Origin of the sequence: Castellaniella daejeonensis, from assembly GCF_039523555.1 — a bacterium.
Classification (GTDB): domain Bacteria; phylum Pseudomonadota; class Gammaproteobacteria; order Burkholderiales; family Burkholderiaceae_B; genus Castellaniella; species Castellaniella daejeonensis.
Window position 1 is genome coordinate 1 of record NZ_BAAAFN010000010.1, and the last position, 54,911, is coordinate 54,911.

Consider the following 54,911-nt stretch of genomic DNA (forward strand, 5'->3'; position numbering starts at 1 on the left):
TAGGGGTTAACCCGAGTGCCTGGCGGCGAAGAAACGAGACTATAGCACGCTTTTTAAAGCGGGTGCAAATCCCGTTTCCAATACCCTACTGAAGTGCCGCTACCGGGCCGGCCAGACGCCTGCAGAAACCCATCAGCACCAGTGAACCCAGGACCAGGACGGCAGACAGCCAGGGCAGGCCCGCCAGGCTTATTGACTGGGTCGCCATGCCGCCCAACGCCGTGCCCAGGGCGATGCCCAGCTGCATGCCCGACTGGTTGAGCCCGACCAGGACACCCCGCGCTTCCGGCACCAGGGCCGCGGCGCGGATCTGTTGCGCGGGTCCCGCTGCCCACGCCGTGGCGGACCACATTATCAGGGCAGCGGCGACTCCATACAACGAGCCGGATGGCCATAGCCAGGCAGCCAGCGGCAGGGTCAGCAGGCAGGCTGCCTGCAGGAGCTTCGATGCCACCAGCGTCGCGTGGTATCCGTGCCGGTCGGTACGGCTGCCGCCGAACCGCGAACCCACCAGGCTGGCCAGCCCGAACGCCAGGAGCAGCGGACTGATCGACGCGCCGTCGAGATGCTGCACACCGATCAGGTAGGGCGTCAGGAAACTATAGGTCATGACATACCCCGCCATCCAGAGCACCGTCACCATCAGCCCGGCCAGGACGGCGGGACGATGGAGAAAGGCAAGCTGCGCGCGCAGCGGGATGGAAGCCGCAGGACTCAGGGCGGGCAGCACGAAACGGTGGCTCAGCGCGACGACCAGGCTCAGCAGCCCGACCAGGGGAAAGACGGCATGCCAGCCGAACCGCAGCGCGATTTCCCGCCCGACCGGGACGGCCACGATCAGGGATGCGGTAAATCCCATGATGACCGTGGCGATGGCCCGCCCCTGCCGTTGCGAGCCGGCCAGCGAGGCTGCCGTGGACAGGGCGGTGACCACGGCGGTCCCGCCCGAGAGCGCTTGGAGGATGCGCACCGGAACGAAGGTCCAGAAATCCTGGACCAGCAGCGTGGCGATGCTGGCCAACGCGTACAAGAGCATTGCGGTGATCATGACCTTGCGCCGGCCGATATGGCTGGTCAGCGCCACCACGATCGGCACGCACAGGCCATACACGAAAGCATAGAGCGTGATCAGCTGGCCGGCCAGTGCCACCGGGGCGCCCAGCCCGGGGGCCACCAGATCCAGGATGCCTGCCAGGATGTATTCGTTGGCGCCAGCCACGAACGTCGTCATGGCGAGCAGGAGAATCTGGTACTGAAGAGGCACTTTCATGATTTCATATCTACGATTTGGGATTTGTCGATATATAAAGGCGCCATGCGGACCCTATTGCAGCCGCCCGGCGCTAGAGTTCCCGGACGATGGCGGCAGCCACTTCGGTCACGGATTGCTCGTTTCTCTTGTAGAGCGTGTACTTTCCGATCCGCGACACGGAGACCAGGCCCGCATCGCGCAGAATCGACATATAGGTGGACGCCGTGGACTGGTTGACGCCCAGGAGATCGGCGATCTGCAACACGCAGACCCCGTCGGCGACGGGATCGATTCCGGCCGCCGGCTTGAAATGCCGGCGCGGATCCCGCATTGCCGAAAGCACGGTGCGCCGGTGCGGGTTATCCAGCGCCTTCAGCGCCAGGTCGAGGTCCAGGTTCATGCGGCCATACTAACCGACGTATTGCAAATCGTCAAATCGTTCAGCATGCACCGGACAGCCCCCGGGGGACTGTCCGGTGCCCTGCCCTAGCCTTCCAGTTTCCGGATGGCGGCGGCTACGCCGGCGCCGTAGGCGGGATCGGCCTGGGTGCAGTGCTCGACATGGAGTGCCTGCACATCGGGCGTGACGCCGGCGATGGCGCGCGCCGTATTGTCGAACAGGGCCTGCTGCTGCGCGGGCGTCATCAGGCGGAACAGCGCGCCCGGCTGCGAGAAGTAATCCGTGTCCTCGCGGTGATTCCAGTGGTCGGCCGCGCCTTCCAGACTGAGCGGCGGTTCGCGGTAGTCGGGCTGCTCGGCCCATTCGCCGGAGCGGTTGGGCTGGTTGCCGGTAAGGCCGCCATGGTTGCCGTCCACCCGCATCGCGCCGTCGCGGTGATAGCTGTGGAAGGGGCAACGCGGCGCATTGACCGGGATCTGGTGGTGGTTGACGCCCAACCGGTAGCGCTGGGCATCGCCATAGGAGAACAGCCGAGCCTGCAGCATGCGGTCCGGCGAGAAGCCGATGCCCGGAACCACGTTGGCCGGCGTAAAGGCCGCCTGCTCGACTTCGGCGAAGAAATTCTCGGGGTTGCGGTTCAGTTCCAGCACGCCGACCTCGATCATGGGGTAATCGCCATGCGGCCAGACCTTGGTCAGGTCGAAGGGGTTCAGGTGATAGCTGCCGGCCTCTTTCTCGGGCATGACCTGGATGAACAGCGTCCAGCGCGGAAAGTCGCCCCGTGCGATGCTGTCGTACAGATCGCGCTGCGAACTCTCGCGGTCGCGGCCGATCAGTTCCGCGGCCTGGGCGTCGGTCAGGTTGCGGATGCCCTGCTGCGACTTGAAGTGGAATTTCACCCAGAAGCGCTCGTTGGCGGCGTTGATGAGGCTGAAGGTATGGCTGCCGAACAGGTGCATGTGGCGATAGTCGGACGGGATGCCGCGATCGCTCATGACGATGGTGATCTGGTGCAGGGCCTCGGGCAGGCCGGTCCAGAATTCCCAATTGTTCTGGGCGCTGCGCATGCCGGTGCCCGGATCGCGCTTGACCGCATGGTTCAGGTCGGGGAATTTCAGCGGGTCGCGGAAAAAGAACACCGGGGTGTTGTTGCCCACCAGGTCCCAGTTGCCCTCTTCCGTATAGAACTTCATGGCGATGCCGCGGATGTCGCGCTCGGCATCGGCGGCGCCGCGCTCGCCGGCCACCGTGGAAAAGCGGGCGAACAGCGGCGTCTGCTTGCCGACCTGCGAGAACAGCGCGGCGCGCGTGTAGCGGGTGATGTCGTGGGTGACGGTGAAGGTGCCATAGGCGCCCGCACCCTTGGCATGCATGCGCCGCTCGGGAATCACCTCGCGGTCGAAGTGGGCCAGCTTCTCGAGCAGCCAGACGTCCTGCAGCAGGGCCGGACCGCGGGAGCCGGCCGTCAGGATGTTCTGGTTATCGGCAACGGGCGCGCCGGCTGCGGTGGTCAATTTCTTCATGAGCATCTCCTGTGCTTGGACACCGCCGCCAGGGCAGTGCCGGAACCGGGATCCCGCTTCGGCGGGATCCGCATGAGGAGAGAGTCTAGTCAGACCCGAACAATAAATAAAATTGAATATTGCTCTTTATTTGATAGACGTCATCTATTGGAAGAAATCCGCAGCCCGCACGCTGCCGCCGGCGCCACTTACGTCGGCAATTCAGTCGTTTCCTTGATGGACTGCAGCGCAAAGCTGCTGCGGATGTCGACCACGGCCGGATGCCGCATCAGGGTATCCATGGCGAAACGTGAAAAGGCCGCCAGGTCCCGGACCTGGACGCGCAGCAGATAGTCCATATCGCCCGACATGGCATAGCACTGGACGACTTCCGACCAGCTCTGGACGTCGCGGGCGAACGCGGACATGGCGCCGTGCTCGGAACGGTGCGATTTGTCCAGCCGCACGAAGACATAGGCCAGCAGCCCCAGGCCGAGCTTTTCCGGATCCGCCAGCGCGACATAGCGGCGGATGTAGCCCTGGTCTTCCAGGCGCTTGACGCGCCGCAGGCAGGGGCTGGGCGACAGGGCCACCCGCTGCGCCAGGTCCTGATTGCTGATACGGCCATCACGCTGCAGATGCGACAGGATCAGGCGATCTGTCCTGTCCAGGTCGTCGATAGGCATCATATTGTCTCAACCACGAATTATTAGATGAATGATTGCGTCACGGTAGGGAATCGTACCGCAGATTTGCAATCTTTCCCTCCATCATTTTCCCTAGAATGCCAAAAGGAGACCCAAGAACGAAACACGGACGGAGACAGGTTCATGCGCGCATCCTTCACTCCCTGGGACAACCCCCTGGGCACCGCGGGTTTCGAATTCGTGGAATACACGGCGGAAGACCCCGCCGCGCTGGGCCGCGTGTTCGAAGCCCTGGGCTTCCGGGCCATCGCCCGGCACCGCAAGAAAGCCGTCACGCTGTATCGCCAGGGAGCGATCAACTTCCTGGTCAACGCCGAACCCGATTCCTTCGCGCAGCGATTCGCGCGCCAGCACGGCCCGTCGATCTGTGCCATCGGCCTGCGCGTGCAGGACGCGGCCCACGCCTACAGGGCAGCCCTGGAACGCGGCGCCTGGGGCTTCGACTCGCACAGCGGCCCTATGGAACTCAACATCCCGGCCATCAAGGGCATCGGTGATTCGCTGATCTACCTGGTGGACCGCTGGCGCGGCAAATACGGCCACGGGGGGATCGGAGACATCGGCATCTACGACGTGGATTTCGAGCCCCTGGACCACGCCACGGCCCGGGACGATCTGCGCCACGAGGGTGCCGGCCTGCTCTCCATCGATCACCTGACGCACAACGTGCACCGCGGCAGGATGGCCGAATGGGCCGAATTCTACGAACGCATCTTCAATTTCCGCGAGATCCGCTACTTCGACATCGAGGGGCAGCTCACCGGGGTGAAATCCAAGGCCATGACCTCGCCCTGCGGGCAGATCCGCATCCCCATCAACGAGGAAGGCGGCGACACGCCGGGCCAGATCCAGGAATACCTGGAGCAGTACCGGGGCGAAGGCATCCAGCACATCGCCCTGTCCACCGACGACATCCACAGCACGGTGGAACGGCTCAGGGGGCAGGTGAAATTCCTGGATACCCCGGACACTTATTACGAACTGCTGGACAAGCGGCTGCCGGGTCACGGCGAAGATACGGAACGCCTGCGCCGCAATCGCATCCTGCTCGACGGCGCCCCGGACGGCGGCCTGCTGCTGCAGATCTTCACCGCCAACCAGATCGGCCCCATTTTCTTCGAGATCATCCAGCGCAAGGGCAACGACGGCTTCGGAGAAGGCAATTTCAAGGCGCTGTTCGAATCCATCGAACTGGACCAGATCCGTCGGGGCGTGCTGCGGACCTGAACCCGGCAGCCACAGAGGCCGCCGGCCATTCCACGGCTGGCGTCCCCTCTTACAATGCCGGAATGCGGCGCGCACAACGGCGCGGCCCTTTCCCGGAACCTGTCTCCATGCTCCACTACCTGAACACCATCCGGCTCCGCAGCACGCGCATGTTCCTGACGATCACGCGCATCATGCTGCCGGTGATGGTGATCGTCTACGTCGCCGATCGCCTGGGCCTGGTGCGCCTGGCCGGCGAGGCCCTGACGCCGGCCATGGCACTGCTGGGGCTGCCGCCCGAAGCCGGGATCATCTGGGCCACCACCGCACTGACCAATATATACGGCGGCATGGCCTCGATGGCCGCGCTGTCCGACGGGCTGCAGATGACGACGGCCCAGGTCAGCGCGCTGGGGGCGATGATGCTGTTCGCCCACAACATTCCCACGGAGCAATCCGTCGTGCGCCGGGCGGGCGCAAGCGCGCTGGTCACAGGGGCGCTGCGCATCGCCGTCGCGCTGGTCTACGGCGCCGCCGTCTGCTGGATCTGCCGGGTGCTGGACGTGCTGCAGGATCCGGTCTCCCTGGCGTGGATGCGCCAGGACGCGGGGCTGACCCAGGGGCCGCCCGACGTCTGGTCCTGGGCCTTGTCCACGGTACAGTCGCTGGCGCTGGTCCTGGCGATCATCGTCGGGCTGGTGGTGCTGCTGGACGTGCTGGAACGACTGGGTATCACACGGCTCGTGACCCGGATGCTGACCCCCGTGCTGCGTCTGTCCGGCCTGGAAGAACGCGCCGCGCCCCTGACCACGGTGGGCGTGCTGCTGGGCCTGGCCTACGGCGGCGCGCTGATCATCGAAGCCGCGGAACGCGAGAACTACAGCCCCCGCACGCGCCTGCTGGCCCTGTCGTGGCTGTCGCTATGCCACGCCCTGATCGAAGACACCCTGCTGATCCTGGCACTGGGCGCCGATGTATGGGTGATCCTGGTGCTGCGCGGGCTGGCGACTCTGGGCGTGCTGGCAGCCCTGGCGGCATTGACGCGGCCGGGCACCGCCTGGGGCCGCAGGCTGGCCGCATCGGCGCAATGAGCCGCTCTTGCGCATTGCGGCAGGCTGCCCGCGGGAAGGCGGCTTATCTTCAGCGCATCAGGTGCGCGTAGCGCTGGCGGAACTTCGCCAGCTTCGGCGCGATGACGAACCGGCAATAGCCCTGCTCGGGATTGCGCCGGTAGTATTCCCGGTGCAGTTCCTCGGCCGGCCAGAACGGGCCGGCCCGCTCGATCCGGGTGACGATCGGATCGTCGAAGGCTGCCTGCGCCTCGGCGCGCACCGCCTCGGCCAGGGTGCGCTGTGTCTCGTCCCGCCAGAACACGACCGAGGCATACTGCGGCCCCGTGTCGTTGCCCTGCCGGTCGGGCGTGGTCGGATCGTGCGTGCCGAAGAAGACTTCCAGCAAAGTGCGATAGCCGACCCGCCGGGGATCGAACGTCACCTGCACGACCTCGACGTGCCCGGTGTCCTGGCGGCAGACCTGTTCATAGGTGGGATGGTCGACATGACCACCGCAATAGCCGGGCATGACATCCAGCACCCCATCGAGTGCCCGGAACACGGGCTCCAGGCACCAGAAGCACCCGCCGCCGAAGATCGCGGTTCCGGTTGAGTCGTTTTCCTGGTGTTCCATGCGGTTCTCCTTGCCGGTCACGCCGGACCGTTCACTTGCCGGACGGATCTTTCTGCAGCGACAGGATCCACGACGCCAGGCGCAGGGCATCGATATCGGACAACCGGGTCTGGGCCGGCATGGGAATGGCCCCCCACTGCCCGCGGCTGCCTTCGCGGATGACGCGCGCCAGGTGGCCGGCCGCTTCGGGCCGGCCCTGGAAGCGCTCGGCGATGGCCCGGAACGGCGGCCCCACCCGGCGGGCGTCGACCTGATGGCAGCCCAGGCACTGGCGCTGGCCGGCCAGCGCCAGGCCATCGGCCGCCGAGGCGCCGCTCGCCCGGGCACCCGTCGCGCACAGCGCCAGCATCCCCGCCAGCACGATCCCGATCACCTTGCCGCATCCCGCCATTGCCCGATCCTTCCACCCGCTGTCCTGGTCCGGGGCACCGCCCCGTCATCGATCGCCCGGCCGGCTCCTGCCGGCCCGATCACGGTATTATCCATGATTGTCTCCCTACCCTGCCGCATCCATGCCCTACCCCCACATCGATCCCATCGCCCTGCAGCTCGGTCCCATCGCGATCCACTGGTACGGGCTCATGTATCTGGCCGGATTCGGCCTGGCCTGGCTGCTGGGGCGCTGGCGCATCCAGCACCATCCTTCGCCCGCCAGCCTGACGCTGCGCGACCTGGAGGACATCATCTTCTACGGGGTGCTGGGTGTGGTGCTGGGCGGGCGCCTGGGCTACGTGCTGTTCTACAAGCTCGACGACTACCTGGCACACCCGCTGTCGATCTTCCAGGTGTGGCAAGGCGGCATGTCCTTCCACGGCGGCCTGATCGGCGTGACGCTGGCGATGCTGCTCTTCGCCCGCAAGCGCGGCCAGCCGCTGCTGGCCATCGGGGATTTCATCGCGCCCCTGATTCCGCTGGGCCTGGCCGCCGGGCGCCTGGGCAATTTCATCAACGGCGAATTGTGGGGCCGCCCCACGGACCTGCCCTGGGGCATGGTCTTTCCGGGGGCGCACGACGGCATGCCGCGCCACCCCTCGCAACTCTACGAAATGGGGTTCGAGGGCTTTGCCCTGTTCGCCCTGGTGTGGTGGTTCGCCCGCAAGCCTCGCCCCATGGGCCAGGTCAGCGCCGTATTCCTGATGGGCTACGGACTGTTCCGGTTCCTGGTGGAATTCACCCGGGAACCGGACGATTTCCTGGGGCTGCTGGCGGGCGGGCTATCGATGGGTCAGATCCTGTCGCTGCCCATGATCCTGATCGGGCTGGCCCTGTTCATTTGGGCAGCAAGGCGATCGTCCCCTGTACCGACACGCTGACCCGCTCGCGGCCGCCCTCGACGGGGGCGGCTGCCTTGTCGGCAGCCATCGCGCTCATCATCATGCGCGGCATGGGCACGGGCGGCACGGCGCCCTGCCCCCCCAGTTCGACCGAGCGGAAACGATAAGCGCCGAAACCCAGGGCCTGGGTCAGGGCCTGGGCACGGGCCTTGAATGCATCGACCGCCTGGGCCAGGAGCTTCTGCTCTTCGGCCGCGCGCCGTTCCCGGGAAACCGAGAACGACAGGCCCGAGATCGGCATGCGGTCGCCCAGGCTGGCGGCCAGCTTCGAGACGGCGGGAAAATCGCGCGATTCGAGCAGGATTTCGGCCTGGCCGCGCCATTCGGCGATCTTGCCTTCGCGGTCCGTGGTCGGCCAGATCCGATAGGACCCGCTGCGGGCCTCGATGCCCTGGTGCCCCTTGGCCTGCTTCATGACCGAATCCAGGCGCTGGTTCAGCGCATCGGCGACTTCTGTCTGGGATGCCCCGGACAGCTCGGCCGCCAGGGTGATTTCCACGGTGTCCTGCGCAACCTCGGACGAGGCCTCGGCCGACAGCGTGGCCCTGGGCTCGTCGGCTTCGGCCTCGTGGGCCAGGGCCGGCATGGCCACGGAAGCCAGGACCAGCGACAGTCCGGCCAGAAGTTGCTTGCGATTGCGCACGCCTCGATACATTTTCCACTCCTGAAAAGACGAAAGCCCGTCGCGATACCACGACGAGCTTTCTGGTAATGCCCCACCTGTGCCGTCTAGGCCGGCATCCCGGAACCGAGGGTTCACGGTGGTCGCCATCAGTCAGACTTCGGGCCGTCCAGTGAAGGCAGCGCTCCTATCTGTCAATCCGGCAACCTATGCCTATAGCATTGGTTCAAGGAATGTATGGCCAGGTCACGAACACGGCAGGGACTTAAACGACCGGATGACCTGGCGCATCCGGGAAGAAACTGTTCAAACGGCAGTGCCCAGGACTTCGTCGAGCATGTCGTTCATGGACTCAATTTTACCCTTGAAATCGCCCAAGGCAACATTCCCCAGTGGCCCGTCGGGCGCCCGCATGCTGAGGAGTTCGTTGGCGATCTGGATGGCGGCCATCACGGCGATGCGCTCGTTGCTGGCGATCTTCCCGGCGCCCTTGATGGCCAGCATGCGCTGGTCGACCAGGCGCACGGCCGACAGCAGGGCAGCCTTTTCTTCGGGCGGGCAGGCCAGCGAATAATCGCGGCCGAGGATGGTGACGTCGACGCGTTCCATGTTCAGGCCTCCGCGCCCGGCAGGCGCTCGAGTATGAGTTCGATCTGCTGCTGGGCGCCGGAGGCGGCCTCGCGCAGGCGGTCGCGTTCGGACTCGACCTGGGCCAGGCGGCGCTGCAGGGAATCGGTACGGATCTGGTGGTCGCGCACCTGGGATTCCAGGGCAGCCCGGTGCTGGCCGGCTTCGTCGCGCACGTTCTGAAGTTCCTGGTCGTGGCGGGCGAGCCGTTCGGACATGCGGGCGAATTCCTGGCCTTCGCGCAGCTGCTGGTCTTTCAGGGCCTGGCATTCCTGCTCGAGCTGCCGGACCCTGGCCTGCAGGGTGGCACGCTCGGACTGCAGGCTCTGCGCCAGCTGGACGACTTGGCGGATGCGCCGGGACAATGCGTCGAGGTCTTGAAGCATGCGGTCAAACCTTCTTTGGGGCCGGCGCGGTGCGCCACGGGAAGAATTGAATCATACTTGCTCGGGCCGCGGGATTTTCACGGCCGGCGCATCGGACGCCCGGCCGGCGGAATCATCATGCTGGCCCGTGGCCCGGGGGCCCCGGTGGCGCAGGTAGCGGTTTTCGCGGCCCTTGCGGAACAGCAGCCCCGAGAGTTCGTTGAGCGCCATGGAATAGACCTCGCGCTTGAATTCGATGACGGCATCCAGCGGCACCCAGTAAGCATTCCAGCGCCAGGCGTCGAATTCGGGCGTATCGGTGGCGCGCAGGCTGACGTCGCTGTCGCGGCCCACCATGCGCAACAGGAACCAGATCTGCTTCTGGCCCTTGTAGTGGCCGCGCAGTTCGCGGCGCACATAATGATCCGGCACGGTATAACGCAACCAGTCCCGGGTCCGTCCCAGAATGCGCACATGCTCGGCACGCAAGCCCGTTTCCTCGTGGAGTTCGCGGTACATCGCCTGCACGGGGGTTTCGCCGTGCTTGATGCCCCCCTGAGGGAACTGCCATGCGTGTTCCCTGATGCGCTTGCCCCAGAAAACCTCGTTTTTCTGGTTCACGAGAATGATGCCGACATTCGGACGGTAGCCTTCGCGATCCAACATGGGGCCACCTCGGTTGTGAATTCAATACAATTACCGTCGATTATACGTACCAACCGGAATCCCTACCATGCGCGCCAGCCAGTACCACCTGAACACCCTGAAGGAAGCCCCCGCCGAGGCGGAAGTCGTCAGCCACCAGTTGATGACGCGGGCGGGCATGATCCGCAAGATCGCCGGGGGCATCTACACCTACATGCCGATGGGCCTGAAAGTGCTGCGCAAGATCGAGGCCATCGTGCGCGAGGAAATGAACCGCGCGGGCGCCATCGAACTGCTGATGCCGGTCGTGCAGCCGGCGGAGCTGTGGCAGGAATCCGGCCGCTGGGAACAATACGGCGCCGAGCTGCTGCGCATCAAGGACCGCCACCAGCGCGATTTCGTGCTGCAGCCGACGTCCGAGGAAGTCATCACCGACATCGCCCGCAACGAGATCCACAGCTGGCGCCAGCTGCCGGTGAATTTCTACCATATCCAGACCAAATTCCGCGACGAGCGCCGGCCGCGCTTCGGCCTGATGCGCGGCCGCGAATTCACCATGAAGGACGCCTATTCCTTCGACCGCGACGAGGCCGCCGCGCAGGCCAGCTACGACGCCATGTACGCCGCCTATCAGCGCATCTTCACGCGCCTGGGGCTGACGTTCCGCGCCGTGGCGGCGGACACCGGCTCGATCGGCGGTTCGCGCAGCCACGAATTCCAGGTGATCGCCGATACGGGCGAGGACCTGATCGTCTACAACCCCGATTCCGACTACGCCGCCAACATCGAACTGGCCGAAGCGCCCTGCCTGCTGGCCGAACGCGAGCCGGCGCGCGAAGCCATGGAAAAACGCGCCACGCCCGATGCGCCCAAGTGCGAGATCGTGGCCGAACAGCTCGGCCTGCCGCTGTCGCGCACGGTCAAGTCCGTCGTGCTGGCCACCGAGCCCGCCGACGGCCCCGTCCGCCTGTGGCTGCTGCTGATCCGGGGCGACCACGAAACCAACGAGATCAAGGTCGGCAAGCTGCCGGGCTTCGGCGATGGCTACCGCCTGGCGACCGAGGCCGAGATCGAATCGGTCTTCCACTGCAGCCCGGGCTACCTGGGCCCCGTCGGCGTGGACCCGAAGTCCGTCACCGTGATCGCCGACCGCACCGTTGCCAACATGGGCGACTTCGTCTGCGGTGCCAACGAGGCCGGTTACCACCTGAGCGGCGTGAACTGGGGCCGCGATCTGCCCGAACCCGCCCTGGTCGCCGACCTGCGCAACGTGGTGGCGGGCGATCCCGATCCGCAAGGCGGCACCCTGGCCATCCAGCGCGGCATCGAGGTCGGCCACGTGTTCTTCCTGGGAGACAAGTATTCGCGCGCCCTGAACGCCACCTTCCTGGGAACGGACGGCAAGCCGGCCGTGCTGCAGATGGGCTGCTACGGCATCGGGATCAGCCGGATCTCGGCCGCCGCCATCGAGCAGAACCACGACGAGCGCGGCATCATCTGGCCGCGCGCCATCGCGCCGTTCGAAGTCGTGCTGTGCCCCATCGGCATCGGCAAGAGCGACGCCGTGCGCGAGGCCGCCGAATCCCTGTACCAGGCGCTGCAGGCACAGGGCGTGGACGTGATCCTGGACGATCGCGACGCCCGCCCGGGCATCATGTTCGCCGACTGGGAACTGATCGGCGTGCCGCTGCGCGTGACGCTGGGCGATCGCGGACTGAAGGACGGCATCGTCGAAATCCAGGCGCGCCGCGACGAACAGGCGCAGCGCATTGCGCTGTCCGATGCCTTGGCGCACGTCGTGGAACGACTAAAATCCCTGTAGATTCCAGCGCCCCGCCCCAGGGCCGGCAACCGGCCCTGGATCGCGTGCCATGCAGCTCCATGGGCACCGCCTGCAAGACGACCGTGTCACAAGGCCTCACCAAAAAATGAAACCGGATCGAACCAATCCCCCCGGCGAGCTGTCCATTCGCGTATATTACGAGGACACCGATACCGGTGGCGTCGTGTACTACGCGAACTACCTCAAATTCTTCGAGCGCGGCCGCACGGAATGGCTGCGCGCGCTCGGAATGGATCAACACACTCTCGCAACACAGGAACAGATGATGTTTGTGGTCAAGCATGCGGACATTGCCTATCGGCAACCGGCCCGCCTGGACGACCGCATCCTCGTCCGCACATCCGTGACCGGGCTGGGCGCCTCGACGATCCGGTTCGGGCAGCAGGCCCTGCGGGACGACACGCTGCTCGCCAGCGCGGACATCCAGGTCTGCACGGTGCACGCCATCAGTTTCAAGCCCATTCGTCTCCCCCCCTCCATCAGGGATCTACTGGAAAAGGCCCTTCATTAACCATGCAAGCCTCTAGCGATTTGTCGCTGCTGTCCCTCATCGGCAATGCCAGCCTGCCGGTGCAGATCGTGATGCTGATCCTGCTCGGCGCTTCGGTCCTGTCCTGGACCTACATCTTCAGCAAGCGCGCGGCCCTGCGGCGCGCCGACGAGCAGACCCGCCGCTTCGAGGACGACTTCTGGGCCGGCGGCGACCTGACGGTCCTGCAGCAGGCGATCGCCAGCCGCCGCAACGAACACGGCGCCCTGGCGCGCATCTTCGACGCGGGCATGACCGAATTCGTCAAGGCGCGCCGTTCGTCCAGCCGGGGCGATGCCCTGCTGGACGCGCCCAGGCGAGCCATGAAGGCGGCTTTCCAGCGCGAAATGGACAGCCTGGAATCGCACCTGAACTTTCTCGCCTCGACCGGCTCGGTCAGCCCGTACATCGGGCTGCTGGGCACGGTGTGGGGGATCATGCACGCCTTCATGGGCCTGTCGACCATGCAGCAGGCCACCCTGGCAGCCGTGGCGCCAGGCATCGCCGAAGCCCTGATCGCGACCGCCATCGGCCTGTTCGCCGCCATCCCGGCCGTGCTGGCGTACAACCGCTACACCAACCAGATCGACCGGCTCTCGATCCGCTTCGAAAGCTTCGTCGAGGAATTCCTGAACATCCTCCAGCGTCAGGTGCATTGACATGACTTCGTTCGGCAGCCGCCGTTCACGCCGCTTGAAGAACGACATCAACGTCGTACCCTATATCGACGTCATGCTGGTCCTGCTGGTGATCTTCATGGTCACGGCGCCCATGATCACGCCGGGCCAGATCGAGCTCCCCTCGGTGGGCGCGGCATCCGACGTGCCCGTCACGCCCATCGAGATCCAGATCGACGCCGAGGGTGCGCTTTCCATGCGCGTGCGCGAAGGCGGCGCTTCGTTCCGCTCCATCGACAAGGCCAACCTGCTGGCCGAAGTCCGCTCCGCCGCCACCCCGGACACTCCGGTGGTGATTTCCGCCGACGGCAAGGTGCCCTACGAATCCGTCATGCAGGTCATGGATCAGTTGCGCAACGGCGGGATCGGCAAGCTGGGCCTGCTGGTCAACCAGAACGCCCCGGCCACGCGCTGACGCCTGACCCATGAATCTGTTCGACCGTTTCTTCAACACCGGTTCCGACGACGACGCCCCGCCCGGCGCACGCGACGACAGGCGCGGCCTGGTCGTCTCGCTGGCTGCCCATGGGCTGCTGATCCTGCTGATGGTGGTAGGTTTCTCCACCGCACCGGACAATCCGGGTCCCGTCCAGGTCGAGCTCTGGGCCCAGGGCACGGTGGCCGACGCCGCAGCGCCGCAGGAGCAACCCGAAGAGCCACAGGCCGAACCGCAACCGGAACCCCAGCCCACGCCGGAACCCGAACCGGAGCCGGAACCCGAGCCCCAGCCGGACGACAGCGCCCGCCTGGCCGCCGAACAGGCTGCCCAGGCCGAAGCTGCACGGCAGGCCCAGATGGCCGCCGAAGCACAGGCGAAGGCCGCCGCGGCCGCCCAGGCGCAGGCCGAGGCCGAGATCGCCCTGGCCAAAGAACGCAAGGCGCGCGAGGAAATGGAACGCCGCCTGGCCGAACAGGCCGCCAAGGAAAAAGCCGAGAAAGAAGCCGCAGAACAGGCAGCGCGCGAGAAGGCGGCCAAGGAAAAGGCTGAAAGGGAAAAGGCGGAGAAAGCAGCGGCTGAAAAGGCCGCTGCCGAGAAGGCCGCCCAGGAAAAAGCCGCCGCCGAGCAGGCGGCCCGTGAAAAGGCCGAAAAGGAAAAGGCGGAGAAAGAAAAGGCCGCGAAGGCCGCTGCCGAGAAAGCCGCTGCCGAGAAAGCGGCCGCTGAAAAGGCTGCCGCTGAAAAAGCCGCCGCCGAAAAGGCAGCGGCCGAGAAGGCGGCCAAGGAAAAAGCCGCAAAGGAAAAAGCCGCCAAAGAGGCCGAAGCCAAGCGCCAGGCCCTGAAGGCCGCCATGCGCGGCGACGCCCTGGAAGCGGCTGGCATCCCCAGCGGCAACGCCGACCGCAACCAGCGCGGGGGCGGCGGCAACGACGGCTACGCCGCCAAGGTGCGCGCCTGCGTCCAGCCCGGCGTGATCTACAACGTGCCGCCCCGCAATGGTTCGGCCAATCCCACGGCCAGCTTCCGGACCCGCCTGGGTTCCAATGGCCAGGTCCAGGGAGTCGATCTGACCCGATCCTCTGGCAATCCCCGTTTCGACGATGCCGTCCACAAGGGGATCCTGGCCTGCTCGCCCTTCCCGAAACCGCCTGGCGGCAAGTATCCGTCGTATATTGACGTGGACTACCGCATGTACGACTAAGGAGATCGTCACCATGACCGTATTCACAGCCTCCGGCTTCATCGGCCGCCTCTGGCGGCGCGCCGCCTCGGCAGGCCTGGGCCTCGCGCTGGCTGTCGCGGCCGCTCCGGCGGCCCATGCGCAGCTGCGCGTCGACATTTCCGGTGTGGGCGCCACCCAGTACCCGATCGCCATCGCCGATTTCGCGGGCGCCGCCAGCACGACCTCGGTGCCCGAAGTCATCCGCGCCGACCTGACCCGATCGGGTCAGTTCCGGCTGATCGGCGCCTCGGGCGCCGGCCTCGACGTCCAGAGCCAGATCGACTACGGCACCTGGCAGGCGCGCGGCGCGGACTACCTGGCCTACGGCACGGTCGCGCAGAACGGCGGCCAGTACACCGTCAGCTACCGGCTGGTGGACAACGTGCGCAAGATCGAGCTGGACCAGGCGTCCTATGGCGGCACCGAAGCCGAGCTGCGCCGGATATCCCACCGGATCGCCGACCGGATCTACGAAAAGATCACCGGCGTGCGCGGCGTATTCTCGACCCGGATCGCTTACGTGTTGCAGACCAGCAACGGATATGAGTTACAAATTGCTGACGCGGACGGCCAGAATCCTCAGGTCATGCTGCGTTCGAAGCAGTCCATCATCTCCCCCGCCTGGTCGCCGGACGGTTCCCGGCTGGCTTATGTGAGCTTCGAATCGGGCAAATCCGTGATCTATGTGCAGACGCTGGCCACCGGCCAGCGCCAGCCGGTATCCAACTACAAGGGCAACAACAGTGCGCCCGCCTGGTCGCCGGACGGCCACCGATTGGCGATCGTGCTGTCAAGAGACGGCATTTCGCAGATTTACACCATCAACACGGATGGATCCGATCTGCGCCGGGTGATGCGTTCCCCGCTGATCGACACCGAGCCGCGCTACACCCCCGATGGCCAGTCCCTGGTATTCACCAGCGACCGGGGCGGCAGCCCGCAGATCTACAAGGTGCCGGCGGGCGGCGGCGATGCCCAGCGGCTCACTTTCTCGGGCAGTTACAATATTTCACCTAGGGTATCGCCGGATGGACAACAACTGGTGTACGTTACTCGCAGAAACGGTGCCTTCAGGATTGCAAGCCTCGCCTTGAATTCGGGCTCCGAGCAGATTCTGACGGACGGTCCGGACGATCAATCCCCCAGCTACGCTCCCAATGGAATGCAGGTGCTCTACAGCGCCATCCAGAACGGCCGCAGCGTGCTGGCCGTGACTTCGGTCGACGGACGCGTACGCCAGACTCTGTCGGTACTCAACGGCAAGGTCCGCGAGCCTGCCTGGGGCCCGTTCACAGACTGATTTTTCCGTGTGACTCTTCTTTCTTCTAAAGGACATTAAATGAGCTCGCGCATCACCAGGACTCTGACCATCGCCGCCATCGCCGCCTCGCTGGCCGCCTGCAGCTCCGTGCCGCTGGACCAGAACGGCTCGGGCAACGGCTCCGATTCGGCGTCCGCTGGGCAAATCATGGATCCCTTCAATCCGCAAAGCCCGCTCGCGCAACAACGCTCGGTCTACTTCGATTTCGACAGCTACACGGTGCCCGAACAGTACCGCAGCGTCGTCGAGATGCATGCCAACTACCTGACCAGCCACCAAGGCCAGAAGGTTCGCGTGGAAGGCAACACCGACGCCCGCGGCAGCACCGAATATAATCTGGCTCTGGGCCAGCGCCGTTCGGATGCCGTGGCACGCATGATGACCCTGCTGGGCGTCAATGCCAACCAGATCGAAGCGATCAGCTTCGGCAAGGAACGTCCCAAGGCCCTGGGCAACACCGAAGCCGATTACGCCGAGAACCGCCGCGCCGACATCAACTACCAACGTTGATCCCGGCCAGGCCGTGACAGCGCCGTAGCGGCCCCCGCTACGGCGTTTTTTCATTGCCGGGCCACCCCGGGATTGAACCGTCCCCTAGGGGACGGCATGCGGCGAGACCCGCGCTGCGTGGGGGGCCTTTTCACTTGGATCCAAGACTCATGACCGCATCGACCCATCGCCTGCATGCCCTGACCGCCGCCACCCTGCTGGCCCTGACGCTGGCTGCGCCCGCCGCCCAGGCCTTTTCCGACGACGAGGCGCGGCGCGCGATCCTGGAACTGCGCACCCAGATCAAGCAGATGAACGAGCAGAACCAGCAGGCCCGGCTGCAGCTGGCCGACCAGATGGATCTGCTGCACCAGGAAATCGCCTCGCTGCGGGGCCGCATCGAAGAACTGAGCCAGCGCGCCCCCGAAGCAGGCGGCAGCGGCAATGCGCCGCAGACGCCGCAGACCGGCGACCCGCAGGAACAGGCCGCCTACGAAGCCGCGGCCGACCAGTACCGCAACGGCCGCTACAAGGAAGCCGCGGCAGGATTTTCCACCTTCATCCAGTCGTACCCCGACAGCGCGCTGGCCGGCGACGCCCTGTTCTACCTGGGCAGCAGCCAGTACGCCTCCAAGGACTTCAAGAACTCCATCCAGACGATGCTGACGCTGGTGAAGAACCGCCCCGACGATCCCCGCGCGCCCGACGCCCTGCTGGTGGTGGCCGCCGACCAGATCGAGCTCAACGACATGAAAGGCGCCAAGGCCAGCCTGCAGCGCATCATCAAGGACTACCCCGGCAGCGCGTCCGCCGAGACAGCCAAGAGCCGCCTGAAGCTGCTGTAACCGACCCGCGATGCCGGCCACGCCCGCCGCCCCGCCACACCACGCGCTTGCCCTGCCCGACGGCGTCCTGCACTACACGCAGGACGGTGCGGGCGATGGCGCGCCCGTGCTGCTGATCCATGGCTCGCTGTGCGACTACCGCTACTGGCGGTGGCAGGTGCCGGCCTTCGCCGAAACACATCGCGTCATCGCGCCCAGCCTGCGCGGCTGCTGGCCCGATGCGCAGCCCCATCCCCAGGACGGATACGCCATCGACCGCCACGCCGGCGACCTGGCGCATCTGCTCCGGGCGCTGGATGCGCAAGGCGGCGCGCACGTGATCGGCCATTCCCGTGGCGCCCAGGTGGCGCTGGCCCTGGCGATCCAGGCACCGCAATTGTGCCGGTCGCTGACACTGGCCGATCCCGGGTTCCGCTTCACGGATGAGCCCGAAACGCCCGTCTTCTATGCCGATGCCGTGCAGCGGCTGCGGGCTGGCGACACGGAAGGCGCGATCGAGCAATTCATCGACACGGTGAACGGCGCCGATACCTGGCGCCGCATGGTCGGCTGGTTCAAGGACATGGTGCGGGACAACGTCGCAACGCTGCTGTCCCAGGTGCGCGAGGCCAACCTGCCGGTGGATCCACGCGACGCCGCGGCCCTGTCCTGCCCGGTGCTGCTGGTGGGTGGCGCACAGAGCCCCGCCAAGTACGGCACCCGCCAGGACCGGCTGCAGCAACTGCTGCCGCACGCACGGCGCGCGCGCATCGCCCTGGCCGCCCATGGCATGAACCTGGCCAACCCGCGATCGTTCAACCGCACGATACTGGAATTCATCGCGGACGCCTGAGCCGCATCCGCTGCGCCGGCGCAATCCGCCGGCGCCCGGCCGGCCGCGGCATGCGGCGGCCGGGCCGGTGGCATCAGTGCTTCATGTGCCCGGACATGTCATGCCCGCCCGACATGGCCTTGGGCGACTTGACTTCGCAGGCCGCGGAGAAGACTTCGCCGTTGGCGAGCGTGAAATCCACCTGCACGGTATCGCCGACCTTCAGGCCGGCGCGGGGCTGTTCCAGCATCAGGTGATAGCTGCCCGGCTTGAACGCCAGGTCCTTGCCCGCAGGGATGGCAACCTGATGAACCATGGACATCTTGCTCATCCCGCCGGATTCGGTGGTTTCATGCAGCATGACCATGCCGTAGTCGGGCGAATGGGCGCCCGTCAGCACGGCGTCTTCCTGCCCGGCGTTGTGCGCCACGAAGAACCCGCCCGAAGGGGCCGGGGACGGGATCAGGCGGATCCAGCAATCGGACGCCTTCACAGTGGCCGAGACCTTGGCCGCCGCGCCCTGGGCGGCGCCGTGTCCATGCGCCCAGGCCGAAGCCGACACGGCCAGCAGCAGGCCGGCCGAGATTCCCAGTGTGCGCGTCATAGCTTTCTTCATTTGACTACCCATGATGTGACCCGCAGGCCGCCCGGGCGGCCTGCGACGGTACCGGCCGGAACGCCGGCCGGCGCGGCCGGGAGCATCCAGTCAAGCCCGGCCGGGCCAGTGTACTATGAGCTTTTCGCTTCCTCTTTGAGCCATGTCCAAGCCGCTCGAAACTGTCCTCGAACCGGCGGCCTCCGCCACGGACGCCCCGGAAGCCCGCATCACCCCGGAAGAATTCCGGGCCCTGCTCGACAGGCTGCATCCTTTCGCCGCCGTGCTGGGCGTCGAGATCCTGGACATCCGCCACGGGCAGGCCACCCTGCGCCTGCCGCCCAGCCCTTCCAACCAGCGCCTGGGCGGCATCGTGGCCGGACCGATGCTGATGGGCCTGGCGGACCTCGCCCTGTACGCCGCCGTGGTCGGCACCACAGGGATCGCAGAATCGGTCACCGCCAGCCTGACGATCAATTTCCTGCGGGGCGCACCGGCCGGCGGGATCATCGCCCGCGCCCGGATCCTGAAGATCGGGCGCATGACGGCCGGCGAAGCGCTGCTGCTGCCCGAAGACGGCGGCGACCCCGTGGCCCAGGTGGTCAGCACCTGGTCGGTACCCCGCAAGGCGCCGTAGGCGCATCCGCCGGCAGCGCGGCGCCCGGATGCAAAAACGCCGGCATCCGCAGGACACCGGCGCTCTCGCAGGCGCCCCGGGCATGCGCCCGGGGATCAGGCCGCTCAGTTCTTGGTCAGCTTGCCGACCACGCCCTCGACGTAATAGTCCATGGCGTTCAGGCCCTTGTCGTCGAGCGCGCCTTCGGCCAGGACCACCTTGCCTTCATTGGTCTTGATCGGCGCGGCGAAGACATTCAGCGTGCCGTTGGCAATGGCGTCTTCCTTGGCCTTGAGGTCGGCCTTCAGGGCGTCATCCACGGCGGGGCCGAAGCCTTCGAGGGCCACCATGCCTTCCTTGAAACCGCCCCAGACCTGGTCGGACTTCCAGGTGCCATCCAGCATGGCCTGGGCTTCGCGGGTGAAGTACGGCCCCCAATGGTGGGTGACGGCGCCCAGCTGGGCGTGGGGACCGAACTTCAGCATGTCGGAGTGGTAGGCGATGGCCCACTTGCCGCGTTCCTCGGCAGCCTGCACGGTGGCGGTGGAATCGGTGTGGTGGGTGACGATGTCGGCGCCCTGGTCCAGCAAGGCCAGCGCGGCGTCGCGTTCCTTGCCCGGATCGAACCAGCTGTTGACCATGATGACGCGCACCGTGGCATCGGGCTTGACGCTGCGCAGGCCGCGCGTGAAGGCGTTGATGCCCTGCAGGACCTCGGGGATCGGGTAGGCGCCCACATAGCCGACCACGCCGGTCTGGGTCTTGTGCCCGGCCAGGATACCCGCCACGTAGCGCGCCTGGTAGAAGCGGGCATTGGTCGTGGCCACGTTCGGCGCGGTCTTGTAGCCGGTGGAATGCACGAACTTCACGTCGGGGAACTGCTTGGCGACCTTGATGGTCGGGTTCATGTAGCCGAAGGACGTGGTGAAGATCAGCTTGTTGCCCTGCTGGGCCAGGTCGCGGATGACGCGCTCGGCGTCGGCGCCCTCGGGCACGTCCTCGACGTACTGGGTCTTGACCTTGTCGCCCAGCTGCTGCTCCATGTACTTGCGGCCCAGGTCCTGCTGCCAGGACCAGCCCGCCTCGCCCACCGGGCTGACGTAGACAAAGCCGATCTTCAGGGGTTCGGCGGCGGCGGGGCCGGCGGCCCAGAGGCACGCCGCGGCGGTGGCGGCCACCAGGGTTTGACGAAACAGGCGAGTTTTCATGGCGAGGGTCTCCGTGGAAGACAACGATCAGTGGTTGGGATTGAATGCGCGTCCCAGAGACGCGGGCATGTTGATGCGGATCCAGTTCACATTGCGCGAGATCAGGACCAGCACCAGGATGGTGGCCAGGTAGGGCAGCATCGACAGCAGCTGGGACGCGATCGGCACCCCCAGCGCCTGCATGTGGAAGGTCAGGATGGTGATGCCGCCAAACAGATAGGCCCCGACCAGCACCCGCAGCGGACGCCAGGTGGCGAATGGCGTCAGCGCCAGCGCGATCCAGCCGCGACCCGCGACCATGTTCTCGACCCACATCGGGGTATAGACCAGCGACATGAAGGCGCCCGCCAGGCCGCAGCAGGCCCCGCCGAACAGCAGGGCCGCCAGGCGGATCCGGCGCACCGGGTAACCCAGGGCATGGGCGGATTCGGGCGATTCGCCCACGGCGCGCAGGACGAGGCCGGCGCGCGTACGGTACAGGAACCAGGTCAGGCCGACCGCCAGCGCCAGGGCGCCGTAGACCAGGGGATGATGCTGGAACAGGGCCGGCCCGAAGAAGGGCAGATCGGCCAATCCCGGCACCGACCAGGAAAACGCCTGGATCGTGGCGCCGACGTAGGGCAGGCCGATGAAGGCGGACAGGCCGACGCCGAACAGGGACAGGGCCAGGCCGCAGGCGACCTGATTGGCCCCCAGCCAGACCACCAGCCAGGCAAAGACACCCGCCAGCAGGGCCCCGACGGCGGCTCCGGCCAGGAAACCCAGGCCGGTGCTGCCGGTCTGCACGGTCACGGCAAAACCCAGGGCCGCCGCCACCAGCATCATGCCTTCGGAACCCAGGTTGATGACGCCGGATTTCTCGTTGACGAGCAGCCCCAGGGCCGCCAGCATCAGCGGGGTGCCGGCGTTCATGGCAGCTGCGATCAGGGGAGCCAGTACGTCCATGGCGTCAGCGCCTCCAGCGCAGGCGTTGGTGGATCAGGACATCGCAGGCCAGCAGCGAGAACAGCAGGATGCCCTGGAAGATGCCGGTGATGGCGCTGGGCATGCCCAGGCGCGTCTGGGACAGCTCGCCGCCGATGTAGAACAGGGCCATGACGAAGCTGGCGAACACGACACCGATGGGATGCAGCCGCCCCACGAAGGCGACGATGATGGCGGCGAAGCCGTAGCCCGGGGAAACCGAGGGGGTGAGCTGGCCGATCGGCCCCATGATTTCACAGGCCCCCGCCACGCCCGCCAGGGCGCCGGAACCCAGCATGCAGCCCCACAGCGCGCGGCGCGAGGAAAACCCGGCATAGCGCGCGGCCAGCGGCGCCAGGCCCCCCACCGTCAGGCGATAGCCGGCGAACAGGCGCGACAGCAGCAGCCAGGATGCCAGGGCTGCCGCCAGCGCCAGCCCGAAGCCCAGGTGCAGCCGGGTGCCCGGCCACACCGGCAGCAGGAAGCTGTCGTCGAACAGCCGCGACTGCGGGAAACCGAAGCCGTCCGGATCCCGCATCACGCCGTGCACCAGGTAGCTGAGCAGGAGCTGCGCCACGTACACCAGCATCAGGGAGACCAGGATTTCATTGGCATGGTAGCGGTCGCGCAGCCAGGCCACCAGCGCCGCCCAGGCAGCGCCGCCCAGGGCGCCTGCCAGCAACGCCAGCGCAATCATCAGCGGCCCGCCTCCGCCGCCCGTCCCGTCGTCGAACTGCAGGATGAATGCGCCGGCCACGACGGCGCCGACGACCAGCTGGCCTTCCGCCCCGATGTTGAAGATATTGGCGCGGAAGCACAGCGCCAGGCCGACCGCGCACAGCAGCAGCGGCGCCATCTTGACGCCGATCTCGGCCCAGCCGTGCCGGCTGGCGAGCGGCTCGACGAAAAAGGCGGCCAGGCCTTCCAGGGGGGGCTTGCCCACGGCCATGAACATGAAGAAACCGCACAAGGCAGTCAGGGCGACCGCCATCAGGGGCGACAGCCACACCATCCGGCGTGAAGGCTCGGCGCGGGCGATGAGCTCAAGCATGGACGGCCTCCGGGACGTTGCGGGCGGTGGCCGCCCCGGCGGCATCGGCCCCGGGCCACAGGCCGCTCATCCATTGGCCGATCCGTTCGCGCGTGGCCTCGGCGCGTGCAAGCGGGGGCGACAGGCGCCCCTTGGCCAGAACGACCAGCCGGTCGGACAGCTCGAACAATTCGTCCAGTTCCTCGGAAATCAGCAGAATGGCGCAGCCCGCATCGCGCAGCGCCAGGAGTTCGCCCCGGATCTGCGCCGCGGCGCCCACGTCGACCCCCCAGGTGGGCTGGGCGATGATCAGCAGCCGGGGCTGGCGCACGACTTCGCGGCCGACGATGTATTTCTGCAGGTTGCCCCCCGACAGGCTGCCGGCCAGGGCCTGCGGACCGGGCGCCTTGACCCGGAAGCGCTCGATGATGCCCGCCGTGATGCGGCGCACGGCACCGTCGCGGATCCAGCCATGCCGCACGGTATCCGGCCCCTGGTGCGAAAGCAGCAGGTTGCGCGCCAGGGACAGGTCGGGCACGGCGCCGCGGCCCAGGCGTTCTTCGGGGACGAACGCCATGCCTTGCATGCGCCGCCAGGCCGACGAACGGTGGCCGACGGGCTGGCCATCGAACAGGATGCTTTCGCGGGCCGCGCGCGTGTCCTCGCCCGAGAGCACGCCCATCAATTCCTGCTGGCCGTTGCCCGACACGCCCGCGACGCCGAGGATTTCTCCCGCCCGCAGGTCCAGGTCGATGCCCGCCAGCGGCGTGGCGAAGGGATGCGCAGGGGGCAGCTCCAGGCCGCGCACCTGGAGCAGCACCGGCCCCGCCGGGCGTTCGTGGTGCTCGTGCACCGGCAGGTCGGCGCCGATCATCAGGCGCGACAGGCCGGCCTCGGTTTCCTGGCGCGGATCGCAGACGCCCGTGACCCGGCCGGAGCGCATCACCGTGCAGCGATGGCACAGGGCGCGGATCTCGTCGAGTTTGTGGCTGATGTACAGGATGCTGCAGCCCTCGTCCGCCAGCTGCCGCAGGACGTCGAACAGCCGCAGCACCGCCTGGGGCGTGAGCACCGAGGTCGGTTCGTCGAGGATCAGCAGGCGCGGCTTGCCCAGCAGGGCACGCACGATTTCCACGCGCTGGCGTTCCCCCACCGAGAGGGTATGGACATGGCGGCGCGGCTCGATGTCCAGGCCGTACTGCGCCGCCGTTTCGGCGATCTGGGTTTCCAGGGTCTGCATGTCGGTGCCCGGCGGCAGGCCCAGGGCGATGTTTTCCGCCACCGTCAGCGTATCGAACAGGGAAAAATGCTGGAACACCATGCCCAGGCCCAGCGCACGGGCGGCCGCCGGATTGGCGATCCGGACTTCCTGGCCATCCCAGTGGACCGTGCCTTCGTCGGGGCGGACCACGCCATAGATGATCTTCATCAGGGTGGATTTCCCGGCGCCGTTTTCGCCCAGGATGGCGTGGATCTCGCCGGGTTCGACGGTCAGGTCGACCGCGTCGTTCGCTCGGACCGCCGGATAGGATTTGCTGATGTTTCGTAAAGCCAGTCGCGCAGGCATGCAGGCATCCTAGTTCGAATCATTCGTGAAACACCCGGGATGCGAAAAATTCTACTCAGGATGCGCAGGGGCACCTAAAGGGGATAAACCCCTAGCCTGGCCTGGCATGCGCGATCCGCCACCGCCGCGCCGCAGGGGCGCCGGGCGGACGACACCGGAATATCACTTAAGATGAATGATCATTATTATTGCACGATGATGACTGAACGTGCCGCAGGCCGAAGACCGTTCAGGCCTCAAAGGCCATGCGCCCGGCGAACCACAGGAACAGCGCGCCCACCAGGCCGCTGCCGGTGCGCGCCAGGCCCTGGCGCCGCCGGAATGCCGCCGCCAGGCGCGCGCCGCCGAAGATCAGGATGGACAGGTACAGCAGGCTGCACGTCTGCAGGATCGCGGCCAGGATGAAGAAGGACAGGGCCGGATGCGGGTAGGCCGGATCCACGAACTGCACGAAGAAGGACAGCAGGAACAGGATGGCCTTGGGGTTGAGCAGGCTGAGCAGCAGGGCCTTGCGGAAGGGACTGCCGGGGCCGCCGGCGACCGCGTGGACCTGCGCCGGCCCCGGCCGCCAGGCCGACAGCAGCAGCCGGACCCCGAGGTACGTCAGGTAGACCGCCCCCGCGGCCTTCAGGGCGATGAACACCATGGGCAGCAGGCGCAGGACCGAGGCCGCCCCAGCCGCCGTCAGTGCCATCAGGATGGAATCGCCGACAAACACGCCGCAGGCGGCCTGGTAGCCGGCGCGCACCCCCCGCCCGGCGCCCGTGGCCAGCACGAACAGGGAATTCGGCCCCGGCAGCAGGACGATGAAGATCGTCCCGGCCAGATAGGTCCAGACGTCCAACACACCATATTGCGACAGCATGGCAGGCCTCGCTACCGGGAAGAAGGCGGTATTTTATGCCGCCGGCGCATTGGCCGGCAGCGGTCCCGGGGTACCCGCCATGCCGGATACCCCGGCGGACATGGCACGATCAGGCGCAGGCCATGCGCTCGGCCGCGTGCATCGAGCCAGTGTCGGCGTAGCGCTCGTGCCAGGACAGGGCCTCGCCGATCAGATGCGGCGTGTGTCCCCCGCGGGCACAGGCGCGGCGGAAATAATCCAACAGCTCTTCGCGGTAGTCCGGATGCGCGCAGCATTCGATGATGCGGGGCGCGCGTTCGCGCGGCGCCAGGTTGCGCAGGTCGGCCAGCCCCCATTCCGTGACCAGGATGTCGACATCGTGCTCGGTGTGGTCCACATGGGCCACCATCGGGACGACACTGGAAATGTCGCCGCCCTTGGCCACCGACTTGCTCACGAAGATCGACAGGTGGGCCTGCCGGGCGAAATCGCCCGAGCCGCCGATGCCGTTCATCATCCGTGTGCCGCCGACGTGCGTGGAATTCACGTTGCCGTAGAGATCGAATTCCAGGGCGGTGTTGATGGCGATGACGCCCAGGCGTCGCACGATCTCGCAATGGTTGCTGATTTCCTGCGGGCGCAGCACGATCCGCCGGGCATACGCATCCAGGTTTTCCATGAAGTGCCGGTACACCGGTTCCGACAGGGTGATCGACGAGGCCGAGGCGAAGGACACGCGGCCCGCATCGATCAGCGCAATGGCGCTGTCCTGGAGAACCTCGGAATACATCTGCAGGTCGCGGAACGGCGCATCCACCAGCCCGTGCACGACCGCGTTGGCGATGGTGCCGATGCCGACCTGCAGCGGCAGCAGCGTATCGGCCAGGCGCCCGGCAGCCACCTCGCCCCCCAGGAAATCGACGATGTGGCGGGCGATCGCCCGGGTGTCCTCATCGGGGGGCAGGACGTTGGAGGGACTGTCGGGATGGCCGGTGACGACGATGGCGGCGATGCGCGCCGGGTCGACGGGAATCGCCGGCGTGCCGATGCGCTGGTCCGGCCGGGTCAGGGGAATGGGTTCGCGCGCGGGGCGGTCCCCCGGCACGTAGATGTCGTGCAGACCCATCAGGCCCATGGGAACGCTGGTGTTCAACTCGACGATCACCCGATCGGCCTGGGCGACGAAGCTGGCGGAATTGCCGACGGACATGGAAGGCACGATGCCGCCATCGGGCAGGATGGCGACCGCCTCGACCACGGCGATGTCGATCCGGGGCAGGTGGCCCGTGCGCAGCTGCTCGACGGTCTCGGACAGATGCTGATCGATGAACATGACCTGCCCTTCGTTGATCTTGCGCCGCAGCGTGGCGTCGGCCTGGAACGGCAGGCGGCGCGCCAGCAGCCCGGCCTCGGCCATGAGCCCGTCGCTGTCGTTGCCCAGCGATGCGCCCGTGATCAGGTTCAGCCGCAGGCGCTCATGCCGCGCCCGCTCGGCCAGCGCGGCGGGCAGTGCCTTGCAGTCACCGGCGCGGGTGAAACCGCTCATCCCGACCGTCATGCCGTCGCGAAACAGGGCGGCGGCTTGCTGCGCCGTCATGATCCGGGATCCAAGCCGGGGGCATTGCAGGCGTTCCATCATCATGGGTCTCCTCGTCTCTTGGTGCGATGATGAATCGAGAATATCATCGTGAATATTCATGGAATCAATGCATACAATTCCATTTATTCATGATGATGGAGGCCGATCTCAATGGACCTGCGCGCCCTCAGCTACTTCGTCGAAACCGCCCGGCGGCAGAACTTCACCCATGCCGCCACGGCGCTTGGCGTCACGCAATCGACGGTCAGCAAGATGATCCGCCAGCTCGAGGACGAGATCGGCGCACCGCTGCTGGATCGCGAACGGCGCCCCGCACGGCTCACCGACATGGGCCGGGTGGTCCTGGCGCGCGGGCAGGAAGTGCTCGCGGCGCACCGGGCCCTGCTGCGCGACATCGCCCGCACGCAGGCCCTGGAACTGGGCCGTCTCGATCTCGGCCTGCCGCCGATGATCAACCGGCTGTTCACCGCGCCGCTGAAGGAATACCGCCAGCGCTACCCGAAGATCGAAGTCGCGCTCCACGAAGACACGGGGCGCGCCATCGAGCGCCAGGTGGCCGAAGGCCGGCTGGACCTGGGATTCAGCCTGATGCCCGTGGCGCCGGAACTGGGCCTGCGCCCGCGGGTCGTGGCCCGGCACCGGATCCTGGCCGTCGGCCAGCCGGGGCTGATGCGGCCCCTGCCGGCTTCGCCCCAGGTCCGCGACCTGCGCGGCCAGCCCCTGGTCCTGCTGGACGACGACTTCGCGCTGGCCCGCCTGCTGGACAGGCAATTCCAGGCCGCCGGCTTCGAGCCGCTGATCGCCGCCCGCAGCGGGCAATGGGACTGGACCTTGTCCATGGCGCAGGCGGGCATGGGCATCGCGCTGCTGCCCGAGCCCTTCATCCGGGATCCGGCGGCCCTGGGCCTGGACGCCCGCCCCCTGGGCCCCGATACCCTGAGCTGGGACATCGCCCTGCTGTCGGCGGCCTGGCCCATGCTGGGCCACGCCGCCCAGGCCTGGGTGGACCTGTGCCGCAAGCACATCGACGGCCCCTGGCCCCGGATGGAAGACGGACGCCCGGACTGACGTGCCACGCCCGGCCCGGCCGCGGAAAGAAAAACGGCGGACCGGATCTCTCCGGCCCGCCGCGTCATGCGCGCGTCCCAGCGGTCAGGCAACGGCCTTTTCGCTATCCGCCACCGAACTGCGGATCAGGTGATCGAAGGCGGACAAGGCGGCCTTGGCGCCCTCGCCGGCAGCAATGATGATCTGCTTGTAGGGCACCGTCGTCGCATCGCCCGCCGCGAACACGCCGGGCACCGAGGTCTGGCCCCGGGCGTCGACCACGATCTCGCCGTGCTTGCTGAGCTCGACCGTGCCCTTGAGCCACTCGGTGTTGGGCACCAGGCCGATCTGGATGAACACGCCTTCCAGTTCGACGCGATGCGGCACGCCGCTCGTGCGGTCCGTGTAGCTCAGGCCGGTCACGCGCTTGCCGTCACCGTGGATCTCGGTGGTCTGGGCCGACGTGATGACATCCACGTTGGCCAGGCTGCGCAGCTTGCGCTGCAGGACGTCGTCGGCCCGCAGGGCGTCGCCGAACTCGATCAGGGTGACATGACCCACGATGCCGGCCAGGTCGATCGCCGCCTCGACGCCCGAATTGCCGCCGCCGATGACCGCCACGCGCTTGCCCTTGAACAGCGGGCCATCGCAGTGCGGGCAATAGGCCACGCCGCGGTTGCGGTATTCGTCCTCGCCGGGCACGTTGATCTGCCGCCAGCGCGCGCCGGTGGACAGGATCACGGTGCGTGCCTTGAGCGTCGCGCCGCTGGCCAGTTCGACCTGGATGGACTTGCCCGGGATCAGACGGCTGGCCCGCTGCAGGTTCATGATGTCGACTTCGTAGGCCTTGACGTGCTGCTCCAGGGCGACGCCGAACTTCGGTCCCTCGGTTTCCAGCACGGAGATGTAGTTCTCGATCGCCATGGTGTCGAGCACCTGGCCGCCGAAGCGCTCGGCCACCACACCCGTGCGGATACCCTTGCGGGCGGCGTACACGGCTGCCGCGGCACCCGCCGGGCCGCCGCCGACCACCAGCACGTCGAATTCTTCGCGGGCGTTCAAGGCCTCGACCTTGGCGGCATCGTCGCCGACGTCCAGCTTGGCCAGGAGTTCCTCGACACCGGCGCGTCCCTGGTGGAAGAGCTCGCCGTTCAGGAACACGGCAGGCACCGACAGGATCTCGCGCTTCTGGACTTCGTCCTGGAACAGGGCACCGTCGATCGCCACGTGCTGGATGCGCGGATTGATCACGGACATCGCGTTCAGGGCCTGCACCACGTCCGGGCAGTTCTGGCACGACAGGGAGAAATAGGTCTCGAACCGGTACTCGCCAGGCAGACTGCGGATCTGCTCGATCACTGCATCATCCAGCTTGGGCGGATGGCCGCCGACCTGCAGCAGCGCCAGCACCAGCGACGTGAATTCATGCCCCAGCGGAATGCCGGCGAAGCGCACGCCGATGTCGGTGCCGGCACGGGCGATTTCGAAGGACGGCGTATGCGCATCACGGGGCGCACCGTCCACCAGGGTAATCTTGTCGGACAGGCTGGCGATGTCCTCCAGCAAGGCACGCAGTTCACGAGAAGATTCGCCGTCGTCCAGGGACGGGCGCAGCTCGACGGGCAGGGTCACCCGCTCGAGATAGGTTCCCAATTGCGCTTTGAGGTTTGCATCCAGCATGTTCATCACCTTTTTTCAAATGCGAGCCCTCTCCCGGCGCACGATTGCGGCGCCGCCCAATCATGAGCGAGGGGAAGGGGGAGCGCCCGCCACGGCCCGGGTGGGCGCGGCGGACGCGGGGGCCGGCGGCGCCGGCGCGCCGGCTTAGATCTTGCCGACCAGGTCCAGCGAGGGGGTCAGCGTCTTGGCGCCTTCTTCCCACTTGGCCGGGCAGACTTCACCCGGGTGGCTGGCGATGTACTGGGCGGCCTTGACCTTGCGCAGCAGTTCGGACGCGTCGCGGCCGATGCCGTTGTCATGGATTTCCAGGACCTTGATTTCGCCGGCGGGGTTCACCACGAAGGTGCCGCGCAGCGCCACGCCTTCTTCCTCGATCAGCACGTCGAAGTTGCGGGCCAGCAGGTGGGTGGGGTCGCCGATCATCGGGTAGTTGACCTTCTTGATGGCGTCGGACGTGTCATGCCAGGCCTTGTGGGCGAAATGGGTGTCGGTGGACACGGAATAGACTTCCACGCCCAGCTTCTGGAATTCGGCGTAGTGATCGGCCAGGTCTTCCAGCTCGGTCGGGCACACGAAAGTGAAGTCGGCCGGATAGAACACGAACACGGACCACTTGCCGGCGACGGTCTGGTCGCTGACTTCGACAAACTTGCCGTTGTGATAGGCGGTGGCCTTGAAGGGCTTGATGACGGTGTTGATCAGGGACATGAAAACAGCTCCTTGTTCAGAGGTTCAGTGAATGGCCGCTAGGGGCAACGGAGACCAGTGTAGGCAAGTCCGGCCGATAAGTAAAATTGATTGTTTAAATGCTGTCGATTGTCATCGACTATCGAAACCGGCGTCTGCGTTCTGGAACAGAATGGCGCCGCGTTGTTTTATGCCAAAACGACATCATGGAATATGCGAAAAAAACATGCAACACAAGTATGATGCATGGTCACTGAGTGATCAGATAAGTCATTGATAAAAAAGATGTTTTAGATGTTAACCATCTTGGGGAATCCATCATCATGCGCAAGAACCTGCCCGTCACTCAACAGGAATACGATTTCCCCGATGGCGAAACACTGTTGTCGGCCACCGACCTCAAGGGCCGCATCACCTACGCCAACGCGGCCTTCGTGCGCGTGAGCGGCTTCGAGCACGCCGAACTGCTGGGCAAGGCCCACAACATCGTGCGTCACCCCGACGTGCCTCCCGAGGCCTACCAGGATCTGTGGGACACCCTGAAGCAGGGCCGTTCCTGGACCGCAGTGGTGAAGAACCGGCGCAAGAACGGAGATCACTACTGGGTGCGCGCCAACGTTGCCCCCGTCTACCATCATGAAGTCCTCAGCGGCTACCTGTCGGTCCGCACCAAGCCCAGCCGGGCGGAAATCGAGGCGGCCGAGCACGTTTTCGCCACCTTCCGGGCCGGCCGCCCGTCCGTACGGTTTCACCGGGGCCTGCTGCTGGACACGGGATGGCGGCGCTGGCGCAACGGGCTGCGCACGCTGTCGCTGCGCCAGCGGCTGGCGCTGATCCTGGCCGGCCTGATGCCTTGCTGGGCAGGCATCGCGTGGCTGGCGGAACTGCGCGGCACAGCCTGGGCCGGCGCCTGCCTCGGCGGCGCCGTGGCAGCCCTGCTGGCCGGCCTGCTGCTGGACCGCTCCCTGGTGCGGCCGCTGCGCGCCATCCAGCGCCAGGCCATCCAGGCCGCCACGGGCCAGCCCGTGGACGACTGGCGGCTATCCCGCCTGGACGAGATCGCCTCGATCCAGAAAGCCATCACCCAAGCCAGCCTGAACCTGCGATCCTTCATCGACGATGTCCACAGCCAGCTGCATGGCCTGCGCCACGCCTCGACCGAAATCGCCCAGGGCAGCCGGAACCTCAGCGGCGAGACCGAACTGGCGGCCAGCCGCCTGTCCGAGACCGCAACGGCGATGGACCAGCTGGCCGGGCTGATCGAGCACAACGCCGGCAACGCCCGGCAGGCTGTAGACCTGGCCCAGGCGTCCGGGCAGGCGGCCACCCGCGCCGCGGACATCGTGCACCAGGCGGCGCAGCAGATCGAGCGCATGGATGCGGCCAGCCAGAAGATCGGCGACATCGTCCAGGTGATCGACAGCATCGCCTTCCAGACCAACATCCTGGCGCTCAATGCCGCCGTCGAGGCTGCCCGGGCAGGCGAACAGGGCCGCGGCTTCGCCGTGGTCGCCGGCGAAGTCAGGGCGCTGGCCCAACGCTCCGCTGCGGCGGCGCGGGAAATCGGCGGCCTGATCCATGAAACCGTGCAGATCGCCCAAGGCGGCGTGGCCCGCACGCGCGAAGCCACCGAGGCCATGAGCGACATCCTGGAGCAGAACGGCCGCGTCGGCGAACTGATCGACCAGATCCACCGTGCGGGCCAGGACCAGGCGCGCGACCTGGCGCGCATCCAGCAAACGTTCATCCATCTGGGCGACCTGACCCAGGGCAATGCGGCGATGGCCGAGGAATCGTTCACCGCCGTGCAGACCCTGGACGGCCAGACCCTGAGCCTGGCCAGCGCGGCCGGCGTGTTCCGGCTGGACATGGGCGCCGCCGCGCCCGCCCTGCCCCGGCCGGATGTTCCGCCCCGCCTCGCGGCCTGAAGAGAACGCCCAGGCATGCCAGGGAGACTACACTGGGAAAGCGGCCCTGCCGCCCCGGAGGATCATTGCCTTGGCATTCACGCGCTCCAGCCCCAGACGCTCCGTGCGCCGCCTGCTCGCCCTGCTGTCGGCCCTGTGCTGCGCATGGCCGACGCACGCCGCACACATCCTGCTGGATGCGGGCCATGGGCCGCAGCAGCCCGGCGCCACGGGTGCCAGCGGACGCGCCGAATACCTGTACAACCGGGACCTGACCGCCACCCTCGCCCATGAGATCGCCGCGCTGGGCGACCGGACGACCCGGATCGAGGGCATCGAGGCGGACATCCCCCCAGCACTCCGGCCGGCAGGCGCGCCGGACGCGGATCTGCTCGTGTCGATCCATCACGACTCGGCCCAGGCGCGGTATCTCCGGGCAGGCCGCCGGACCGAGTTCGCCGGCTATTCGATCTTCGTCTCGGAACGGAATCCCCGCCCGGCCCACAGCCTGCAATGCGCCCGGGCCATCGGTGAGCGGCTGCGCGCCTCGGGAGAGCGCCCGTCGGAATACCACGCGGAGCCGGTGGAAGGCGAAAACCACCCATTCGTCGACCGGCGCCTGGGCATCCACCGGTACGACGGCCTGGCCGTGCTCCGGGCCGCACCCATGCCCGCCGTGCTGATCGAGGCGGGCGTCATCGTCAATCCCCGGGAAGAAACCCGCCTGGGAAACCCGGAGACGATCGCGCGGCTGGCCCGCGCCATTGCCCGGGGCGCGCATGCGTGCCTGTCGGACCAGCGCACCGGGAACCGGGGCGCCGGCACCCGCCCCGCCGACTTGTAACAAGCCTCTCCCGCCCCTTGAAACCCCGGTAATCGTCCTTATAATTAGCACTCGATGGGGTTGAGTGCTAACAACAGCGGCCGGCCCCCGCATTTTCCAACTGTTTCTACGTACAGGAGTTCCTCCATGGCACTGCGTCCTTTGCACGATCGCGTGATCGTCAAGCGTCTGGACAACGAGCGCACCACCGCCTCGGGTATCGTCATCCCTGACAGCGCGGCTGAAAAGCCCGATCAGGGCGAAGTCCTGGCCGTCGGCCCCGGCAAGAAGACCGAGGACGGCAAAGTGATCCCGGTCGATCTGAAGGTCGGCGACAAGGTTCTGTTCGGCAAGTATGCCGGCCAGTCCGTCAAGGTCGATGGCGAGGAAGTGCTCGTCATCCGCGAGGAAGAAATCCTCGCCGTGATCCAGTAAGCCACCCCCATCAAACCAAGGAATCTCAACATGGCTGCAAAGCAAGTTTATTTCGGTGACGACGCCCGCGCCCGCATCGTCCGCGGCGTCAACATCCTCGCCAATGCCGTCAAGACCACCATGGGCCCCAAGGGCCGCAACGTGGTGCTGGACCGCTCCTTCGGCGCCCCCACCGTCACCAAGGACGGCGTCTCCGTCGCCAAGGAAATCGAACTGAAGGACAAGTTCGAGAACATCGGCGCCCAGCTGGTCAAGGAAGTCGCCTCCAAGACCTCCGACAACGCCGGTGACGGCACCACCACCGCCACCGTGCTGGCCCAGGCCATCGTCGAAGAAGGCCTGAAGTACGTGGCCGCCGGCATCAGCCCCATGGACCTGAAGCGCGGCATCGACAAGGCCGTGATCGCTGCCGTCGACGAACTGCACAAGCTGTCCAAGCCCTGCACCACCAGCAAGGCCATCGCCCAGGTCGGTTCGATCTCGGCCAACAGCGACACCTCCGTCGGTGAAATCATCGCCAACGCGATGGACAAGGTCGGCAAGGAAGGCGTCATCACCGTCGAAGACGGCAAGTCCCTGGACAACGAGCTGGACGTCGTCGAAGGCATGCAATTCGACCGCGGCTACCTGTCGCCCTACTTCATCAACAACCCCGACAAGCAAGTCGCCGTGCTGGATGATCCGTTCATCCTGATCTTCGACAAGAAGATCAGCAACATCCGCGACCTGCTGCCGGTGCTGGAACAAGTCGCCAAGTCCAGCCGCCCGCTGCTGATCGTGGCCGAGGACGTCGAGGGCGAAGCCCTGGCCACCCTGGTCGTGAACAACATCCGTGGCATCCTGAAGACCACCGCCGTCAAGGCCCCGGGCTTCGGCGACCGCCGCAAGGCCATGCTGGAAGACATCGCCATCCTGACGGGCGGCACGGTGATCTCCGAAGAAACCGGCCTGTCGCTGGAAAAGGCGACCCTGGACATGCTGGGCCAGGCCAAGCGCATCGAAGTGGCCAAGGAAAACACCACCATCATCGACGGCGCCGGCGATGCCAAGAACATCGAAGCCCGCGTCAAGCAGATCCGTGCGCAGATCGAGGAAGCCACCTCGGACTACGACCGTGAAAAGCTGCAGGAACGCGTGGCCAAGCTGGCCGGCGGCGTGGCGGTGATCCGCGTGGGCGCGGCCACCGAAGTCGAAATGAAGGAAAAGAAGGCCCGCGTCGAAGACGCCCTGCACGCCACGCGTGCGGCCGTCGAGGAAGGCATCGTCCCGGGCGGCGGTGTTGCGCTGATCCGCGCCAAGGCCGCCGTGGCCAAGGTCAAGGGCGACAACGCCGACCAGGACGCCGGCATCAAGCTGGTCCTGCGCGCCATCGAAGCCCCGCTGCGCACCATCGTCACCAATGCCGGCGACGAAGCCAGCGTGATCGTCAACGCGGTTGAAAAGGGCGAAGGCAACTACGGCTACAACGCCGCCACCGGCGAGTACGGCGACCTGGTCGAACAGGGCGTGATCGACCCGACCAAGGTCACCCGCACCGCGCTGCAAAACGCTGCCTCGGTCGCCAGCCTGCTGCTGACCACCGAAGCCGCCGTGGCCGAAATCGTCGAAGACAAGCCCGCTGCTCCGATGCCCGACATGGGCGGCATGGGTGGCATGGGCGGCATGGGCGGCTTCTAAACCCCTGCCCTTCCCGGTCCGGCGCCACGCGCCGGCCGGCACCCGGCCAATGGAAATCCCCGTCGCGGTCCGCCGCGGCGGGGATTTTTTCATGCGGCGCCGGCGGCCGCGTCCCGCCAGCCCATCCATTACAATGCCCGCACCACCCGGACCAGCCGACCATGACCCAACACTCTCCCTACAAGAGCACAGGCGGACTGCTGCGCATCGCACGCGCCTTCGGCTATTCGCTGCAAGGGCTGGGCGCAGCATGGCGCCAGGAGGCCGCGTTCCGCCAGGAAACCGCGCTGGCAGCGATCCTGATCCCGCTGGGCCTGTGGCTGGGCGACACCGCCACCGAGCGGCTGCTGCTGGCTGGCGCACCGGTGCTGGTACTGGTGGTGGAGCTGCTCAATTCCGCCATCGAGGCGCTGGCCGATGCGATCAGCACCGACCACCACCCCCTGCTGGGACGTGCCAAGGACATCGGCAGCGCCGCGGTGCTGCTGACACTGCTGCTGGCCGCGGCCGCCTGGGCGGCCGTGCTGGCGCCGCGCTGGTGGCCGTCGTGAGCGCCACGTCCGCAGCACGCTCCGGCCGGGACCGGCGCCCCCGCCCCGCTTCCCTGCCGCATCCACCAAAACCCCACGACAACAGCCCGACCCCATCATGACTTTCACCGACAAGCTGAACCGCGCCTGGCGCGCCCAGGATTCCCTGCTGATGGTGGGCCTGGACCCCGACCCGCGGCGCTTCCCCAAGGAACTGGAAGGCCGCCCGGACGCGGTCACCGAGTTCTGCCTGAGGATCGTCGAAGCGACCGCGCCCTATGCCTGTGGCTTCAAGCCGCAAATCGCGTATTTCGCCGCGCTGGGCGCCGAGGACCAGCTGCAGGACATCTGCCGGGCGATTCGAGAACGCCACCCGGACCTGCCCATCGTGCTGGACGCCAAGCGCGGGGATATCGGCAGCACGGCCGCGCAATACGCACGCGAGGCCTACGAGCGCTACGGCGCGGACGCCGTGACCGTCAATCCCTACCTGGGCCGCGATTCGGTGCAGCCCTACCTGGACTACGGCGACCGCGGCGTCGTCATCCTGTGCCGCACGTCCAACCCGGGCGGCGGCGACCTGCAGGAAATGCGCCTGGCCAACGGCACGCCGCTGTACCTGCACGTGGCCGACCTGGTCGCCCAGTCCTGGAACACGGCGGGCCAGTGCGCCCTGGTGGTGGGCGCGACTTTCCCCGACGAGATCGCCCAGGTGCGCCGCCGCGTCGGCGACATGCCGCTGCTGATCCCCGGCGTCGGCGCCCAGGGCGGCGACATCCCCGCCACGGTGAGGGCCGGCCGCACGGCGGCAGGCGCGGGCATGATGATCAATTCATCCCGCGCAATCCTGTACGCCAGCCAGGGCGACGACTGGACGCAGGCCGCCGCGCAGGCCGCCCGCACCACGCGCGACGCGATCCGCGCCGCGTTGCAGGGCTAGGATTCCGCGGGCACCGGAGCAGGGGCAAGACATGGACCTCGACTATCGCAGGCTCTACGATATGGTCCGCGCGCGCTTCGAATCCGATGCAGCCCTGGAGGCTTTCCTGCCCCAGGCGCTGACGCCGGAGGCGCTGCGCGACAAGGGCGACGACCGCTATCTTTCGGCCATGACCCAGCGGGTCTTCCAGGCCGGCATGCAGCACGCGGTGGTCGATGCCAAATGGCCCGAATTCGAGCTGGCTTTCCAGGGTTTCGACCCCGAGGCCATGGCCCGGCTCGGGCCCGGGCAGATCGAAGACCACATGCAGAACGGCCGGATCATCCGCGACCGGGCCAAGCTGCGGACCATCCCCGAAAATGCCCGGTTCATCCTGGAGATCCGCCAGGAAAGGGGCGCGGGCTTCGGCGCCTTTCTCGCCGACTGGCCGGATACCGACACCATCGGCCTGTGGCGCCTGCTGGCCAAGCGTGGCGCACGCCTGGGCGGGCGCTCGGGCGCAGGCTTCCTGCGCCTGGCCGGCAAGGATACATTCCTGCTGACCAGCGACGTGGTCGCGCGCCTGAAGGCCGCGGGCGTCATCGACCGCGAACCGTCCAGCCAGCGCGACTTGCAGGCCGTGCAGGATGCATTCAATGCATTGCGGCAGGAATCGGACAGGCCGCTGTGCCAGCTGTCGGCCCTGATGGCCCTGAGCATCAATCCGGCGTTCTAGGCCGACACCGCCCGGAACCGGCGGCACGGGGCCCGTGCGTCAGGCCTTGCCCAGCTCGACCAGTGCCGCCTGCAGGGCGCGGCGCACCGCCGCGGCACGCACGGCCTCGCGGTCACCCTCGAAGACCTGGGTGACCGCCCGGGTCACGATCCCGGTGCCGGTGCGGCGCGCGATGCCGAAGCACACCATGCCGACCGGCTTGCCGGGTGTGGCGCCGCCCGGCCCGGCGATGCCGGTGGTGGACAGGGCCAGGTGGGCGCGCGGCACCACGGCCAGCACGCCGCCGGCCATTTCCATGGCGATCTGCTCGCTGACGGCTCCGAAGCGTTCCAGGGTATCGGACGATACCCGCAGCTGTTCGATCTTGGCCGCGTTGCTGTAGGTGACGAAGCCGCGCTCGAACCACAGGCTGGAGCCCGGGCACGACGTGATGGCCCCCGCCAGCAGCCCACCGGTGCAGGATTCCGCCGTGGCGCACAACCAGCCCGCCGCGCGCAGCGCGGCGCCCACCTCGCCCGCCAGGGCGCGCGTTTCGCGTTCGTTCATGACAGCATCCCCAGGCGAACGAGCAGCGCGCCCGCCAGCAAGGCATACAGGGCCGCGACGATATCGTCGATCATGACCCCGAAGCCGTTCTTGAAACGCCGGTCGAGCAGGCTGACCGGCGGCGGTTTGACGATGTCGAAGAAGCGGAACAGCGCCACCGAGACGGCCTGGGCCCAGAACCCCGGGGGCATCAGCCACAGCACCAGCCAGATGGCGACGATCTCGTCCCAATTGATGCCGCCGTAATCGGATACGCCCAGGTCGTCGCCGCAGCGCTGGGCGGCCCAACAGCCGATCCCGAAAGACAGCAGCAGCACCAGGGCCACCCAGCCGTCGGGCAGGTCGCGCAGCAATACGGCCCACAGCAGCCAGCCGGCCAGCGTGCCCCAGGTGCCCGGGGCCGGATGGATCAGGCCCGAACCCAGGCCGAACGCCAGGATCCGCTCGGGGCGCGAGAAGACCCACGCGGCGGTCGGCCGCGGACGGCCGCCGCCCTTGGCGTCGGGAGCGGCACCGCCCGTCATGCGATGCCCCCGCAAGGTTCGGAAAAATGGTCGAAGCCCCGGCGCACCAGCGGCACGGCCTGGCCGTCGCCATCGAGCACGCGCACGCCCTGTCCACGCACCAGTGTGCCCACCCGGGCAACCGGCACGTTCAGCTGCCGCCCCAGGGCCTGGATCTGCTCGCGCCGCAGGGGCCGCGCCGTGAAGCACAATTCGTAGGCATCCCCCCCGGCCAGCAGGGCGTCGCGGCGCAGGGATTCATCCAGGCCGGCCAGCGCCGGATGCGCCGGCAGGGCATCCATCCACAGTTCGGCGCCGCAATGGCTGGCCTGAAGAACGTGGCCGAGGTCCTGCAGCAGGCCATCGGACACGTCGATGGCCGCATGGGCCACGCCAGCCAGGTAACGGCCCAGCTTCAGGCGCGGCGTCGGGCGATCGAGCAGGGGCCGCGTGGCCCGCAGGCGTTCGGGATCGGGGGGCAGCTGGCCCAGGACCAGGCGCAGGGCCAGGTCGGCCCCGCCCAGCGTGCCGGAAATCCAGACGTCATCGCCGACCCGGGCCGCATCGCGGCGCAGGGCGTGGGAACGGCGGACCTCGCCCAATACGGTGACGCTGAGGACGATGCCGGACATGCCACGCGTGGTGTCCCCGCCCACCAGCGGACAATGGGACTCGCGGGACAGGGCATGGAAGCCTTCGGAAAAGGCGGCCAGCCAGGCGTGATCCACGGCCGGCAGCGACAGCGCCAGCGTGCAGGCCAGGGGCCGGGCCCCCATGGCGGCCAGATCGGACAGGTTCACGGCCAGGGCCTTGTGACCCAGGGCTGCGGGATCGGCATCGGGCAGGAAATGCCGGCCTTCGACCAGCATGTCGGTGCTGACGGCCAGCTCGCAACCCGTGGACAGGCTCATCAGGGCGCAATCATCGCCCACGCCCAGCATCCGGTCCGGAGAAGGCCGCTTGAAATAGCGTGCGATCAGGTCGAATTCGCCATCCGCCTGCATAAGGCCGTCCTGTGCCGCGTCAGCGGCGCGCCGTCGCCTGGACCTCGGGAGCGCGGACTTCGGCCGCGAGCTTGTCGAGCACACCGTTGACGAAACGGTAGCCGTCCGTGCCGCCGAAGGACTTGGCGAGTTCGACGGCCTCGTTGATGGCGACGCGGTAGGGGACTTCGACGTGCTGGACGAGTTCGAAGCTGCCGATCAGCAGCACGGCATGCTCGATCGGGGACAGCTCGGCCAGGGGACGGTCGATATAGGGCACGAACCGCTCGCGCAGCGCCGCGGCCTGGGTGGCCGCCCCCTGGAGCAGGGTCTGGTACCACTGTGCGTCGGCCTGGTCGAAATCCTCGCCGTCGCGCACATGGGCGTCGATCTCGCCCAGTTCGGACAGATCGGAACCGCCGCGCAGCAGCCAGGCGTACACGCCCTGCAGCGCGAATTCGCGCGCCAGACGGCGCGCGCTGCGGGCATTGGCGCGGCCGGCGCGCGGGGACTTGGCTTCAGTCATCCACATCCTCTTCGTCTTCGTCGTCGAAGTCGTCGTCATCCTCGTCGTCGTCCGATTCCGGTTCGAGGGCGGCCACCAGGTTGGCCATTTCGACGGCGGCCCGGGCGCAGTCGCGTCCCTTGTCGGCCGCGCGGGCCAGGGCCTGCTCGTCGGTGTCGGTGGTCAGCACGCCGTTGGCGACCGGGATGCCGGTTTCGAGGGCGATGCGGCTGATCGCCGCCGCCGATTCGTTGCTGACGATCTCGAAGTGGTAGGTTTCGCCGCGGATCACGGCACCCAGGGCGATCAGGGCATCGAATTCGAATGTCTCGGCCATCTGGGCCAGGGTCACGCCCAGTTCCAGGGCACCGGGCACGGACACCACCATGACGTCGCGCTCATCCACGCCCAGGGCGGCCAGTTCGTCGAGGCAGGTCTGCAACTCGGCCACGCCGATTTCTTCGTTGAACCGTGCACGCACGATGCCGATATGCAGGCCTTCCCCGTTCATGTCGGGGGTCATCACGTAGGGGTTCATAGTCGCGATTCCATGGTCAGGTCGCGGCGTCGGATACGCCGGGTTCACTATGGTAACCCGTAATGGTCAGGGAGAACCCTGCCATGCTGGGCATTTTGCGCGGCCGCGCCAGCAGCCGGGCCTGGCCCACGCCGAGGTCGCGCAGGATCTGCGCGCCGATGCCGAAAGTGCGCAGGCCATGGCGCTCGCCGTCGACGACCGGTTGCGCGGCCAGGGCGTCGCCACCGCTGCGGGCCCAGGCATCGAACTGCGCGAACAGCAGGTCGGATCCGCCATGGCAGTTCAGCAGCACCAGCACGCCGCTGGGCGCCTGCGCGATGGCCCGCAGGGCCTGGGGAATCGTCCAGCTGTGGCGCGTGGCGCCTTCGCAGAGCAGATCCAGCACGCTGGCCGGCTCGTGCACGCGCACCAGGGCTTCGTGATCGGGGCGGATGTCGCCATGGACCAGGGCCAGGTGCGGCGCATTGGCGGCGCGGTCGCGGTAAGCCACCGCCCGGAACGATCCCCAGGGCGTCGCCACCGGGCGCTCGACCAGGCGCTCGATCATGGACTCGTGCTCGCTGCGGTACTGGATCAGGTCGGCGATGGTGCCGATCTTCAGCCCGTGTTCCCGCGCGAACACCACCAGGTCCGGCAGGCGCGCCATGGAGCCGTCTGGCTTGAGGATTTCGCAGATCACGGCGGCCGGCGTCAGCCCCGCCATGGCGGTCAGGTCGCAGCCGGCCTCGGTGTGGCCGGCGCGCACCAGCACGCCGCCCTGGACGGCGCGCACCGGGAAGATGTGCCCCGGCTGGACCAGGTCGGACGGCCGGGCGTCGCGCGCCACGGCGGCCTGGATGGTGCGGGCGCGGTCGGCTGCCGAAATGCCGGTGCCCACGCCTTCGGCGGCTTCGATCGAAACGGTGAAATTGGTGCCGTAGCGGGTACCGTTCTGATTGGACATCATGGGCAGCTGCAGCTGGTCGCAGCGTTCGTGCGTCAGCGTCAGGCAGACCAGCCCGCGCGCGTGGGTCACCATGAAATTGATCGCGTCGGGCGTCACGAAATCGGCCGCCAGGACCAGGTCGCCCTCGTTCTCGCGGTCTTCCTCGTCCACCAGGATGACCATGTGGCCGGCCCGCAGTTCGTTCACGATCTCTTGGACCGGGGAAATCTCGAAGGGCGGCTCGTTCGGAGTCGCGCTGGATGCCATGTTCATGTCAGGGCCAAATTGAAAACGGAATGCGGGCATTTTAGCCCTTGCCGGGCTCCGGCCCGCCCAGCAGCGCGTCGGCGAATTCCGCCGCGACGAAGGGCTGCAGGTCCTGCATGCCTTCGCCCACGCCGATCCAGTACACGGGCACGGGCCGCACGCCGCCGCTGCCAGCCGCCACCGCCGCCAGCGTTCCGCCCTTGGCCGTGCCGTCGAGCTTGGTGACGACCAGGCCGGTCAGGCCCAGCGCGGCATCGAAGGCGCGGATCTGCGCCAGCGCATTCTGGCCGGTATTGCCGTCCACCACCAGCAGGATCTCGTGGGGCGCGGACGGATCCGCCTTGCCGATGACGCGCTTGATTTTCTTGAGCTCTTCCATCAGGTGCAATTGGGTGGGGAGCCGGCCCGCCGTGTCGACCAGCACCACGTCCGCCGCCCGCGCACGCCCGGCGTTGACCGCATCGAACGCCACGGCCGCCGGGTCGCCGCCTTCCTGGGCGATGACCGTGACGCCATTGCGCGCGCCCCAGGCCACCAGCTGTTCGCGTGCCGCCGCCCGGAAGGTGTCGCCGGCCGCCAGCAGCACCGTGGCCTGGCGTTGCCGCAGCGCATGGGCGAGCTTGCCGATGGAGGTGGTCTTGCCGGCGCCGTTGACCCCCGCGATCATGACCACCATGGGTGCGGCCTCGCCCACGACGAAGGGCTTTTCCAGCACCTTCAGGTGATCGGCCAGGATGTCGCGCAGCGCGGCGCGCACGGCCTCGGGCTGCTCGATGCGCTGGCGCCGCACGCGCGCGCGCAGTTCCGCCAGCAGCTTTTCGGTGGCTTCGACGCCGGCATCGGCCATGATGAGCGCGGTTTCGAGTTCCTCGAACAGGTTCTCGTCGACGCGTACCCCCGTGAACAGGCCGCCCAGGCTCTGCCCGGTGCGCGACAGGCCGCGCCTGAGCCGGACCAGCCAGGATCCGGAAGAAGCGGCAGGGGCGGCTTCCTGGGCGGAACGGTCCAGGCGGACCAGGGGATCGGCGGTCTCGTCGGGGCGATCCGACCAGGCGTCGGGCGGCTGGACGGGCGCATCGACTGGCGCGGGCTCGACCCCGGAGGCAAATTCGGATACCGGCTCAGCCGCCGCGGGCTGCACATCGGCCTGACTCGCAGCGCCGTCGCCCGCCGCGGCATCGGCTTCGGCCGCCACCCAGGCATCGGGCAGCTCGGTGGGCGCAACCGGCGCCACTTCCTGCGCATCCTGGGTTTCCGGCGCGCCGGGGACGCTGTCCCGCCCGGAGGCCGATTCCTGCGGCGCGGGCGCCTTCTTGCGTTTAAAGAAACTGAACATAGGCTTTACACTGAAAAAATCCGGCCAAGGCCCGGCACGGAATCGACGCCGCGAAACGGCGGACCGCGCATGAAAAAACATCAGATCCGTATTGTAGGCGGTGCCTACCGCCGCACGCCCATTTCCGTACCGCCAGGCGATCACCTGCGTCCGACGCCCGACCGCGTGCGGGAAACACTCTTCAACTGGCTGGCGCACTTCTGGGACGGCTCGTTCGCCGGCCGCCGGGTGCTGGACCTGTTCGCCGGCACGGGGGCGCTGGGCTTCGAGGCCGCGTCGCGCGGTGTGGAAACCGCCCAGCTGGTCGAGCAGGCGCCCGCCGCGCTGGCAGGCCTGCGGGCCGTCCAGGCGCGCTTGCGCTCGCCCGCCATCCGCATCCACGCCGGCGACGCCTGCGCCTTCCTGCGCGCCCAGCCGGCGCCTTCCTACGATCTGGTGATGCTGGATCCGCCTTTCGGCGCAGGCTGGCTGCAGCGCCTGCAGCCCCTGCTGGACCGGGCCGTGCTGCCGGGTGGCCTGCTGTACCTCGAATCGGAGGCCGCCCCCGAGGCGCTGCCGCAGGAATGGGAGTTGCTGCGCCAGGGGCGGGCAGGCCAGGTTCACTACGGGTTGATCCGGTTTGCTGCAACGCAAAAAAATATGAATAATGGCGGCCTGGGGACACCCTGAACAGCCGCCCGAGCGGGCGCGCCCCGCTTCCCGCCAGGACGGATCCGGATCGGCCTAACGGCGCATCCAGACCGCCAAGCGATCCGAACACCGATTCCGTCAACCTATACGGAGACCGCATGATCACCGCCGTCTACCCGGGCACTTTCGACCCGCTCACCCGTGGACACGAGGACCTCGTGCGACGGGCGGCCAGCCTGTTCGACCAGGTCGTCGTGGGCGTGGCCCACAGCCAGAACAAGCGGCCGTTCTTCACGCTCCAGGAACGCCTGGAGATTGCCGAGGAAGTCCTGGGGCACTACCCCAACGTGCGGGTGCGCAGCTTCGGCGGCCTGCTGAAGGACTTCGTGCGCGAACAGAACGCCCGCGTGATCGTGCGCGGCCTGCGCGCCGTGTCGGATTTCGAATACGAATTCCAGATGGCCGGCATGAACCGCCACCTGCTGCCCGAGGTGGAAACCCTGTTCATGACTCCGTCGGACCAGTACCAGTTCATTTCCGGCACCATCGTGCGGGAAATCGCCATCCTGGGCGGGGATGTCAGCAAATTCGTGTTCCCGTCCGTGGAGCGCTGGCTGCACGCCAAGGCCAAGGCTCTGCGCGACGCGCAGGAAGCGGCAGGCGGCGCGGCCTGACCCGGTAGGACGCTAGGCGGGCCAGGCCACCTGGCCTGCCGCGGGATGCACCTTGACCAGCCGGCTGGGCTGGCCCAGCCACTGGGAAAACCAGGCCGAAGCCAGCTCGCCTTCGTCCACGACCCGCACTTCGTGCCCGCCGATCCTGGCTGTGCGTTCTACGCTGTCGTCGTCCTCGATCACGTCCAGCGGCACGTCCAGGCGCAGCATGCCGGGCGCACGGATCGCCAGGTAGCCGAAGCGCATGCTGATCTCCAGTTCGGCCAGGGCAGGCGCCCGGCCCGCATCCAGCCAGCAATCCTGGTCGTCCACCACCAGCCAGCAGCGGTCGTAGGGCCGCGCAGCCTCGTCGGCCAGAATGGCCGCCCCGGCGATCGGCCGAAAAGAGGATTCGCTCGTCATTGCATGTGTTTCCATCGTAGCCATCATTGTCCCAGCAGGCCCTTGAGGGCCTTGCCGATGCGTTCCACCGGATCGGCGCCGGAGGCCGGCGCCGCGGAATTCTTCGAAGCCACCCCCGGCGTCTCGGGCTCGGGCGACGGCAGCGCCTGATCGATCAGGTCGCGCCCCTTGAGCAGTTCCATCAGCCCGGACTTCAGGGCGCGCTGGACGGACGGATTGCGGATGCTGGACCAGTCCACATCGTATTCGGGCTTATCCCAGGCGCCCGTGATGCGGATGGGAATGGTCGCACCCAGCAGCGGCGTCAGCGCGATGTCCAGCCCCTTGGGCAGCCGCGCCGCCACCTGGGCCAGCAGGACCAGGTCCAGGCCGCGGCCGGGCACGTCGATGCGCGCCGGCTTGCCTTCGGATACCCGCACCAGGTCGGTGACCAGGGAAAGCTTCGACAGGGTGCCCTGGCCGTCCTTGAGATCCAGGCGGCCGTCCAGGCTGCTGAAGGCCGTGCTGCGACGGCTGTCGAACGGTGAAGCCACGGCATCCAGGCGGCCCTTCAGGACATTGCCCAGCGCCGACGCCACATCCGCCAGCGTCTGTCCGGCATCCACCCCCTGCACTGCCCCGCCCTTCACCTGGAAGACCGCCCGGCCCGCCAGCGACCGCAGCAAGGCATCGGTCGTGGCCCCTTGCGCCTGCAGGTCGAGCTGTGCCGCCCCGCGCCCCGACAGCGGACTCTGGCCCATCGCAGCCTGCATCAGGGGAGCCACGGCGATCTTGTCCAGGTTCAGCTTCAGGCCGAACGCCTCGTCCGCCGTCGCGCTGAACTGCCCGGCCAGCGTGCCTTCGTACAGGGCGGCCGCCAGCTTGGGAATGGTGAGCGCATCCTTCTGGACGCGGACCTGGAATCCCACGTCCTTGAACTGCACGTCGCGTACCCGCAGATCGCCGATCTGCACATCGCCCTCGACATCCAGCCCCTTCAGGAAGGACAGGTCGATCGGCGCGGGAGCGGGCGGCGTCTGCGCGGCGGCCTGCTCCTGGCCCTGCTTCTTGTCCTTGTCCTGCGCCTGGTCCGCTTCCTTGTCGGATTCCTGGGCCGGCGCCCCCGGCTTGGCCTCGGCGGCGGCCGTGGGTGCGGGCAGCCACCGGTTCAGATCGAGTTTTTCCGTGTTCAGGCTGAAGCGGGTCTGGGGCTGTGGCGTGGCCAGCTTGGTAGTCTGGGACTTGAAGGCGGCCTGCCCGCCGTCGATCACGGCGTTCAGGTCGGCCGACAGCAGATCCTGCACCAGGTCCAGGTGCACGCTGCCGATCATGGGGAATTCATAGCTGCCGGAAGGCAGCGCCTGGTCGCGTATCCCCATGTCGCCCTTGAGGGCGCTCAGGGAGCCCTTGCGCAGGGACATGTTCCAGGCCAGCGGCGACATCAGTTTCAGGCGCAGCAGGCGATCCCCCTGCGTCAGCGCCCCGTCCATGCTGACCGAGCGGAACTGCCATTCGTTGGCATTGCCCGACAACCCTTCGAGCCCCAGCGAGACGGCCAGCGTGTCGTCGCCCGTCCATTTCAGGGTGCCGGTCACCGGATCGGCCTGGGCAGAATCGGGCGAGATCGCCAGCGCCGGCGCATCCAGGGCCAGGTCCAGGGCGCGCTTGCGGTCCTGGCCCACGGCGCGCAGGGAGAACTTGTCGATCTTGAGCGCGGCGTTGCGCTGATCCAGGCGCAGCTGGGCAGCCGTGAGACTGGCCTTCAGGCCCTGGATCGGATGCGCGCCGACGATATTGCCGCTCAGGGTCAGCTCCAGGTTGTCGGCCGAGAAATGGCGGGCCTTGCCGTCGTAGGCCAGATTGCCCTTCAGCGTGGCCTGCGACTGGTCCAGATTGCCCAGCCGGCCGCTCAGCTGCACATTGATCTTCTGCGCCGAATAACCGAGCCCGCCCGGATTCAGGCGCAGCAGCGCCTGGGCCTGGAACTGGGCATTCTGCACCGGATCGTTGCCCGTGATCACGGCCTTCACTGACACGTCGAACGGCTGGTCGTAGGTGACGCGGCCGGTATTCGCCTCGATCTGGTCGAAAGTCGTGGACATGCCGTCGCGCCGGTCGACGTATTGCACCCGGCCCGACTTGAGCTCGAGGCCGGCGATGTCGATGCTGAAATCCGATCCGTCGCCCGAGGCCGGAGCCGCCAGCGCGGCGGCCGCCACGGGCGCGGGCACGCGGGAGGCGGCCTGTGCCCCGTCGGCATCCAGCAGGTCGCTGAAATTGAAGCGCCCGTCGGCATCCCGCACGACATAGGCCTTCAGGCCCGTGACCGCCACGTGATCCACCACCAGCCGGTTGGACAACAGGGGCCAGATCGCCACCGCGAAGCGGGCGCTGTCGATGGAAACGAAGGTGTCCTTGGCATCGCGGTCGGACAGCGCCACGTCGCTGACCGAAAGGCCGATGCGGGGAAACAGCGACAGGCTGATGTCGCCATCGATGGTCAGCGTGCGGGCGGTCCGCTCGAACACCAGGGATTCCAGCCTGGACTTGTAGGCGTTCGGATTGAAGGTCAGCAGGAAGATCGCCAGTCCGACCACTGCCAGCAGCAGCGCCACGACCAGGCTGAACAGGACCCGCTTCAACCAGACATTCATTTTTTGACCCACACCCTCGATCGTCAGTCCGCCACCGGCCGGACAACAAACGAAATGCTAACCCATGCCCGCATCCGGCATGGCCGTTTACCGCATCCGGCCGCATTCTATTGCACCGCATTGCATTTCGTAGAAGAATGCACGGGACTTTATATGACATGCAGCTATATTGAAATAGGGCCATAGACCTTATGCTGTAACAGCTTCACCGGTACGATGGCTGGTAGCACAACCACGCAGCACAGGAGACATGCCATGACCCGCCGCTTCGAGACCCTGGCGATCCACGCCGGCTACACCCCCGACCCCACGACCAAGTCGGTCGCCGTGCCGATCTACCAGACCACCTCGTACGCATTCGACGATACCCAGCACGGCGCGGACCTGTTCGACCTGAAGGTGGCCGGCAATATCTATACCCGCATCATGAACCCGACCACCGCCGTTCTGGAAGAACGCGTCGCCGCGCTGGAAGGCGGGGTGGCCGCGCTGGCCGTGGCATCCGGCATGACCGCCATCACCTACGCCATCCAGACCCTGGCGCAGGCGGGAGACAACATCGTCTCCACCAGCAAGCTCTACGGCGGCACCTACAACCTGTTCGCCCACACTTTCCCGCGCCAGGGCCTGGAAGTCCGCTTCGCGCCCCACGACGACGTCGCCGCCCTGGAGGCCATGATCGACGAACGCACCCGCGCGGTGTTCTGCGAATCCGTCGGCAACCCGGCGGGCAACATCATCGACATCCAGGCCCTGGCCGAAGCCGCCCACCGCCACGGCGTGCCGCTGATCGTGGACAACACGGTGGCCTCGCCCGCCCTGTGCCGCCCCATCGAATGGGGCGCCGACATCGTCGTGCATGCCCTGACCAAATACATGGGCGGACACGGCACCTGCATCGCCGGAGCCGTCGTGGATGCGGGAACTTTCCCCTGGGCCGAGCACCGCGACCGCTTTCCCATGCTGAACGAACCCGACCCGTCCTACCACGGCGTGGTCTACACCGAGGCGTTCGGGCCGGCCGCCTTCATCGGCCGCTGCCGCGTCGTGCCCCTGCGCAATACCGGCGGCGCGATCTCGCCCTTCAATTCATTCCTGGTGCTGCAGGGCATCGAGACGCTGGCCCTGCGCATGGAGCGCCACTGCGCCAACGCTCTGGCCGTGGCCCGCTTCCTGAAAGACCATCCGCAAGTCGCCTGGGTGAACTATGCCGGCCTGCCGGACCACCCCGAACACGCGCTTGCACAGAAATACATGGGCGGGCTGCCCGCCAGCATCCTGTCCTTCGGCATCCAGGGCGGCCGCGCCGCCGGCGCCCGCTTCATCGACGCTCTGCAGCTGATCCTGCGGCTGGTGAACATCGGCGACGCCAAGTCCCTGGCCTGCCACCCGGCCTCGACCACGCATCGCCAGCTCAGCCCCGACGAACTCGCCCGTGCCGGTGTCGGCGAAGACATGATCCGCCTGTCCATCGGCATCGAGCACATCGACGACATCCTCGACGATCTTCGCCAGGCGCTGGACGCCAGCCGCTGACCCCGGCCAAGTCCCGCCCCCACCCTCAAGACGACAAGGAAGAGCCATGCAGCAAGACTGCCGAATCGATACCGGGAGGCCGCCATGCAGGTAGGCATCCCGCGCGAAACCCTGCCGGGCGAAACCCGGGTCGCCGCCACACCCGAAACCGTCAAGAAGCTGGTCCAGGCGGGCCACCAGGTACGGATCGAGCGCGGCGCCGGCACGGCCGCCCGCTATCCCGACGCAGACTACGAAAAGGCAGGCGCCGAGCTCGCCGATGCCGGGGCCGCCCTGGGCAGCGAGCTGGTGCTGAAGGTGCGCCGCCCCGATGCGGCCGAACTGGGGCGCATGAAGCCGGGCGCCGTGCTGCTCGGCATGCTCGATCCTTTCGACCAGGACGGCCTGCGGGCGCTGGCGGGCGCCGGCCTCACGGCCTTCGCCCTCGAAGCCGCACCGCGCACGACCCGCGCCCAGAGCCTGGACGTGCTCTCGTCCCAGGCGAACCTGGCCGGCTACAAGGCCGTGCTGCTGGCCACCCAGTACTACGGCCGCATCCTGCCCATGATGATGACCGCCGCCGGCACCCTGAAAGCCGCCCGCGTGGTGGTGCTGGGCGCGGGCGTGGCCGGTCTCCAGGCCATCGCCACCGCGCGCCGCCTGGGCGCCGTGGTAGAGGCCTCCGACGTGCGCCCCGCGGCGCGCGAGCAGGTCGAATCCCTGGGCGGCAAGTTCATCGACGTGCCCTACGAGACCGACGAAGAACGCGAGATCGCCCAGGGCGTAGGCGGCTACGCCCGGCCCATGCCGGCCGCCTGGATGGCGCGTCAGGCAGCCCTGGTGGCCGAGCGCTGCAAGCAGGCCGACATCGTCCTCACCACCGCCCTGATTCCCGGCCGCCCGGCGCCGACCCTGATCCAGCCGGATACGGTCGCCGCCATGAAGCCGGGTTCGGTGATCGTCGACCTGGCCGTGGAACGCGGCGGCAACTGCCCGCTGTCGGTGCCGGACCAGGTCGTCGAGCACGGCGGCGTCACCCTGGTCGGGCTGAGCAATCTGCCCGCCCTGCTGGCAACCGACGCCTCGGCGCTGTACGCGCGCAACGTGCTCGATTTCCTGAAACTCGTCATCGACGCCGAGGGCCGTCTCGCCCTGCCCGCGGACGACGACATCGTCACTGCCTGCCTGGTCTGCAAGGACGGCCAGGTCCTGAGGAGCGCCTGATGGAAGCCGTCAACCCCACCCTGATCAACGTCATCATCTTCGTGCTCGCCGTCTACGTGGGTTTCCACGTGGTCTGGAACGTGACGCCTGCCCTGCACACCCCGCTGATGGCCGTGACCAACGCCATCTCGGCCATCGTCATCGTCGGCGCCATGCTGGCGACCGGCCTGACCGACGGCGGTCTGGCCCAGTCCATGGGGGTGGTCGCCGTCGCCCTGGCGGCGGTGAACGTCTTCGGCGGCTTCCTGGTCACCCAGCGCATGCTGGAAATGTTCAAGAAGAAAGAACGCAAGGGGGACCAGGCATGATCTCGGCCAATCTCGTCACCCTGCTCTACCTGATCGCCTCGGTCTGCTTCATCCAGGCGCTCAAGGGCCTGTCGCACCCCACCACCTCGCGCCGGGGCAACGTCTTTGGCATGGCCGGCATGGCGATCGCCATCCTGACCACGGCGGTGCTGATCGTCGGCCTGGCGCGCGACAGCGCCACCGCAACCGGCCTGGGGCGCGTGATCCTCGGCCTGCTGGTCGGCGGCGCCATCGGCACCGTGCTGGCACGCAAGGTCCAGATGACCAAGATGCCGGAACTGATCGCCTTCATGCACAGCATGATCGGCCTGGCCGCCGTTGCCATCGCCACGGCGGTCGTGGCCGAACCGCACGCCTTCGGCATCGCGGCCCACGGCGCTCCGATCCCCACGGGCAACCGGCTCGAACTGTTCATCGGCACCTTCGTCGGCGCCATCACTTTCTCCGGTTCGGTGATCGCCTTCGGCAAGCTGTCGGGCAAGTACAAGTTCCGCCTGTTCCAGGGCGCGCCGGTGGTGTTCCCCGGCCAGCACCTGCTGAACCTGCTGCTGGCGATCCTGATGCTGGCCTGCGGCTTCTGGTTCATGGCCTCTCAGTCCTGGCTGCCCTTCATCGTCATGACGGTGATCGCCTTCCTGCTGGGCGTGCTGATCATCATCCCGATCGGCGGGGCCGACATGCCGGTGGTGATCTCCATGCTGAACAGCTACTCGGGGTGGGCCGCCGCGGGCATCGGCTTCTCGCTGAACAACCCGATGCTGATCATCGCCGGCTCGCTGGTGGGGTCTTCCGGCGCGATCCTGTCCTACATCATGTGCAAGGCGATGAACCGGTCGTTCTTCAACGTGATCCTGGGCGGCTTCGGCGCCGAGCCCTCGGCCGCGGGAGCCGCGGACCAGGCGCAGCGCAGCGTCAAGTCCGGCAGCCCGGACGATGCCGCCTTCCTCATGAGCAACGCCGAGACCGTCACCATCGTTCCGGGCTACGGCCTGGCCGTGGCCCGCGCCCAGCATGCGCTCAAGGAACTGGCCGCGAAGCTGTCGGCCCAGGGCGTGACCGTGAAATACGCCATCCATCCGGTGGCCGGCCGCATGCCCGGGCACATGAACGTGCTGCTGGCCGAGGCCGAAGTCCCCTACGACCAGGTATTCGAGATGGAGGACATCAACGGCGAATTCGGCCAGACCGACGTGGTGCTGGTGCTGGGCGCCAACGACGTGGTCAACCCCGCGGCCAAGAACGACCCGAACTCGCCCATCGCGGGCATGCCGATCCTGGAGGCCTACAAGGCGCGCACGGTGATCGTCAACAAGCGTTCGATGGCGGCGGGCTATGCCGGCCTGGACAACGAGCTGTTCTACATGGACAAGACCATGATGGTGTTCGGCGACGCCAAGAAGGTGCTGGAAGACATGGTCAAGGCCCTGGAATAGGCAACCGGCGGCCTTCGGAAAGGCCCGCGCATGCGGGCTTTCCCCAGTTCCGGGGGCTCTGCTTCCAGAAGCCGATCGTTTAGAATTCATAACTTGACACACTTGTAGGCGCAGCCCACCACCATGGCCTTCCAGGAAGACGATCCCTGTCTGGTATCGCAACCGCTCGAAATCAGCTCCATCCTGCAGGGGCTGCTCAGCCAGCGGGTGCTGGTGCGCCTGGACATCCCGGGCAAGACCGTCTCCATCATTTCCACCCTGCTCCAGGTCGATGCCAAGGCAGGCACGCTGCTGCTGGACAACGCCACCGAGGACCAGATCAACACCCAGCTGATGCGCGCGCCCGAAGTGCGCCTGCAAGGCACACTGGATCGCGTGATGATCGAATTCTCGGGCCGCCTGAGCCCCGCCATGCACCAGGGCAAGCCTGCGCTGGCAATGACCTGGCCCACCCAGCTGCGGCGGATCCAGCGGCGCGAATATTTCCGGGTCGACGTCCCGGCCAGCAACCCTGCCCACTGCCTGATCAGGGATCCCGCCCTGCCCTCGGGCCAGGCCCGTTTCCGGATCGCGGACATCAGCGCCGGCGGCCTGCAGCTGGTGGACCGCGACAACCTGCTCACCGAGACCGTCGTGGGCAGCATCTTCGACGACTGCACGCTGGAACTGCCCGACATGGACCCGCAGGAAGTCGCCCTGCGCATACTGCGGTCCACCCACCTGACCCAGGACAACGGCAAGCCCCAGCACCAGGTCGCCTGCCGGTTCTTCAACCTGCCGGACAACCGCCAGATCGCCATCCAGCAATACATCGGCATCCTGGAACGCGCCGTCCTCGCCCGCCGCTGGGGCATCGAATAAGACGCCGGACGACGCTTGGCCGGCAGGCCTTTCCCGGTAAATATATCAGTTGAATATTTATCGCGTCTGTGAAATCATCCCCGGTATCGGGTCCACCCGGGATCCAGACCGGCACACATCATGAACGCATCATCCTGTGACGTCGCCATCGTGGGCGGCGGCATCATCGGCCTGAGCTGCGCCCTGTACCTGCGCGAAGCGGGGCACGACGTCGTCGTGGTCGAACGCAATGAACCGGCCAGCGGCGCCAGCCGGGGCAATGCGGGCGCACTGGCCTTCGCCGAGATCCTGCCGCTGGCTTCGCCGCGCATCATCCGCAAGGCCGCCCGCTGGCTGTTCGATCCCCTGGGACCGCTCAGCCTGCCGCCCGCCTACCTGCCGCGCATCGCACCCTGGCTGCTGCGCCTGTGGCGGGCCAGCTGGCCCGAGCGCTACCAGGCCAACATCCGCGCCCAGGTCGCCCTGATCGGCCTGGCCCAGGAAGAAATGCTGGCGATGCTGGCCCGCACGGGGCTGGACCGCCACCTGCACACCGAAGGCGTGCTGGAAGTCTACGAAGGCGCGCAGCGTTTCGCCGCGGCGCAGGAAACCGCCCGCCAGCGACTGGCCTACGGCATCGAGAGCCAGCCCGTCCAGGGCGCCGAACTGGCCGATCTGCAGCCCGGCCTGTCGCCCCGCTTCACCCACGGCATGCTGGTGCCCCGCTGGCGCAACGTCGACGATCCCCAGGCGCTGGCCGTGGACATCGGCCTGCAGGCGCAGGCGCTCGGTGCCCGGCTGCTGCGGCACGAAGTCCGCGCCATAGAACCCGCCGCCCAGGGCGGCCGGCTCATGCTGGACGACGGCACCGCGCTGCAGGCGCGCCGGATCGTGATCGCGGCCGGCGCCTGGTCGCACCAGCTGAGCCGCCCCCTGGGTGATCCCATCCCCCTGGAAACCGAGCGCGGCTACAACACGACCCTGCCGCCGGACGCGCTGGACCTGCGCCGCCAGATCACGTTTTCAGACCACGGCTTCGTGATCTCGCCCCTGAGCTGCGGCATCCGCGTGGGCGGCGCCGTCGAGCTGGCCGGCCTGAAGCGTGCGCCCGATTACCGCCGCGCCCAGGCCATGCTGGACAAGGCCAAGGCCTTCCTGCCGGCGCTGCGCACCGAAGGCGGCGAGCAATGGATGGGCTTCAGGCCCAGCCTGCCCGATTCGCTGCCGGTGATCGGCCGCGCCCGCCGCCACCCGGACATCTTCTATGCATTCGGCCACGGCCACCTGGGCCTGACGCAGTCGGCCGCCACGGCCCGCCTGATCCGCGACCTGGTCGCCGGCCAGGCGCCAGCCATCGACCTTGCACCCTACCGGCCGGATCGCTTCTTCTGAGGACTCATCACATGCATCGCATCTCCATCCTGGACTCGCATACCGGCGGAGAGCCGACGCGGCTGGTGCTCGACGGCTTTCCCGACCTGGGCACCGGCTCCATGGCCGAACGCCGCCGGCTGCTGGCCGAAAAGCACGACTCGTGGCGCAAGACCGTGATCCTGGAACCGCGCGGCAGCGACGTGCTGGTCGGCGCCCTGCTGTGCAAGCCGGTGGATCCCGCCGCCACCGCCGGCGTGATCTTCTTCAACAACACCGGCTACCTGGGCATGTGCGGCCACGGCACCATCGGCCTGCTGGCCTCGCTGGCGTGGCTGGGCCGCATCGAGGCGGGCGAGCATCGCATCGAAACCCCGGTGGGCACCGTCGTCGCCACGCTGCACGATGATGGCTCGGTCAGCGTGCGCAACGTGCCCGCCTACCGCCACCGCAAGGCGGTGGCCGTGGACGTCCCCGGCCACGGCACCGTCCATGGCGACATCGCCTGGGGCGGCAACTGGTTCTTCCTGGTGGATGCGCCCGGGCACGTCGTCCCCGGCGCCGACCGGGCCGCGCTGACGGAATACGCCTGGGCCATCTGCCAGGCCCTGGACGCCCAGGGCATCCGGGGGCGCGGCGATGCGCGCATCGACCATATCGAGCTCTTCGGCGCCGACGAGGATGCCGACAGCCGCAATTTCGTGCTGTGCCCCGGCAAGGCCTACGACCGCTCGCCCTGCGGCACCGGCACCAGCGCCAAGCTGGCCTGCCTGGCCGCCGACGGCAAGCTCGCCCCGGGGCAGGTCTGGCGCCAGTCCAGTATCATTGGCAGTCAATTCCAGGCCAGCTACGAGCCGGGCGAACACGGCGAGGTCATCCCGACCCTGCGCGGGCG

General features: G+C 67.5%; 58 protein-coding genes and 1 other RNA gene (1 of these 59 running past the window's edge). 30 read left to right on the forward strand and 29 right to left on the reverse strand.

The features are described 5' to 3' along the window. Positions 1-85: 85 nt before the first annotated feature. The 4 genes from ABD022_RS06785 to ABD022_RS06800 form a co-directional block, all read right to left on the reverse strand. Positions 86-1,270 (reverse strand): MFS transporter, encoded by a 1,185-nt coding sequence (locus ABD022_RS06785; protein ID WP_343820592.1) that lies wholly within the window; start codon positions 1,268-1,270, stop codon positions 86-88. A gap of 73 nt (positions 1,271-1,343) precedes the next feature. Further along, entirely contained in the window at positions 1,344-1,652 is a 309-nt protein-coding gene (locus ABD022_RS06790) for an ArsR/SmtB family transcription factor (RefSeq protein ID WP_325123933.1), read from the reverse strand. Positions 1,653-1,738: 86 nt separating this feature from the next. Further along, entirely contained in the window at positions 1,739-3,175 is a 1,437-nt protein-coding gene (locus ABD022_RS06795) for a catalase (RefSeq protein ID WP_325123932.1), read from the reverse strand. Positions 3,176-3,363: 188 nt separating this feature from the next. After that, the gene (locus ABD022_RS06800; RefSeq protein WP_325123935.1) at positions 3,364-3,840 is read right to left on the reverse strand and encodes an Lrp/AsnC family transcriptional regulator; all 477 of its coding nucleotides are present in this window, start codon (positions 3,838-3,840) and stop codon (positions 3,364-3,366) included. A gap of 144 nt (positions 3,841-3,984) precedes the next feature. Between ABD022_RS06800 and hppD the strand changes: the two genes are divergently transcribed. Then, positions 3,985-5,088 carry a 4-hydroxyphenylpyruvate dioxygenase gene (gene hppD, locus ABD022_RS06805; RefSeq protein ID WP_325123931.1) on the forward strand — a complete coding sequence of 368 codons (1,104 nt, stop codon included), beginning with the start codon at positions 3,985-3,987 and terminating at the stop codon, positions 5,086-5,088. 107 nt (positions 5,089-5,195) lie between these two features. Next, a complete protein-coding gene (locus ABD022_RS06810; RefSeq protein WP_325123930.1) occupies positions 5,196-6,158 on the forward strand; it encodes a nucleoside recognition domain-containing protein in 963 nt (320 codons plus the stop codon). Positions 6,159-6,207: 49 nt separating this feature from the next. Here ABD022_RS06810 and msrA read toward each other — a convergent pair whose 3' ends face one another. Beyond that, positions 6,208-6,753 (reverse strand): peptide-methionine (S)-S-oxide reductase MsrA, encoded by a 546-nt coding sequence (gene msrA / locus ABD022_RS06815; protein ID WP_325123929.1) that lies wholly within the window; start codon positions 6,751-6,753, stop codon positions 6,208-6,210. Positions 6,754-6,784: 31 nt separating this feature from the next. After that, a complete protein-coding gene (locus tag ABD022_RS06820) occupies positions 6,785-7,144 on the reverse strand; it encodes a c-type cytochrome (RefSeq protein ID WP_325123928.1) in 360 nt (119 codons plus the stop codon). Positions 7,145-7,265: 121 nt separating this feature from the next. Between ABD022_RS06820 and lgt the strand changes: the two genes are divergently transcribed. Further along, positions 7,266-8,066 (forward strand): prolipoprotein diacylglyceryl transferase, encoded by an 801-nt coding sequence (lgt, locus tag ABD022_RS06825; protein ID WP_343820595.1) that lies wholly within the window; start codon positions 7,266-7,268, stop codon positions 8,064-8,066. On the opposite strand, the gene ABD022_RS06830 is transcribed toward lgt, so the two are convergent. The 5 genes from ABD022_RS06830 to ABD022_RS06850 all read right to left on the reverse strand — a co-directional run bounded on the left by ABD022_RS06830 (position 8,023) and on the right by ABD022_RS06850 (position 10,367). Beyond that, a complete protein-coding gene (locus ABD022_RS06830; protein ID WP_343820597.1) occupies positions 8,023-8,742 on the reverse strand; it encodes an SIMPL domain-containing protein in 720 nt (239 codons plus the stop codon). The two genes, lgt and ABD022_RS06830, sit on opposite strands and share 44 nt — an antisense overlap. 54 nt (positions 8,743-8,796) lie before the next feature. Next, a non-coding RNA gene (gene ssrS, locus ABD022_RS06835) (6S RNA) lies at positions 8,797-8,976 on the reverse strand. 39 nt (positions 8,977-9,015) lie between these two features. Continuing rightward, positions 9,016-9,318 (reverse strand): cell division protein ZapA, encoded by a 303-nt coding sequence (locus ABD022_RS06840; RefSeq protein ID WP_325123925.1) that lies wholly within the window; start codon positions 9,316-9,318, stop codon positions 9,016-9,018. A 2-nt stretch (positions 9,319-9,320) separates the two neighbouring features. Next, a complete protein-coding gene (locus tag ABD022_RS06845; protein WP_325123924.1) occupies positions 9,321-9,722 on the reverse strand; it encodes a hypothetical protein in 402 nt (133 codons plus the stop codon). 51 nt (positions 9,723-9,773) lie between these two features. Continuing rightward, positions 9,774-10,367, reverse strand: a complete 594-nt coding sequence (locus ABD022_RS06850; protein ID WP_325123923.1) for an RNA pyrophosphohydrolase — start codon at positions 10,365-10,367, stop codon at positions 9,774-9,776. A 67-nt stretch (positions 10,368-10,434) separates the two neighbouring features. Here ABD022_RS06850 and ABD022_RS06855 point away from each other — a divergent pair, with 67 nt between their 5' ends. The 9 genes from ABD022_RS06855 (at position 10,435) to ABD022_RS06895 (ending at position 18,540) form a co-directional block, all read left to right on the forward strand. Further along, a complete protein-coding gene (locus tag ABD022_RS06855; RefSeq protein ID WP_343820600.1) occupies positions 10,435-12,168 on the forward strand; it encodes a proline--tRNA ligase in 1,734 nt (577 codons plus the stop codon). A gap of 106 nt (positions 12,169-12,274) precedes the next feature. Further along, positions 12,275-12,700: a tol-pal system-associated acyl-CoA thioesterase gene (ybgC, locus tag ABD022_RS06860; protein ID WP_325124263.1), complete on the forward strand. Its 426-nt coding sequence runs from the start codon at positions 12,275-12,277 to the stop codon at positions 12,698-12,700. Between the two features lie 2 nt (positions 12,701-12,702). Continuing rightward, complete coding sequence (gene tolQ / locus ABD022_RS06865; RefSeq protein ID WP_325124264.1) at positions 12,703-13,377, forward strand: protein TolQ; 675 nt, start codon at positions 12,703-12,705, stop codon at positions 13,375-13,377. A 1-nt stretch (position 13,378) separates the two neighbouring features. Further along, the gene (locus ABD022_RS06870; protein WP_325124265.1) at positions 13,379-13,810 is read left to right on the forward strand and encodes an ExbD/TolR family protein; all 432 of its coding nucleotides are present in this window, start codon (positions 13,379-13,381) and stop codon (positions 13,808-13,810) included. Positions 13,811-13,820: 10 nt separating this feature from the next. After that, the gene (tolA, locus tag ABD022_RS06875) at positions 13,821-15,032 is read left to right on the forward strand and encodes a cell envelope integrity protein TolA (protein ID WP_343820602.1); all 1,212 of its coding nucleotides are present in this window, start codon (positions 13,821-13,823) and stop codon (positions 15,030-15,032) included. 13 nt (positions 15,033-15,045) lie between these two features. Continuing rightward, positions 15,046-16,353 (forward strand): Tol-Pal system beta propeller repeat protein TolB, encoded by a 1,308-nt coding sequence (tolB, locus tag ABD022_RS06880; RefSeq protein WP_325124267.1) that lies wholly within the window; start codon positions 15,046-15,048, stop codon positions 16,351-16,353. A gap of 39 nt (positions 16,354-16,392) precedes the next feature. Continuing rightward, positions 16,393-16,884, forward strand: coding sequence for a peptidoglycan-associated lipoprotein Pal (gene pal / locus ABD022_RS06885; RefSeq protein ID WP_325124268.1), 492 nt, complete (start codon positions 16,393-16,395; stop codon positions 16,882-16,884). A gap of 149 nt (positions 16,885-17,033) precedes the next feature. After that, positions 17,034-17,708: a tol-pal system protein YbgF gene (ybgF, locus tag ABD022_RS06890; protein WP_325124269.1), complete on the forward strand. Its 675-nt coding sequence runs from the start codon at positions 17,034-17,036 to the stop codon at positions 17,706-17,708. A 10-nt stretch (positions 17,709-17,718) separates the two neighbouring features. Beyond that, a complete protein-coding gene (locus ABD022_RS06895) occupies positions 17,719-18,540 on the forward strand; it encodes an alpha/beta fold hydrolase (RefSeq protein ID WP_325124270.1) in 822 nt (273 codons plus the stop codon). Positions 18,541-18,613: 73 nt separating this feature from the next. Here ABD022_RS06895 and ABD022_RS06900 read toward each other — a convergent pair whose 3' ends face one another. Beyond that, complete coding sequence (locus tag ABD022_RS06900) at positions 18,614-19,123, reverse strand: copper chaperone PCu(A)C (protein WP_325124271.1); 510 nt, start codon at positions 19,121-19,123, stop codon at positions 18,614-18,616. 154 nt (positions 19,124-19,277) lie between these two features. On the opposite strand from ABD022_RS06900, the gene ABD022_RS06905 reads away from it, so the two are divergent. Beyond that, entirely contained in the window at positions 19,278-19,751 is a 474-nt protein-coding gene (locus ABD022_RS06905) for a PaaI family thioesterase (RefSeq protein ID WP_343820604.1), read from the forward strand. 104 nt (positions 19,752-19,855) lie between these two features. On the opposite strand, the gene ABD022_RS06910 is transcribed toward ABD022_RS06905, so the two are convergent. The 6 genes from ABD022_RS06910 to scpC form a co-directional block, all read right to left on the reverse strand. Beyond that, positions 19,856-20,938 carry a BMP family ABC transporter substrate-binding protein gene (locus ABD022_RS06910; RefSeq protein WP_343820606.1) on the reverse strand — a complete coding sequence of 361 codons (1,083 nt, stop codon included), beginning with the start codon at positions 20,936-20,938 and terminating at the stop codon, positions 19,856-19,858. 27 nt (positions 20,939-20,965) lie between these two features. Continuing rightward, positions 20,966-21,883, reverse strand: coding sequence for an ABC transporter permease (locus ABD022_RS06915; RefSeq protein WP_325124274.1), 918 nt, complete (start codon positions 21,881-21,883; stop codon positions 20,966-20,968). A gap of 4 nt (positions 21,884-21,887) precedes the next feature. After that, positions 21,888-22,952: an ABC transporter permease gene (locus ABD022_RS06920; RefSeq protein WP_343820608.1), complete on the reverse strand. Its 1,065-nt coding sequence runs from the start codon at positions 22,950-22,952 to the stop codon at positions 21,888-21,890. Then, the gene (locus ABD022_RS06925) at positions 22,945-24,498 is read right to left on the reverse strand and encodes an ABC transporter ATP-binding protein (RefSeq protein WP_343820609.1); all 1,554 of its coding nucleotides are present in this window, start codon (positions 24,496-24,498) and stop codon (positions 22,945-22,947) included. The genes ABD022_RS06920 and ABD022_RS06925 overlap by 8 nt, the downstream gene beginning before the upstream one ends. Positions 24,499-24,727: 229 nt before the next feature. After that, the gene (leuE, locus tag ABD022_RS06930; protein WP_325124277.1) at positions 24,728-25,363 is read right to left on the reverse strand and encodes a leucine efflux protein LeuE; all 636 of its coding nucleotides are present in this window, start codon (positions 25,361-25,363) and stop codon (positions 24,728-24,730) included. A 109-nt stretch (positions 25,364-25,472) separates the two neighbouring features. Continuing rightward, positions 25,473-26,984, reverse strand: a complete 1,512-nt coding sequence (scpC, locus tag ABD022_RS06935) for a succinyl-CoA:acetate CoA-transferase ScpC (protein WP_325124278.1) — start codon at positions 26,982-26,984, stop codon at positions 25,473-25,475. 108 nt (positions 26,985-27,092) lie between these two features. Here scpC and ABD022_RS06940 point away from each other — a divergent pair, with 108 nt between their 5' ends. Then, positions 27,093-28,010 (forward strand): LysR family transcriptional regulator, encoded by a 918-nt coding sequence (locus ABD022_RS06940; RefSeq protein WP_325124279.1) that lies wholly within the window; start codon positions 27,093-27,095, stop codon positions 28,008-28,010. A gap of 84 nt (positions 28,011-28,094) precedes the next feature. Here the strand turns inward: ABD022_RS06940 and ahpF are convergent, their stop codons facing one another. Continuing rightward, positions 28,095-29,669 (reverse strand): alkyl hydroperoxide reductase subunit F, encoded by a 1,575-nt coding sequence (gene ahpF, locus ABD022_RS06945; protein WP_325124280.1) that lies wholly within the window; start codon positions 29,667-29,669, stop codon positions 28,095-28,097. Between the two features lie 144 nt (positions 29,670-29,813). Continuing rightward, on the reverse strand, positions 29,814-30,377 hold the full coding sequence (gene ahpC / locus ABD022_RS06950) for an alkyl hydroperoxide reductase subunit C (protein WP_325124281.1): 564 nt from the start codon (positions 30,375-30,377) through the stop codon (positions 29,814-29,816). A 302-nt stretch (positions 30,378-30,679) separates the two neighbouring features. Between ahpC and ABD022_RS06955 the strand changes: the two genes are divergently transcribed. The 7 genes from ABD022_RS06955 (at position 30,680) to ABD022_RS06985 (ending at position 37,383) form a co-directional block, all read left to right on the forward strand. Further along, on the forward strand, positions 30,680-32,284 hold the full coding sequence (locus tag ABD022_RS06955) for a methyl-accepting chemotaxis protein (RefSeq protein WP_325124282.1): 1,605 nt from the start codon (positions 30,680-30,682) through the stop codon (positions 32,282-32,284). A gap of 70 nt (positions 32,285-32,354) precedes the next feature. Further along, positions 32,355-33,107: an N-acetylmuramoyl-L-alanine amidase family protein gene (locus ABD022_RS06960; protein WP_325124283.1), complete on the forward strand. Its 753-nt coding sequence runs from the start codon at positions 32,355-32,357 to the stop codon at positions 33,105-33,107. A gap of 126 nt (positions 33,108-33,233) precedes the next feature. Then, positions 33,234-33,521: a co-chaperone GroES gene (locus tag ABD022_RS06965; RefSeq protein WP_343820612.1), complete on the forward strand. Its 288-nt coding sequence runs from the start codon at positions 33,234-33,236 to the stop codon at positions 33,519-33,521. A 30-nt stretch (positions 33,522-33,551) separates the two neighbouring features. Then, positions 33,552-35,198, forward strand: coding sequence for a chaperonin GroEL (gene groL, locus ABD022_RS06970; RefSeq protein ID WP_343820613.1), 1,647 nt, complete (start codon positions 33,552-33,554; stop codon positions 35,196-35,198). A gap of 161 nt (positions 35,199-35,359) precedes the next feature. Then, positions 35,360-35,749 carry a diacylglycerol kinase gene (locus tag ABD022_RS06975; protein ID WP_343820615.1) on the forward strand — a complete coding sequence of 130 codons (390 nt, stop codon included), beginning with the start codon at positions 35,360-35,362 and terminating at the stop codon, positions 35,747-35,749. 97 nt (positions 35,750-35,846) lie between these two features. Continuing rightward, complete coding sequence (gene pyrF / locus ABD022_RS06980) at positions 35,847-36,668, forward strand: orotidine-5'-phosphate decarboxylase (protein ID WP_343820616.1); 822 nt, start codon at positions 35,847-35,849, stop codon at positions 36,666-36,668. Between the two features lie 31 nt (positions 36,669-36,699). After that, entirely contained in the window at positions 36,700-37,383 is a 684-nt protein-coding gene (locus tag ABD022_RS06985) for a DNA-3-methyladenine glycosylase I (protein WP_343820618.1), read from the forward strand. 39 nt (positions 37,384-37,422) lie between these two features. On the opposite strand, the gene ABD022_RS06990 is transcribed toward ABD022_RS06985, so the two are convergent. From ABD022_RS06990 to ftsY, 7 genes are read right to left on the reverse strand one after another with little or no spacing between them, the layout of a single operon-like run. After that, complete coding sequence (locus ABD022_RS06990; protein ID WP_343820620.1) at positions 37,423-37,929, reverse strand: CinA family protein; 507 nt, start codon at positions 37,927-37,929, stop codon at positions 37,423-37,425. Further along, positions 37,926-38,453 carry a phosphatidylglycerophosphatase A family protein gene (locus ABD022_RS06995; RefSeq protein WP_343820621.1) on the reverse strand — a complete coding sequence of 176 codons (528 nt, stop codon included), beginning with the start codon at positions 38,451-38,453 and terminating at the stop codon, positions 37,926-37,928. Before ABD022_RS06995 ends, ABD022_RS06990 begins: the two co-directional genes overlap by 4 nt. Then, positions 38,450-39,436, reverse strand: a complete 987-nt coding sequence (gene thiL, locus ABD022_RS07000; RefSeq protein ID WP_343820622.1) for a thiamine-phosphate kinase — start codon at positions 39,434-39,436, stop codon at positions 38,450-38,452. The genes ABD022_RS06995 and thiL overlap by 4 nt, the downstream gene beginning before the upstream one ends. A 19-nt stretch (positions 39,437-39,455) precedes the next feature. Continuing rightward, positions 39,456-39,941 carry a transcription antitermination factor NusB gene (nusB, locus tag ABD022_RS07005; RefSeq protein WP_343820623.1) on the reverse strand — a complete coding sequence of 162 codons (486 nt, stop codon included), beginning with the start codon at positions 39,939-39,941 and terminating at the stop codon, positions 39,456-39,458. After that, positions 39,934-40,458, reverse strand: coding sequence for a 6,7-dimethyl-8-ribityllumazine synthase (gene ribH / locus ABD022_RS07010; RefSeq protein ID WP_343820624.1), 525 nt, complete (start codon positions 40,456-40,458; stop codon positions 39,934-39,936). The genes nusB and ribH overlap by 8 nt, the downstream gene beginning before the upstream one ends. 16 nt (positions 40,459-40,474) lie before the next feature. After that, on the reverse strand, positions 40,475-41,656 hold the full coding sequence (ribBA, locus tag ABD022_RS07015) for a bifunctional 3,4-dihydroxy-2-butanone-4-phosphate synthase/GTP cyclohydrolase II (protein ID WP_343820626.1): 1,182 nt from the start codon (positions 41,654-41,656) through the stop codon (positions 40,475-40,477). A 34-nt stretch (positions 41,657-41,690) separates the two neighbouring features. Beyond that, positions 41,691-42,986, reverse strand: a complete 1,296-nt coding sequence (gene ftsY / locus ABD022_RS07020; protein ID WP_343820627.1) for a signal recognition particle-docking protein FtsY — start codon at positions 42,984-42,986, stop codon at positions 41,691-41,693. A 69-nt stretch (positions 42,987-43,055) separates the two neighbouring features. Here ftsY and ABD022_RS07025 point away from each other — a divergent pair, with 69 nt between their 5' ends. Together ABD022_RS07025 and coaD are read left to right on the forward strand one after the other, a co-directional pair. After that, positions 43,056-43,655, forward strand: a complete 600-nt coding sequence (locus tag ABD022_RS07025; protein WP_343820629.1) for an RsmD family RNA methyltransferase — start codon at positions 43,056-43,058, stop codon at positions 43,653-43,655. A gap of 119 nt (positions 43,656-43,774) precedes the next feature. Continuing rightward, a complete protein-coding gene (gene coaD, locus ABD022_RS07030; protein ID WP_343820631.1) occupies positions 43,775-44,290 on the forward strand; it encodes a pantetheine-phosphate adenylyltransferase in 516 nt (171 codons plus the stop codon). Positions 44,291-44,302: 12 nt separating this feature from the next. Here the strand turns inward: coaD and ABD022_RS07035 are convergent, their stop codons facing one another. Next, on the reverse strand, positions 44,303-44,692 hold the full coding sequence (locus ABD022_RS07035) for an MOSC N-terminal beta barrel domain-containing protein (RefSeq protein WP_343820632.1): 390 nt from the start codon (positions 44,690-44,692) through the stop codon (positions 44,303-44,305). A gap of 23 nt (positions 44,693-44,715) precedes the next feature. Then, positions 44,716-47,325 carry an AsmA family protein gene (locus ABD022_RS07040; protein WP_343820634.1) on the reverse strand — a complete coding sequence of 870 codons (2,610 nt, stop codon included), beginning with the start codon at positions 47,323-47,325 and terminating at the stop codon, positions 44,716-44,718. Positions 47,326-47,580: 255 nt separating this feature from the next. Between ABD022_RS07040 and ABD022_RS07045 the strand changes: the two genes are divergently transcribed. From ABD022_RS07045 to ABD022_RS07075, 7 genes are all read left to right on the forward strand, one after another. Continuing rightward, positions 47,581-48,861, forward strand: a complete 1,281-nt coding sequence (locus tag ABD022_RS07045) for a bifunctional O-acetylhomoserine aminocarboxypropyltransferase/cysteine synthase (RefSeq protein ID WP_343820636.1) — start codon at positions 47,581-47,583, stop codon at positions 48,859-48,861. Between the two features lie 84 nt (positions 48,862-48,945). Next, the gene (locus ABD022_RS07050; RefSeq protein ID WP_343820639.1) at positions 48,946-50,064 is read left to right on the forward strand and encodes a Re/Si-specific NAD(P)(+) transhydrogenase subunit alpha; all 1,119 of its coding nucleotides are present in this window, start codon (positions 48,946-48,948) and stop codon (positions 50,062-50,064) included. After that, entirely contained in the window at positions 50,064-50,372 is a 309-nt protein-coding gene (locus tag ABD022_RS07055) for an NAD(P) transhydrogenase subunit alpha part 2 (protein ID WP_343820641.1), read from the forward strand. The genes ABD022_RS07050 and ABD022_RS07055 overlap by 1 nt, the downstream gene beginning before the upstream one ends. Beyond that, entirely contained in the window at positions 50,369-51,805 is a 1,437-nt protein-coding gene (locus ABD022_RS07060; protein WP_343820643.1) for an NAD(P)(+) transhydrogenase (Re/Si-specific) subunit beta, read from the forward strand. The genes ABD022_RS07055 and ABD022_RS07060 overlap by 4 nt, the downstream gene beginning before the upstream one ends. 123 nt (positions 51,806-51,928) lie before the next feature. Beyond that, positions 51,929-52,666, forward strand: coding sequence for a flagellar brake protein (locus ABD022_RS07065; RefSeq protein ID WP_343820645.1), 738 nt, complete (start codon positions 51,929-51,931; stop codon positions 52,664-52,666). Positions 52,667-52,786: 120 nt separating this feature from the next. Then, positions 52,787-54,037 carry an NAD(P)/FAD-dependent oxidoreductase gene (locus tag ABD022_RS07070; RefSeq protein ID WP_343820646.1) on the forward strand — a complete coding sequence of 417 codons (1,251 nt, stop codon included), beginning with the start codon at positions 52,787-52,789 and terminating at the stop codon, positions 54,035-54,037. Between the two features lie 11 nt (positions 54,038-54,048). Beyond that, positions 54,049-54,911, forward strand: the 5' portion of a protein-coding gene (locus ABD022_RS07075; RefSeq protein WP_343820647.1) for a 4-hydroxyproline epimerase. It continues 79 nt past the right edge of the window; only the first 863 of its 942 coding nucleotides appear in the window; it begins with the start codon at positions 54,049-54,051; its stop codon lies off the right edge, out of view.

Coding starts and splice junctions, on each gene's coding strand:
- ABD022_RS06785 (WP_343820592.1), bottom strand. CDS start 1,270: ATGAAAGTGCCTCTTCAGTACCAGATTCTCCTGCTCGCCATGACGACG.
- ABD022_RS06790 (WP_325123933.1), bottom strand. CDS start 1,652: ATGAACCTGGACCTCGACCTGGCGCTGAAGGCGCTGGATAACCCGCAC.
- ABD022_RS06795 (WP_325123932.1), bottom strand. CDS start 3,175: ATGAAGAAATTGACCACCGCAGCCGGCGCGCCCGTTGCCGATAACCAG.
- ABD022_RS06800 (WP_325123935.1), bottom strand. CDS start 3,840: ATGCCTATCGACGACCTGGACAGGACAGATCGCCTGATCCTGTCGCAT.
- hppD (WP_325123931.1), top strand. CDS start 3,985: ATGCGCGCATCCTTCACTCCCTGGGACAACCCCCTGGGCACCGCGGGT.
- ABD022_RS06810 (WP_325123930.1), top strand. CDS start 5,196: ATGCTCCACTACCTGAACACCATCCGGCTCCGCAGCACGCGCATGTTC.
- msrA (WP_325123929.1), bottom strand. CDS start 6,753: ATGGAACACCAGGAAAACGACTCAACCGGAACCGCGATCTTCGGCGGC.
- ABD022_RS06820 (WP_325123928.1), bottom strand. CDS start 7,144: ATGGCGGGATGCGGCAAGGTGATCGGGATCGTGCTGGCGGGGATGCTG.
- lgt (WP_343820595.1), top strand. CDS start 7,266: ATGCCCTACCCCCACATCGATCCCATCGCCCTGCAGCTCGGTCCCATC.
- ABD022_RS06830 (WP_343820597.1), bottom strand. CDS start 8,742: ATGTATCGAGGCGTGCGCAATCGCAAGCAACTTCTGGCCGGACTGTCG.
- ABD022_RS06840 (WP_325123925.1), bottom strand. CDS start 9,318: ATGGAACGCGTCGACGTCACCATCCTCGGCCGCGATTATTCGCTGGCC.
- ABD022_RS06845 (WP_325123924.1), bottom strand. CDS start 9,722: ATGCTTCAAGACCTCGACGCATTGTCCCGGCGCATCCGCCAAGTCGTC.
- ABD022_RS06850 (WP_325123923.1), bottom strand. CDS start 10,367: ATGTTGGATCGCGAAGGCTACCGTCCGAATGTCGGCATCATTCTCGTG.
- ABD022_RS06855 (WP_343820600.1), top strand. CDS start 10,435: ATGCGCGCCAGCCAGTACCACCTGAACACCCTGAAGGAAGCCCCCGCC.
- ybgC (WP_325124263.1), top strand. CDS start 12,275: ATGAAACCGGATCGAACCAATCCCCCCGGCGAGCTGTCCATTCGCGTA.
- tolQ (WP_325124264.1), top strand. CDS start 12,703: ATGCAAGCCTCTAGCGATTTGTCGCTGCTGTCCCTCATCGGCAATGCC.
- ABD022_RS06870 (WP_325124265.1), top strand. CDS start 13,379: ATGACTTCGTTCGGCAGCCGCCGTTCACGCCGCTTGAAGAACGACATC.
- tolA (WP_343820602.1), top strand. CDS start 13,821: ATGAATCTGTTCGACCGTTTCTTCAACACCGGTTCCGACGACGACGCC.
- tolB (WP_325124267.1), top strand. CDS start 15,046: ATGACCGTATTCACAGCCTCCGGCTTCATCGGCCGCCTCTGGCGGCGC.
- pal (WP_325124268.1), top strand. CDS start 16,393: ATGAGCTCGCGCATCACCAGGACTCTGACCATCGCCGCCATCGCCGCC.
- ybgF (WP_325124269.1), top strand. CDS start 17,034: ATGACCGCATCGACCCATCGCCTGCATGCCCTGACCGCCGCCACCCTG.
- ABD022_RS06895 (WP_325124270.1), top strand. CDS start 17,719: ATGCCGGCCACGCCCGCCGCCCCGCCACACCACGCGCTTGCCCTGCCC.
- ABD022_RS06900 (WP_325124271.1), bottom strand. CDS start 19,123: ATGACGCGCACACTGGGAATCTCGGCCGGCCTGCTGCTGGCCGTGTCG.
- ABD022_RS06905 (WP_343820604.1), top strand. CDS start 19,278: ATGTCCAAGCCGCTCGAAACTGTCCTCGAACCGGCGGCCTCCGCCACG.
- ABD022_RS06910 (WP_343820606.1), bottom strand. CDS start 20,938: ATGAAAACTCGCCTGTTTCGTCAAACCCTGGTGGCCGCCACCGCCGCG.
- ABD022_RS06915 (WP_325124274.1), bottom strand. CDS start 21,883: ATGGACGTACTGGCTCCCCTGATCGCAGCTGCCATGAACGCCGGCACC.
- ABD022_RS06920 (WP_343820608.1), bottom strand. CDS start 22,952: ATGCTTGAGCTCATCGCCCGCGCCGAGCCTTCACGCCGGATGGTGTGG.
- ABD022_RS06925 (WP_343820609.1), bottom strand. CDS start 24,498: ATGCCTGCGCGACTGGCTTTACGAAACATCAGCAAATCCTATCCGGCG.
- leuE (WP_325124277.1), bottom strand. CDS start 25,363: ATGCTGTCGCAATATGGTGTGTTGGACGTCTGGACCTATCTGGCCGGG.
- scpC (WP_325124278.1), bottom strand. CDS start 26,984: ATGATGATGGAACGCCTGCAATGCCCCCGGCTTGGATCCCGGATCATG.
- ABD022_RS06940 (WP_325124279.1), top strand. CDS start 27,093: ATGGACCTGCGCGCCCTCAGCTACTTCGTCGAAACCGCCCGGCGGCAG.
- ahpF (WP_325124280.1), bottom strand. CDS start 29,669: ATGCTGGATGCAAACCTCAAAGCGCAATTGGGAACCTATCTCGAGCGG.
- ahpC (WP_325124281.1), bottom strand. CDS start 30,377: ATGTCCCTGATCAACACCGTCATCAAGCCCTTCAAGGCCACCGCCTAT.
- ABD022_RS06955 (WP_325124282.1), top strand. CDS start 30,680: ATGCGCAAGAACCTGCCCGTCACTCAACAGGAATACGATTTCCCCGAT.
- ABD022_RS06965 (WP_343820612.1), top strand. CDS start 33,234: ATGGCACTGCGTCCTTTGCACGATCGCGTGATCGTCAAGCGTCTGGAC.
- groL (WP_343820613.1), top strand. CDS start 33,552: ATGGCTGCAAAGCAAGTTTATTTCGGTGACGACGCCCGCGCCCGCATC.
- ABD022_RS06975 (WP_343820615.1), top strand. CDS start 35,360: ATGACCCAACACTCTCCCTACAAGAGCACAGGCGGACTGCTGCGCATC.
- pyrF (WP_343820616.1), top strand. CDS start 35,847: ATGACTTTCACCGACAAGCTGAACCGCGCCTGGCGCGCCCAGGATTCC.
- ABD022_RS06985 (WP_343820618.1), top strand. CDS start 36,700: ATGGACCTCGACTATCGCAGGCTCTACGATATGGTCCGCGCGCGCTTC.
- ABD022_RS06990 (WP_343820620.1), bottom strand. CDS start 37,929: ATGAACGAACGCGAAACGCGCGCCCTGGCGGGCGAGGTGGGCGCCGCG.
- ABD022_RS06995 (WP_343820621.1), bottom strand. CDS start 38,453: ATGACGGGCGGTGCCGCTCCCGACGCCAAGGGCGGCGGCCGTCCGCGG.
- thiL (WP_343820622.1), bottom strand. CDS start 39,436: ATGCAGGCGGATGGCGAATTCGACCTGATCGCACGCTATTTCAAGCGG.
- nusB (WP_343820623.1), bottom strand. CDS start 39,941: ATGACTGAAGCCAAGTCCCCGCGCGCCGGCCGCGCCAATGCCCGCAGC.
- ribH (WP_343820624.1), bottom strand. CDS start 40,458: ATGAACCCCTACGTGATGACCCCCGACATGAACGGGGAAGGCCTGCAT.
- ribBA (WP_343820626.1), bottom strand. CDS start 41,656: ATGAACATGGCATCCAGCGCGACTCCGAACGAGCCGCCCTTCGAGATT.
- ftsY (WP_343820627.1), bottom strand. CDS start 42,986: ATGTTCAGTTTCTTTAAACGCAAGAAGGCGCCCGCGCCGCAGGAATCG.
- ABD022_RS07025 (WP_343820629.1), top strand. CDS start 43,056: ATGAAAAAACATCAGATCCGTATTGTAGGCGGTGCCTACCGCCGCACG.
- coaD (WP_343820631.1), top strand. CDS start 43,775: ATGATCACCGCCGTCTACCCGGGCACTTTCGACCCGCTCACCCGTGGA.
- ABD022_RS07035 (WP_343820632.1), bottom strand. CDS start 44,692: ATGACGAGCGAATCCTCTTTTCGGCCGATCGCCGGGGCGGCCATTCTG.
- ABD022_RS07040 (WP_343820634.1), bottom strand. CDS start 47,325: ATGAATGTCTGGTTGAAGCGGGTCCTGTTCAGCCTGGTCGTGGCGCTG.
- ABD022_RS07045 (WP_343820636.1), top strand. CDS start 47,581: ATGACCCGCCGCTTCGAGACCCTGGCGATCCACGCCGGCTACACCCCC.
- ABD022_RS07050 (WP_343820639.1), top strand. CDS start 48,946: ATGCAGGTAGGCATCCCGCGCGAAACCCTGCCGGGCGAAACCCGGGTC.
- ABD022_RS07055 (WP_343820641.1), top strand. CDS start 50,064: ATGGAAGCCGTCAACCCCACCCTGATCAACGTCATCATCTTCGTGCTC.
- ABD022_RS07060 (WP_343820643.1), top strand. CDS start 50,369: ATGATCTCGGCCAATCTCGTCACCCTGCTCTACCTGATCGCCTCGGTC.
- ABD022_RS07065 (WP_343820645.1), top strand. CDS start 51,929: ATGGCCTTCCAGGAAGACGATCCCTGTCTGGTATCGCAACCGCTCGAA.
- ABD022_RS07070 (WP_343820646.1), top strand. CDS start 52,787: ATGAACGCATCATCCTGTGACGTCGCCATCGTGGGCGGCGGCATCATC.